The organism is Hymenobacter sp. (assembly GCF_035709525.1).
Lineage (GTDB): Bacteria > Bacteroidota > Bacteroidia > Cytophagales > Hymenobacteraceae > Hymenobacter.
In genome coordinates this window covers 1-57,259 of record NZ_DASTEP010000117.1, presented here as the reverse complement: position 1 = coordinate 57,259, position 57,259 = coordinate 1, and the positions used below count along the sequence as shown (strand labels likewise).

Here is a 57,259-nt window from a genome sequence, read left to right as displayed (position 1 = left end):
TTCAATCACTTGCACCAGGGCGGCCGGCAGATTGTGATGACCAGCGACCGCCCCCCGCGCGAGCTCAGCGGCCTCGAAGACCGCCTGCTCTCACGATTCAAGTGGGGCCTCACCGCCGACGTGCAAAGCCCCGACTTCGAGACGCGCATCGCTATCATCCAGAACAAGGCCCAGCAGGACGGCATGGAAATCGCCCCGCAAGTGGTCGAGTACCTGGCCCACTCGGTGCCTACCAACGTGCGCGAGCTCGAAGGCGTGCTCACGACTCTACTGGCCCAAAGCGTGCTCACGCGCCGCGACATCGACCTAGACATGGCCAAGGGTGCCCTGCGCCACATCATCGAAGAGGTCGAGGCCGAAGTAAACGTAGATTTCATCCAGAAGACGGTGGCCGACTACTTTAGCATTCCGGTAGCGCTGTTGAAAGAGAAAACCCGTAAGAAAGAAGTAGTTACGGCCCGGCAGGTGGCCATGTACTTCACCAAGGAGCACACCACGCACTCGCTCAAAACCATCGGCTACCACTTCGGCGGCCGCGACCACGCCACGGTCATCCACTCGGTGCAAACGGTGTCGGACTTGATAGATTCCGACAAGAAATTCAAGGAGCAGATAGGCGAACTGCGTAAGAAGTTCGTGCAGAAATAAAAAAGGCCCGGTTTCAAACCGGGCCTTTTACTTATAGAATCTCCTTCGGGTAGCAGATATAATACTTCTGCACCTTCTGGCTCAACGCCCGAATATTCGGCAAATCCGACGCCTCCGTCACGTTCACAACCTTGCCGAGCTTGGTCAGGATATCAATGGTTTCCTGGCTGTTGGGGTCGTAAGCAGTGTTGCTAAGCTTACCGGTTATCATCAGTTGCCGGGCATCATCCAGCGGCAATTGGAAGGTTTCGGCAATCAGCTCCACGATGCCGAGCTGAAAATCCTCGTCGTAGGGCTCGGGGCGAATGACGATTTTGAATAGCTGCCGGTTGAGCAGGCTTTGGGCCAGGAAGCGGAGCACCTTGTCTTCGTGATTGACCCACGATTTGATGGCGCCCCAAATATCAATGTCATCGAGCTGCACGAAGCGGTTCAGAATATCCGAATCTGCTTGAAACTCGGCGAGCGTGACGGCGCGACCTAGGAAGTAAGTGAGGCAGCTGCTGCCCGGCACCGGCACCCCGGCGCGGGCCAGGTCGCGGGCGCGCTGCATCACGCGAATGACCATCTGCTCGGCGCTCGTAACGGCCTTGTGCAGATAGACTTGCCAGTACATCAGGCGGCGGCTCACTAGGAAGTTTTCGACCGAGTACACGGCTTTTTCTTCCAGTACCAGGCGCTCGTTCACTACTTGCAACATCTTGATGAGGCGGTCGGCGCCCGGCCGGCCTTCCTCTACACCCGTGTAAAACGAGTCACGGTTGAGGTAGTCGAGCCGGTCCATATCCAATTGGGAGCTAACCAATTGGTGAAAAAACTCGCGCCCGTAGCTGCCCTGAAACATCTCCATTGCCAGCGTGAGCCGGCCCGGAAACACCTCGTTGAGCCGCTCCATCAAGTAAAGCGACAGCTGCTCGTGCGGCACATCCTGGAAAATGCTGGTTTCCAGCGCGTGCGACAGCGGGCCGTGCCCGATGTCGTGCAGCAAAATGGCCACTTGCGCCGCCTCGCCTTCGGCCGCCGAGATTTTCACGCCCTTGTCCTTGAGCGTGCGCAGCGCCAGCTGCATGAGGTGCATGGCCCCCAGCGCGTGGTGAAAGCGCGTGTGCAACGCGCCAGGATACACGAGGTTGGTGAGTCCCAGCTGCTGAATGCGCCGCAAGCGTTGAAAGTACGGATGCTCAATTAAATCAAACAACAGCTCCGTGGGCACGGTTACGAACCCGTACACGGGGTCGTTAAATATCTTCTTTTTGTTCATGTTAGTAGCGCCAAGCTCCAGCTTGGCGAAGGCGTTGGCCGATGAGTGCCGCCCGTTGGCCGACTAAGAGGCTCTTCTAAGAACCTAAACGTGCGTTTTCCGGTAAAGCTACGGCGAGCTTAGCATCCGGGATACTACCGGCGCGGTTCGGGCCGTTAGCTTCGCTACCACTACCAAATTACCATTTCCCCTGCGCGACGCCCCTGCGGCGCGCTTCTGCTTATGCAACGATACTCCATTCTCTGGGCCGACGACGAAATTGACCTGCTCAAGCCGCACATCCTGTTTCTCAAGGAGAAAGGCTACGACGTAACGCCCGTCAACTCCGGGGCCGATGCGCTCGAAGAGGTGCAGGAAAACTCCTACGACCTGGTTTTTCTGGACGAAAACATGCCCGGCCTCACCGGCCTCGAAACGCTGACCGAAATCAAGGTGGTGCGCCCCACAGTGCCCGTCGTGATGATTACGAAGAGCGAGGAGGAGCACATTATGGAAGGTGCCATCGGCGCCAAAATTGCCGACTACCTCATCAAGCCGGTTAACCCGAACCAGATTCTGCTGTCGGTGAAGAAAGTGCTGGACAACAAGCGCTTGGTAACCGAAGCAACCAACTCGGGCTACCAGCGCGATTTCCGCCAACTCGGTATGCAGCTTTCCGACCGCCTCTCGCCCTCTGAGTGGGTTGATGTATATAAGAAGCTCGTGTATTGGGAGTTGGAAATCAACGAGACCGAGGGCAAAAGTATGGCTGAGGTGTTCAACATGCAGAAGGACGAGGCGAATACTTACTTCGGCCGCTTTATCATCGAGAACTACGAGGATTGGGTAAACGGGCGCGATAAGAACGCCCCCATGATGTCGCACCAGCTATTCAAGGAAAAAGTATTTCCCTTGATGAAGCAGACGGGCGACACGCCGGTGTACTTCGTGCTCATCGACAACTTGCGCTACGACCAGTGGAAAATCCTGGAGCCGATTATCGCGGAGCTGTTTACGGTGGACTCGGAAGAGCTGTATTACAGCATCTTGCCCACTACCACGGCCTATGCTCGCAATGCCATTTTTGCGGGGATGATGCCGGGCGACATCCAAAAGAAATACCCCAATCTGTGGGTGTGGGACGAGGACGAGGAAGGTAAAAACCTGCACGAGGCCGAGTTCATGGAAATCAACTTCCAGCGCAACAACCAAAAGGCCAAGCACAGCTACCACAAGGTGACTAACTTGCAGGCTGGCAAGGACTTGCTCGGCAAGATGAGCAACCTGCACAACAACTACAAGCTCAACGTCATCGTCTACAACTTCGTGGACATGCTCTCGCACGCCCGCACCGACATGGCGATGATACGCGAGCTGGCGGCCGACGAAAGCGCCTACCGCAGCATCACGCGCTCGTGGTTTTTGCACTCGCCGCTGTATGAGATGCTCCAAACCATAGCCGAGAAAAAGGGCAAGCTGGTCATTACCACCGACCACGGCACCATCCGCGTGAAGCGCCCGTACAAGATTGTGGGCGACCGCAACACGAACACCAACCTGCGCTACAAGCACGGCAAAAACCTAGGATTTGATGAGAGCCGCGACGTGTACGTGGTGCGCAAGCCGGAAAGCATTTTCCTGCCCCGCGAAAACGTGAGCACGGCCTACGTCTTCACGCTCGGCGACTATTTCTTCGCCTACCCCAACAACTACAACTACTACGTGAACTACTACAAGGACACGTTCCAGCACGGCGGCGTGTCGTTGGAGGAGTGCATCATTCCGTACATTACGCTGACGCCTAAAGGGTAAGCGCAAGGTTTCGCGAAGTAAACAGAGGTTTCGCCAGGTTTGAGCAGTCGTAAAAAGAGGTTTCGCCAAGTTTGAACAATCGTTGTTCTACCCAGCGAAACCTCTGTTTACTTCGCGAAACCTTGCGCTTAGGTCAGCTTATCCAGCGCCGCCTTGAGCCGCGGCAGCGCTGCTTCAATGGAAGCCTGCGACTCGGCCCCGACCGACAGCCGGAACCACGGCGCGGAAGCCGGCGCACCAAAGGCGCTGAACGGTACAATGGCCAGCTTAGCCTCGGTGAGCAGGTAGGACGTCACTTCCTTGGTCGTAGCCAGTACCTCGCCGGAGGGCGCAGTGCGGCCCAGCACGTCGATTTTGGCAGTGAGGTAGATGGCCCCGGCCGGCGCGATGGCATCGACGGGGTAGCCCTGCTCGCGCAGGCTTTTCAGGCCGTGGTAGGCCGCGTCGAGGCTGGCTTGCAGCTTGCCCTTAAACTCGGTGAGGAATGTGTCAACCTCGTGCGTGCGGGGCAAAAAGGCGGCCGTGGCCACCTGCTCGGCCTTGGGTGCCCAGGCGCCCATGTGGCCCACCAGGCCCTTCATCTTGTCAATCACCAGCTTGGGCCCGAAGCCGTAGCCCACGCGCACGCCGGTGGCAGCAAAGCACTTGGAGGTGCCATCGATGTACACCACGTAGTCGCGCAGGGCGGGGCGCAAGCTCACGGGGTCGAAATGCTGGGTTTCGCCGAAGGTGAGCAGCCAGTAAATCTGGTCATAGAGGATGTAGAGCGGCTTTTCGTCGGGGCCGCGGCGCTGGTTTTCGGCCAGCACGAGGTCGCAGATTTCCTCAAGCGCCTCCTTGGTGAATACCGTGCCGGTGGGGTTGAGCGGCGAGCACAGCGCCAGCAGCGTGGCCCCGGCCAGATGCGGGGCCAGCTCGGCCGCCGTGGGCATGAAGTTGTTTTCGGGCTGGGTGGCCACCGCTACCTGCTCGGCCCCGGTGAGGTGGCAGTAGTGGTTGTTGTTCCACGACGGGGCGGGGTACACTACGCGGTCGCCGGGGTCTACGAGGGCCAGGTAGGCGGCGTAGATGAGCGGGCGCGAGCCACCAGCTACCATCAATTCATCGGCGGGCGAGTAGCTGAGGCCCAAACGTTTCTTCAAGAAGTCGGCAGCGGCCTGGCGCAAATCTACGGTGCCGGGCGCGGGCGGGTAGTTGGTGTGGCCGGCCTGGTAGGCGGCGATGATATCGTCGCGCAGCTCGGTCGGAATGGGGAACAGCTTGGGGTCGAAGTCGCCAATCGTGAGGTTGCAAATCGTCGCGCCCTGGCGAATCTGCTCGCTCACGGCGTTGCCGATTTTGATAATTTCGGAGCCGCTCATCTGGTCGGCCAGCCGGGAAATACGCATGGGGTAGGAGGGGTAGGGGAAAAGACAGAACAGCCCCAAAGATACCGCCGCCGCAGGGGGTAACGGTGGTGTAAAACCGCTGCTACTAGTGCCGGCGCGGCTTGCCTTACGGGGTGGTGGGCTGCGCCGCCGCGCCGGCCGGGGTCGCCACGGCGTTTTTGGGCAAGGGCCGGGCCAGGTGCGCTTCGGCCAGCGCCACGTGCTGGGCGCGCAGGTCATTGACTACGAGCTGGGCCATCTTGCGGGCACCCAGCTCGTTGAAGTGGGTGTTGTCGGCGCGGCCCAGCGGGTAGTTGGGGTGGTCGCCGGGGGCTAGCTGCATGAACAATAGCTTGGAATTTTCCTCACCCAGTTGCTGAAGCAACTCGCGGCTCAGGCGGTCGAGGTCTACCAGCAGCGTTTTTTGTTTCTGGGCTACTGCCGCCGTGGCCGCCGAGTACAGCACGTGCGTTTCCTTGATGTGGCCATTTTGGTCGAAATACCGGCGCGTAACCGGCGTCAGCAGCACCGGAATGGCTTGCTTGGCGCGGGTTTCGGTTACGAATTTGGTGAGGTTGCGGCGGTAGTCTTCGGGCGAAGTATAGCGGTCGGGATAGTTTTGCGACTCGTCGTTGTGCCCGAACTGAATGAACACGTAATCACCCGGTTGCAATGCCTCTACAACTGGCTGCCAGCGATTTTCAGCCAGAAACGTGCGGGTGCTGCGGCCGTTCTGCGCGCGGTTGTCCACGACCACCGTCGTGTCGAAAAACGTGCCCAGCGGCATCCCCCAGCCCGTTTCCGGAAACGTCGCCCGCACTTTGTTCGCCATCGTGGAGTCGCCGATAAGGTAGAGTTTCGTCTTGCGTGGCGGAGTTGGGGCGGCGGCAAAAGCCAGTAGGGCCAGCGTCGCCAGTGGGGCAGTTCTGCGGAGGAAAGCGGTTAGCATCATAAAAAACTAGCGAGCCTGCGCATCTACCGTCTTCTTTACCGCGCCTTGCCGCAGGTGGTCAACCAGACCTAGTTTGAGCGCCCGCATATCGGCCAGTACCAGCTCGGCCATACGTCTGGCCCCCAGCTCGTTGAAGTGGGTGTTGTCCTCGCGGCCGTCGGGGTAGTTGGGGTGCTCGCCGGGCGCGAGGTGGTTGAAGAGCAGCTTCGAGTTTTCGACGCCGAACTGCTGGAGCAGCGCTTGGCTGCTGCGGTCGAGGTCGATGAGCGGCGTATTGGTTTCGCGGGCTACGGCGCGCACCAGCTCGGCGTAGGCGGCGTGGGTTTCCTCTATTTTGCCGGCGTCGTCAAACTTGCGGCGGGCTACCGGCGTCAGTAGCACCGGCTGGGCCTGGTGGCTACGCGTTTCGCTCACAAAGCGCTTGAGGTTGGCCGTGAATTCAGCCTCGGGCGTGTAGCTGCGCTTGGTGGGCACCTCGTCGTTGTGCCCAAACTGGATGAAGACGTAATCGCCCACGTGCAGTTCGCTGGCTACCGGCTGCCAGCGGTTCTCGGCCAAGAAGCTCTTGGTACTGCGGCCGTTCTGCGCCCGGTTGTCCACCGCCACCGTCTCATCAAAAAACGCGGCAAAGGGCATCCCCCAGCCCGTTTCGGGGTAGGCTTTTATCTCCTTGATGGACATGGTGGAGTCGCCAATCAGATACACCTTGAGGGGCGCGGGCGCGGCCGGCCGAAAAGCCAGCAGCGCCACCAAACTCAGCGCGGCCGTGGCCGACAAAAGGCGGGAAAGCATAGGGGTGGGAGGGAAATAATCAGTGCAGGCTGGCAACAACCGCCAGCCCATCCGCAAACCTACTGGCCGCGCGGCTGCATTTTAACGAACTGGCCGGCAACAACCGCCAGCCCATCCGCAAACCTACTGGCCGCGCGGCCCGCTAGCTACACTTTTCTGCGCAATTGTTGCCGACAACGTTGCCAGTGTACCTAGGATGCGGACGCAAAAAAGCCGGCCTTCCTGGAAACAGGAAGGCCGGCTTGCTAGGCTTGCGGAAAGCGGAGCTTAGGCTGCTACTTCGGCTTTTACCACGTCGCGGCGACGCTCTTTGATACGAGCAGCTTTGCCCGAGAGGCCGCGCAGGTAGAACAGACGAGCGCGACGCACTTTACCGCGGCGAATCAGCTCGATTTTGTCGATGTTGGGCGACAGCAGCGGGAAAATCCGCTCGGTGCCGATTTGGTTCGAGATTTTGCGAACGGTGAAGGTTTCGCCGTTGCTGCTGGGGTTGCGGCGCTGCAGCACCACGCCCTGGAACTGCTGAATGCGCTCCTTGTTGCCCTCGCGGATTTTTACGTGGACATTGATGGTGTCACCGGCAGCAAACTTGGGAAAGCTGGCGCGGCGCTCCTGGCCTTCGGCATTGATGAAATCGAGTAGTACGCTCATGGCGAAAAAAAGAATTACAAAGCAGGCAGCGCCGCTGCCCACAGGTTGGTATTTTGCGAAACGGAGCGCAAAGATAGAAAATTATGACTGAAAAAGCAAATGGGGTGAGAAGGTAAGTAGGTGATTAAGTGAAGAAGTGTCAGGAAGCCCAAGTTCAAGTCGTTCGCTCACCCAATCACCTTCTTACCTATTTACCTACTCACCTGTTTACTTATTCACCTACTAAATCAGGGCGTTTGGCCTGCGTGCGAGCCAGCGCCTGCTCGTGCCGCCACTCCTCAATCTTGGGCGTGTTGCCCGAGAGCAGGATGTCGGGCACGACCCGGCCGCGCCATTCGGCCGGGCGGGTGTACACGGGCGGGGCCAGCAGGTTGTCCTGGAAGGAGTCGGACAAGGCCGATTCCTCATTGCCGAGCACGCCGGGCAGCAGCCGCACCACGGCATCGACCAGGATAGCGGCGGCCAGCTCGCCGCCGCTCAGTACATAGTCACCCACGCTGATTTCGTGCGTAACGTAGTGGTCTCGAATGCGTTGGTCGATGCCCTTGTAATGCCCGCAGAGGATGATGACGTTGCCCAGCAGCGAGAGCTTATTGGCCAGCGGCTGGCGCAGGGTTTCGCCATCGGGCGTTACGTAAATGATGGCGTCATACGGGCGCTGGGCTTGCAGCTCATCAATCCAAGCCGCGATGGGCTCGACGCGCAGCACCATGCCCGCCCCGCCGCCAAACACGTAGTCGTCAATCTGCCCGTGTTTGTTGATGGCGTGGTCGCGCAGCTGGTGCAGGTGGATTTCGGCCAAGCCCTTTTCCTGCGCCCGCTTCACGATGGAATGGGCGAAAGGGCTTTCGAGCAGCTCGGGCTGGCAGGTGAGGATGTCGATACGCATCGAGGGGAAATGTAGGGTAAGCTTTAGCTTGCCAAGCATGGAAAAGGCAAGCTAAAGCTTACCCTACAACTTAGTCCGCGTTGGGATTTTTGTGGGCGTTCGGGTTCATGTAGATGTCGAGCAGGCCTTCGGGCATGTTGACAAATAGCTGCTTTTTCTCCATGTCGGCGTGGCTCACCAGCTCGTCTACCACGGGCAGCAGCACTTCCTGGCCCTGGTAGCGCATGGCCAGCACGTCTTGCTGCGGCAGCTCGTAGAAGTTTTCGACTACGCCCAGGGCACCTTCTTTCTCGTCAATAACCTGGAAGCCAATAACGTCGTGGAAATAGAATTGCGCGTCGCCCAGTTCGGGTAGCTCGCTCAGCGGCAGCCACAGCTTGGCCCCGCGCAGCGGCTCGGCCTCCTCAATACGGTCGATGCCGCGCAGCTTGAGCAGCACGCGCAGGCCGGTTTGTGGGTTCACGCGCTCGACCTGGTAGGGCAGGAGCTTGGTGGGCGCGGCGGGCAAAGCCAGGTACACTGTCTTCAGTTTGTCGTAAGTCGCCGCGTCGTCCACATCCAGCTGGGCAGCCATCTGGCCTTTCAGGGCGTGGGGCTTCACGATGAAGCCGAGCTCAAAGCATTCGTCAAGAGTCATAACCTAGGGGTGATGAGGTGAGAAGGTAGAGGGTGAAGAGGTAAGCGGGCAATAGCCACGCGAAAAAAGAAGAAGGTGATTAAGCGGAATTCGACGGGGCAACCCGTCCATTTCCTACTTAATCACCTCCTTACCTGTTACCTAATCACCAGCAACCTAGGCGGCAGCTTCGGCCGAAGTTTCGGCAGTTTCCGTCGAGCCTTCGGTAGCTTCTTCAGCAGTCGGGGCGGGCGTAGCAGCAGCCAGGGCGTCAGCCTGCTTTTTGGCCAGGGCAGCGGCGCGGGCTTCTTTCACCTTGGTTTCGGCGGCCAGGGCAGCAGCGCGGCTCTCCGCCTTGGTGTCTACGAGGCCGGTTTTCTTGGCTTCGATTTTAGCGTCTTTCTCGCTCAGCCACTGCTGGAAACGCTGGTCGGCCACTTCCTGGGTCAGCGCGCCTTTGGTTACGCCGAGCTGGAGATGACGACGTAGCAATACGCCGCGGTAAGCCAGCATAGCGCGCACCGTTTCGGTGGGCTGCGCACCGTTCATCACCCAGTAGAAAGCGCGGTCGCCGTCGTAGTTGATGGTAGCGGGGTTGGTGTTGGGGTTGTAGGTACCGAGCTTCTCGATGAAGCGGCCATCGCGGGGAGCGCGGGCGTCGGCTACTACGATGTCGTAAGTCGCGGCCTTTTTACGGCCACGGCGGGCGAGGCGGATTTTAACTGCCATAAACCTTGGGGGTTGTGCGACGCAGCTCGTGCGTCTGGGTGAAATTAATTTCCCGGTTTGGGGCCGCAAAGGTACGGAGAACCAAGCCAATAAAAAAGGCCGAAGTTCAACTTCGGCCTTTTTGTGTAGGGTAAGCTTTAGCTTGCCAGTCTCTGGAAAAGGCAAGCTAAAGCTTACCCTACATGCACCTAGGCAGCCTTTGCCATTTTTCGCACGCGCTGCTTAGGCTGCACGTTTTTGCGCTTAATCTTGATAATACGGGCCTTGTCCAGCGTCCAGATGGCCACGTAGGTCGGGTCAAACTCCCACCACTTCACGCCGAAGTTCACGCGCATCGGCAGCTTGTGGTGGTTGTTCTGAAACAGCTCGCCAAAGGCCAGAAAGTCCAGCGCCAGCGTGTTCTTGCTCTTGTCGTGGTTGTCGAAGTTCTGGTAGCCGTACTTGTGGCCGCCCCAGTTCACGATAGCCCCGTGAATCGGGCCCATCAAGAAGTGAATCGGCAGCAGCAGAAACTGCCACCACGCCGTAGCGAAGTTGATGTAAAACAGCACGTAGAGCGTGCCCCAGCCCAGGCGCGAATACGCGGTAGCCCCAAAGTTTTCCAGCGCCTTCCACTCCGGAATGTCGCCCTCGAAGCGCAGCGCCAGCTCGTTACGCTCGTTCACCACGTCGTTGTAGATGTTTTTGGTCTTCCACATCATGTCGAACGCATTGTTGGAGAAGTGTGGCGAGTGCGGGTCCAGCTCCGTGTCGGAGTAGGCGTGGTGCATGCGGTGCAGCAGCGCGTAGGCCCGCGGCGACAAAAACGAGCTGCCTTGGCAGATGTACGTGAACAGGAAGAAGAATTTCTCCCAGAACTTGTTCATCGTAAACATTTTATGCGCCGCGTAGCGGTGCAGGTAAAACGTCTGCGTAAACAGCGACAAGTAGTAATGAGCTACGAAGAAAACCAGAATAGCCATTCAGTAAGGTTGTAAGCGTGAAAGAAGCGCCGCCCGCAGAAGCTATTCGCTCGGGGCTTAGTTCATCAGGGCTACAAAATTACGGCCCCTGGGTAGGCTAATTGGCCCCGGAAAGACACAATGCCATAATGTTACACGGGAGGCAAATGTGTCCGATAGGAATACTGAAAAGTGTTTGTGCCGGATTAAGAAAGTACAGCGCCATCATGCAGAGAACATACCAATTACCTGGTTTGCTGCGTTGCTTTACACCATGAAAAACGTGTTAGTAACCATGCTGGTGCTGCTGTGGGCGGCAGCAGCCTAGGCGCAGGCCACCTTCCCGGCGCTCCGGGCGCAGGCCTTGGCAGCTTACAAAGGGAAGCGGTACCAGGAATCGGGGCAGTGCTACGAGCAGAGTTTCCGGCAGCCGGGGGTGCAGCCGGCGGCCGGCGATTTTTATAATGCGGCCTGTAGCTGGGCGCTGGCGGGCGAGTCGGCCAAGGCGTTTCAAAACCTAAACCGCGCTATAAAGGCTGGGTGGGATAATGCGGAGCACCTCAAAACCGACAGCGACCTCGACTCCCTGCACGCCGACAAGCGCTGGGCACCCATGCTGAACAAGCTGCAAGCCGCCGCGGCGCGGGCCGAGGCCAAGCTAAACCAACCACTAAAGCGCGAATTGACCAGTATTCTGGAATCGGACCAAAGCCTGCGCCGCCAGATAGCGCCCACGCAACAGAAATACGGCCCCAAATCGCCCCAAATGGACTCGCTGTGGAAGCAGATGCAGCGCGCCGACGCCCGCAACCTACCCCGCGTCACGGACATTATCGACCAGTATGGCTGGCCCGGCAAAAGATTAGTAGGCCGCTCGGGCAGCTTGGCGGCATTCTTTGTGATTCAGCATTCCAACCTGGCCACCATGCAGAAATACCTGCCCCTGATGCGGGTGGCGGCTGCCAAAGGCGAACTGGAAAAGCAGAACCTGGTGCTGCTGGAAGACCGGGTACTGACCTCTCAGGATAAGCCACAACTATATGGTAGCCAGTACCGCTACAACGCCAGTACTGGCAAGCCCGAGTTCTTTCCCATTGCTGACGAAGCGCACGTGGATGAGCGCCGGGCCAGTATGGGCCTAGAGCCACTAGCCGACTACGCCAAAAATTTCGGTTTGGACTACCACCCGGCCGCTAAGCAGCCCTAGTTGTAAAACGCCCGCGCCGCGTCCCAGTGCGGAGCGTCGGGCAGCGGGGCCACGAATTTCAACGCCTCCTTGGTCACGGGGTGCTGAATCTCCAGCTGGCGGGCGTGCAGCGCGATGCTCACGTCGGGCAGCGGGTTGAGGAAGCCGTACTTCACGTCGCCCACGATGGGGGTGCCCAGGCCGGTCGAGAGCTGCACCCGAATCTGGTGCGGGCGGCCCGTTACGGGGTTCACTTGCAGCAGGTAGCGGTTGGCGGCAGGGCCCAGCAGTTCGTAGCTGAGCTCCGAGCGCTGGCCCTGGGTGTGGCGCTCGGGATAGGCCTTGGTTACGTTGCGGATGGTGTCCTTTACCAGCCAGTGCACCAGCGTGCCGTGCTCGGGCACGGGTGGCTTGCCGGTGAGCGCCCAGTAGGTTTTCTTCACCTGGTTGTCGCGAAACATCTCGTTGAGGCGGCTCAGCGCCTTGCTGGTTTTGGCCAGAATGACGATGCCCGACACCGGCCTATCGATGCGGTGGCACACGCCCACAAAGGCCGCGCCGGGCTTTTTGTACTTGAACTTCAAGTACTCTTCGGCCTTCTTAGAAAGCGGCTCGTCGCCGGTTTCGTCGCCTTGCACCAAGATGCCGGCGGGCTTATTAATGACCAGTAAGTGGTTGTCTTCAAACAGAATTTCGTTCTGCTCGGACCAGAGATTGGGGCGATTCACGTCGGGGGGCGGCGGGCTAAGCGGAGGCGGCAGGGGCAACGCCGGGGCCCGCGGGGCCGCTCGCGCGTCATTCGGGCCACTCTTACTACCTAGTCAGCTAGTCGGGGCCCCTGCTACTGTGGGCAAAGGTAAGTAGAGCGGCCGAATGCCAAAGCGGCGCGCCTACTTACCCGGTGGGCGGTGCTGTAGCCTCGGCCGGGCTGTACCAGTTGCTGGCGCGCGACAAAAACACCATCGCCGCCAGCCACACCCCTTTCGCTACCGCCACAGCTATGAAAAAGGCATTTCGTGTACATTTCTAAAAGAGCTAAAGGCCAGCGAGTGCCAACTTGAAATTCAAAGCCCTATGTCGCTTTTGAAGCTGCTGATGCTTGATTTGCCCGCCGCACTGAACCCAGCAGCAGCTTGAGGGATTTGCAGCGACGAATGAGCGTAGTTACATTCCAGACAGATGCTTACGTGCGCTTTTGGTACACTGCCTTTATAGAATACGATGCCAAGCCGAGGGATGAAGCACATCATAACCGGCCCGCCGTAGGATGCCTTATCGCACAGAATATTCGTAATCCGGGCTGCTTGCGGGCCTGTCAGCTGAACCTGCTTATTGATGCTTAACGCAAGCTTTCCTTCGGCGCTTATAATTTCCTCTTCCTCTCCGTTGTAATCGTAAGCCACGGCCCTATCAAAATCAAGCCGCGAAAACACGTTGCCGGGGCTCATCCGAACGTGGGCTACCTCGCTGTGCGAACAGGAACCAACCATCAGCAGCAAGACTAAGGAGCAAAGCCTCACTGGCCCGCTTTTTTCGCATTTCATGCTGAAGCTGGAAAGCTGGCGATGAAAAGCCTCTAATACCCTTCCTCCGCCGTCGGGAAGTCGCGGCTCTTTACGTCGGCCACGTAGCGCTGCACAGCGTCGGTCATGATGTCGTGCAGCTCGGCGTAGCGGCGCAAAAAGCGCGGCTTAAACTCCTTGGTGATGCCCAGCACGTCGTGCACTACCAGCACCTGCCCGTCTACGTCGGGGCCGGCCCCGATGCCGATAACCGGAATGGTCAGCTCCTCGGCCACGCGCTTGGCCAGGGCAGCCGGTATCTTTTCGAGCACTAGCCCAAAGCAGCCGATTTCCTGCAACAAGTGCGCGTCTTCAATAAGCTTCTGCGCCTCAGCTTCTTCCTTGGCGCGCACGCTGTAGGTGCCGAATTTATAGATGCTCTGGGGCGTGAGGCCCAGGTGGCCCATCACCGGAATGCCAGCCGTGAGAATGCGCGTGATGCTTTCCTTTATCTCGGCCCCGCCTTCGAGCTTGAGGCCGTGGCCGCCGCTTTCTTTCATGATGCGGATGGCTGAGCGCAGGGCCTCGCTGCTGTTGCCCTGGTACGAGCCAAAGGGCATATCCACTACCACAAAGGCGCGCTTCACGGCGCGCACCACGCTTTGGGCGTGGTATATCATTTGGTCGAGGGTGATGGGCAGGGTCGTTTCGTGGCCCGCCATCACGTTGGAGGCCGAGTCGCCCACCAGCAGCACATCCACCCCGGCGCCGTCCAGGATTTGGGCCATCGAGTAGTCGTAGGCCGTGAGCATCGAGATTTTTTCGCCCCGCTGCTTCATGGCCAGCATCTGGTGGGTGGTAACTAGCTTGACTTCTTTGTGCTGCGACATAACCGGAAAATTGCGGAGGAGGTGCGGGGTAAAAAGGCCGCAAAGCTGGCGACAATTTTTGACTTGCGCCGGCCTAGCGCAAACAAGCCCGGCGGCTTTTTGTATGATAAACCACTGAGTAGTGCAGGTATATGAGCGGAAAGTACTATTTTAGCCGCTTGCTAGTCGTATTATTTACCCTATGTCTTATTTGAAAACGCTGTGGTGGCTCGTGGTGGTGGTGCTGGCGCGCGCGGCCCAGGCGCAGAGCCCGGGCGGGGCCGAGCTGCGCGGGCACGTCGACAACGACATCGGCAGCACGATTAATATCAGCTGGCTGGCCCAGCCTTTTGACACGCGCGAGCACGTGGCGCGCGCCCACACCAATGCCCAGGGCGATTTTCAGATTCGCCTGCCCATCAGTGGCCCTACCCTGCTACAGCTGAGCTACGAAGGCGAGGAAGCGCCCCTGTTTCTGGAGCCCGGCCAGGCCGTCGCCATTCGCTTTAATGCCGACAACGTGGCGGCCTCGCGGCACTTTACGCCCCTGCCTGGCAGCCCCGACAAGCACGCCGCCAACGCCAACAACTACCTGCGCGAAGCGGAAACCAAGTACACCGACAACGAGGCCTACCAGGTGCTGCCCGACAACATCAACCTGCTGGAAAAAGCCTTTTTGTCGTTTCTGGATTACCGCCGTAGCCACGAGCTTAATTTATTTCGGCAGGCCGACCGGCGCGGGGCGCTCACGCCCGCCTTCGTGGCCTTTGCCCAGGGCGAAATCAACTACGCCTACGCCAACGACCGCCTCACCTACGTGGACCTGCGCGAGCAAACGGCCGGCGATTTGCAACGCCTCACGCTATCGGCCGGCTACTACGATTTCTTGGCCGATAACACTCTGGTGCCGGGCAATGAGAGCGTGGTGAGCAGCCCGCACTACGAAGAGTTTTTGCTGAACTACGTGCACCACCAGGTGCGCAGCCAGGGCCGCCAGCCCACCGACCCCGACTACTACCCGGCCTGCTACCAGCTGGCCGACCAGCTATTGAAGGGCCCCGTGCGCCCCGTGGTGCTGGGGCGGGTGCTGCTCGAAACCTTCCGGCTGGGGCACGTGGCCCACGCCCAGGCCCTGCTGGCCGAGTACGAGGCCACCGGCCGGGCTCCGCGCCGCTGGGCCGAGCAACTGCGGGCCGCCCAGGTGGCCAGCGCCACGCTCGCTATCGGCAGCCCCGCGCCGCCGCTGCCGCTACGCACTACCACCGGCGACTCGCTCAGCCTGGCCACTTACCGGGGCAAGCTAGTGTACCTCATGTTCTGGGACTCGCGCTTTCCGGCCAGCCAGCACGAGCAGCCCTACCTCAAGGAACTGGTGCAGGTGCTGAGCGGGCAGCCCATCGTCGTCGTGAGCGTGGCCCTCGATGAGCAGCTCGGCAACTGGAACAAGACCGTGGTGCAGGCCACGCCGCCTCCGCCCGGCGTGCAGGCCTACGTGCCTGCCGCCCAGCAGGCCGCCGTGCGCCAAGCCTACGGCATCAATAAGCTGCCCGCCGCCGTGCTGCTGGCCGAAGACGGCACCATCCTCGACCCGCACCCCAAGCGGGTGAGCAGCCGGGCGCTGCAAGACGACCTGAAGCGCGCCATCGGGCGGGCGGCGGCCTACCGCGCCGTGGTCGTAACTCGATTGTAGCGCAAAAAAAGCGCTGGCCAGGCTCAGGTGTTAATTGCTTGTTGATTAGCCCGTAGTAGCAGGCTGTGCGCATCGGCAGCCGATGCTCCTAGCGCCTTAAAAGTTGAGGTTAGCGTATGCCCCTGCATTCGTTTAGGCTACCTCACTTTTTCCGCCCGCTTCTGTGCCAGCTTCCCGCAACGACGACATCACCATTATCGTGGAGCCCAGCTCCGGTATTTTGCGGGCCGTGTGGGCCCGCCCCCTGCTCACGGCCGGTCTTATCGACTCTTACTACCACCTGCTAAGCGAGGCGGTGCGGGCGGGCTGCCGGTTTTGGCAGGTCGATTTGCGCCTGCGCATCTGGCCGGCCGCCACCTTCGGGCACTGGCTAATGAGCACTTTCGCGCCGCTGGCCACGCAGCACCTCGGGGGCCCGGTATACGTGGCCGGGTGGGTAGGCGACCAGCACAAAAGCCACCTAGCCGAGCCGCTTACCTTGCACATGCGGCAGCAAATAGCCGAGATAGGCTTGCACGTGGCATTCTTTGAAAAGGAGCCCGATGCCCGCGCCTGGCTAGTGCGCCAGCAGCAGGCCGAGCTGGGTGCACCTGGTTGGCTTTAAGTGGTTAATTATCAATTATCAAATGTCAGCTAGCCCGCCCCGCGCTGCCTAGTGGATAGGTACGCGCAGTACTTCGCCCACGCGCAGGCTCGGCTCGGCTCGGCCGTTGCTGGCTTGCAGCTCAGCTACCGAGCAGCCGTAGCGCCGTGAGATGTTGAAGAAGGTGTCGCCTACGGCCACGGTATGGGCATAATAGGTATCGGCCTGGGCCTGGGCCACCGGCGGCGTGCTACTGCCAGAACCCACGCGCAACACTTGCCCCACCTGGAGGGCCGCCGTGGGCGAGAGGTTGTTCCAAGCGGCCAACTCGGCGGGGCGCACGCCTAGGCGGCGGGCCACGCCGTACAGGGTTTCGCGCGGGGCTACGGTGTAAGCCGTGCCGCTGGCAGCAACTGGGCGAGCGGGGGCGGGCGTGTTTACGGCTACCGGCACCGCAGTAGGCAAGGCCACCGGCCGCGCCGGGCGAACCACCGGCCGGGGAGCCGGGACTACTACCGCCGGGGTGGCCACCGCTACCGGCCGCGCCGGGGCGTTCGGCAAGCTTAGTACCGGCGCGCCGGGCACCTCGGTGGGCAGCTCGTTGATGGCGGCTATTTCCTCGGCCTGCTCGGCTTCTGCGGTTTCCTCTATTTCTGCGGGCTCTGGGGCCGGCGCTACCGGGCGCTGGGCCACTACCACCGGCGCGGGGCGGCTGCCCGGCAGGGCGCGGTACTCGGCCGCCACGTTGCGGGGGCGCACGTGGGCCATCCACAGCACCAGGCCCGGCTGCACGGCCTCGCCCACGTGCAAGTGGTTGTAAGCCATCAGGGCGTGGCGCAGTACGCCAAAATGCTGGGCAATGGCCGTCAAACTTTGGCCGGGGCGCACGATGTGGTATTCCTGCTCGGCCGCGTCGCGCTTGCGCTCGAAGAAATAGGGCGAGCCCGGAATCAATAATTCATTGCGCGACAGCTCGTTTACTTTCATAAAAAAGCCCTCGCTGGCCCCGCCCCGCGCCGCCAGCGAAGCTGGCGTGTCGCCGGGCTGCGCGATGAGCGCGCGCAGGCCATTGATAGTTAAATAACTGGTAGCCACTGCCACCGTAGGCGCGGCGGCCGGGCGCTGGCCCCGGCGCGGGGCTGAGCTGCTGGTAGCCAGCAGGGGCGGGGGAGTGGCCGTGCCGCCCAGCGGCACAAGCAACGTGTAGGTGCGGCCGTTGGTGGGCACCTTCGAGGCGAGCAGCCAAGGGTTGAGACGGGCCACGGCGGTGGGGTCTACCGAGAAGGCAGCGGCTTGCTGGCTGAGGCTGAGGCCGGGCGTGGCGGGCACCTCGCGCCACGGCGTGAAGGGCACCGTGTGTTGCGCGCAGGCTGGCTCAAACACCACCTTCTGGGCAATAAAATCGAGGATGTAAATGCTGCTGCCGGCCGTGATGCTCATGCGCGACGCATCGGCGTCGGAGGGGCGGGTGTAGGGCTGCACGCCGCTGATACCCAGGTTGTAGCTGAGTAGCGTGTTGACCCAGTTGTGCAGGCTACCGTTGCTGCGCGTGAGGTAGCGGGCGGCGGCGCGGGTGCTGGCCGTAAGGTGGCGGCGCTCGTCTACCTGGCGGTCTACTACCAGGCCGTAGTCCAGCGCGGTCTCGCGCTTAAACTGCCAGTAGCCCACCGCGCCGTGCTTGCTTTCGGCGTTGCCGTTCAGGGCGCTTTCCTGCAATACCAAGTATCGAAAATCGGCCGGCACGCCCTCCTCGGCCAGCACCTTGTCCACGAGCGGAAAGGCCGACTCGGCCAGCGCGATGCGCGCTTCGAGCGAGGCCTGGTGCCGGCACAGGCTGTTTACCTTGGCCTGTACCAGCTGGCGGGCTTCGTAGTCGAGCGTCAGGCGCAGGCCCATCACGTCGATGGTCGCGGGTACGGTAGGTGGGGCCACCGCGAGCGCCGAGCGGCTCGCCAGCCCCAGCAGCAGTGCCGGGAAAATTTTTTTCATACCAAGAAGCCAGCCAGTGATTTCCCTCGCGGGAATTGGCAAGATACTATTAAAAAATGGGCCGGTGCAGCGTAGCCGTCCGCCCCGACAACCCAGCCATACGCAAAACCGGGCGGCTGGGTGGCCGCCGCCATCGGGGCCGCCCCGGCCCTGGTTTGTCGTGGCTTTGGCATCTTGCTCGCCTCCCGAGGCCGCCGAACCTACTGTTGCCCAGCTCAAACCGCCGGTACCGACGTAGCCAGTCGCTCCGTTTTGTTAGGCGGTTTCGGTGTTGGGCGCCACCTGCTCGATGTCCATTTGCTTGAGTAAGCCATCTTGCAGGGTATAGAGGTGCCTTACGGGGCCATCGAACAGCAACTGCCCTTGCTTATCGTGCACCACCTGATGCACGGCTACCTCCAGCCGGCCATCTTCCCGCTCCCGGATAGCCGTGGGCTCCACGTGTGGGTCCAACTCCTGCCACTGGCGCTGCCAGTAGGCGCGCACCTCGTCGTGGCCCGTGGCGTAGTCGCCCTCCCAGGCCCGCGACCAGCGCACCTGCGGGTGAAAAGTAGCCAGTACCGCCGGGATGTCGCGGGCGTTAAAACCGGCGTAAGCAGTGTGAATGAGGTCTTGCGGTGTCATGCGTAGTTAGGAAAAAAGGAAAAGGAAGTAAACCAAAAGACGTTGGCCCCGAGGCCTGAGATGCTCCAGCAAGGTAAAGCTGTTTCTCAGGCCTCGGGGCCAACGTCTCGTATTTAACAGATTAAAAGCCGCCTAGCCGCCGGGAGGGCCGCCAAAGCCACCACCGGGAGGCCCACCACCGCCCGGCCTACCGCCGCCACCTGGCCCGTCGAAGCCGCCGCGCCCGCGCCGGCCGCCTTCGGGGCCGCCTTCCTGGTTGGTGGGCAGCGTCATATTGGCCGAGCGAATGTTGTAGGTGAACATCAGCATGAAATAGCGCTGTAGCACCGTGGTTTGCACATCTTCCACGTAGGCGGCCGTCACGTTGCGCTGGATGGCGCGGTTCTGGCCGAGCAGGTCGAAGGCGTAGAGCTTGATTTCGCCGCGCTGACCGGGAAATACCTTCTTGCCAATTGAGGCGTTCCAGAGCGCGTAGTTTTGGTTGTAGGCGCTGCTCAGGCCGCGATAAATCTGGTGCGCTACGTCGGATTGTATTGAGATACCCGGCCCTACTATCCAGCTCAGGCGCAGGCGCGTAATCTGGCTGAAGTAGTTGCTGTTCAGACGCGTATTCAGCGTGTTGCGCACGAAGCTCTTGGTCGAGTTCGACGACAGCGTGAAGTCGAGCCGCTCGCTGATATTGCTGCTCAGCGTGAGGCCGCCCGTCAAGGCCGGGTTGCGGGCGTAGTTGAGGCGGCCGTTGACCTCGCCCGGCGTCTGGCTGTAGCTACCACCCAGGCTGGCGTTGGCGTTCAGTTTCTTATTAAAAAACGGCTGCCCGTAGTTGGCCAGCGCGCGCAGCGAGTACTGCCCTTGCAGGTTGATGGACTGCGTGAGCTGCCCGGCGGCCGGCAGCGTGATGGCCTCGGGCGCATTCTGAGGCACAAACGTGGTGTCGCGGGCCGCCACGATGGTGCGCGTCGAAATCGGGTTTTGGGTAAAAGACCCGGACAGCAAGCTGAAAAAGCTGCTCGACCGCTCGGGGTTCGACGCCGTGTAGCGCGCCACCAGGCTGTGCTGGTACTCCTGCTCCAGCTGCGGGTTGCCGATAGTCAGCTGCAAGGGGTTGGAGTTGTTAACTACCGCCTGCAACTGGTTGATGCTCGGCGCGCTGGTGTTGGTGCGGTAGAACACGCGCACGTTGTGCGTGCGGTCGGGCCGGAACATGAGCATGGCCTGCGGCAAAATGTTCCAGAACGTGTAGTTCACCGGCCCATTCACCGGGAAAGTCTGGTCGCCGCGCAGCTGGGCCACCTGCCCGGTGAGGCCCACCGAGGCCTGCACCTTGCGGTTGTTGTAGCGGTAGCTCAGCCCGCCGCCCTGCGTGAGGTAGTGGTTGTTAAAAACGTTGCTCAGCGCCGTGTCGAGGCGCGAGTAGCGCTGGTCGGCCGCTTCAAAATTGTAGGTGCGCTTGTCTGAGTTATTGGGCGCGTAGTTGAGCGAATAGTTGGCTTGCAACTGCGACTGCTGGCTCAGCGGCTCGGTATAAGCCAGGTTGCCGCCGATGTTGCCGCTGTTCTGCGTCAGCTGCGACTGCTGGTTGAGATTAGTAGTCGTGCTGGCCGTGCGCAGCAGCGTCGAGCCCTCGCGGTCGGTGTACGAGCCGTTGAGGTTGAGCGAGATAGTGCGGCCGGGGCGCTTGCCCAGGCGGCGGCGCAGCAGCAGGTCGCCACCGGGGTTAAGGCCCCGGTTATTCGAGTTATACAGCGTGTTGATGTTGCTCAGCACGGTGCCCGCGCTCGACGTTACCCCGTCGAGCGAGCGGCCAGACTCATTCTGCTGCCACGACAAACGCGGCCGAAACAGCAGCGACGTGGCCGAGTCAATCTGCTGCTCAAAGCGGAAGTTGGCCCGGTGGTTATAGTTGATGCTATTCGAGAGCGAGCCCTCGCGGTAGAGCGTGCCGTTGGCGTTGGTAAACTGCCGGTTGGTGCTGCTGCTGAGCGCGTTGTTGGAGCGGTTGAAGAAGTAACTGCCCGTGAGCTCGGTTTTTTTCTTGTTCCACGAGTTTGAGTAGTTGAGGCCCGCCGCATTGGTGTTGCTGATGCCGCCGTTCTGGCTCACCAGGAAGTCGCCGCCGTTGCCCCCGCCGCCCCGGCCGCCGCCCCCGCCCACCACGCCCAGCAGGTCGTCGGTGCCGAAGTTCTGCTCGTTCACGTTGTTGCTTTGGGCCAGCACCGTCACGCGGCGGTTTTCGTGAAAGTCGTTGAGGTTCAGGCTAGCGCGGTAGCGCGTGCCCTTCACGCTCTCGCCGCCATTGGGCCCCACGCCGCCCACGAAGCGCCCAAACTGCCCGTTGCGAAAGGCGGGTTTGGTAATGATGTTCAGCGTCTTCTGCGTGTTGCCGTCGTTGAAGCCCGAAAAGCGGCTTTGCTCGCTCATCTGGTCAAAAATCTCGACCTTATCGATGGCGTCGGCGGGCAGGTTTTTGAGTACCGCGTCGGGGTCAGTGCCGAAGAAGGGCTTGCCATCGACCAGCACCTGCTGCACCTGCTCGCCCTGGGCCTGGGTTTTGCCCTGCGCATCAACCTGGATGCCCGGCATCTTGTTGATGAGGTCGCCGGCCGAGGCGTCGGGATTGACCTTGAATGACTTGGCGTTGATGCTGGTAGTGTCGCCGCGCTGCACCTGCACCACCTGGCCGGTTACTTCCACGGTTTTCAGCACCGTGCCGCCTACTTGCAAAGCCAGGTTGCCCACGGCTACTGGCTGCCCGCCGGCGGGCACCGTGAGGGCCTGCTGCTGGTCTTTGTAGCCGATAAACGAGGCCGTGAGCAGGTAGCGCCCCGGGGCCACGTTGTCGAGCTGAAATGAGCCATCCTGGCCCACGGCGGTACCCGTTTTCACCGAGTCGGGCAGGTGCGTGAGCACGATATTGGCCCCGATGAGCGGGCTCTGGTCTTTGCCATCGAGCACCTTGCCGCGCACCGGGCTTTGGGCCTGCGCCGCCACGGCCACCAGCGAGGCCGCCCCCGTGAAAAGTAAAAATCGCATAGAAACAGAAAGAAGAGTAGGGTAGGGGTTTGGGAGTGTTGGGGTTTAGGTACTGGGTTTTAGGTGTTGGGTATTGGGTTTTAGGTGTTGGGTATGTAATTAATGAAAAGGCTAGCGATTAATCCCAAACATCCGACACCCAGTACCTAACACCTAATACCCAACACCTGACTACACCCGGCGCAGCAGCAGCAGCCCGTCGCGCACGGGCAGCAGCAGCGGCACCACGCGCGGGTCGCGCTGCACCTGGTCATTAAAGGCGCGCACGGCCCGCGTATCGTGGTCGTTGGCCTTCAAGGGGTAGTCGGCCAGCGCTTTCCCACCCCAAAGAACGTTGTCCACGATGAGCAGCCCACCCGGCCTCACCTGGTTTATTACCAGCTCAAAATACTGGCCATTGTTAATCTTATCAGCGTCAATAAAGACCAAGTCCCACACTTCGCCGACCAACCTGCTCAAAACATCGCGCGCCGCGCCGATGTGCAGCGTCACGGCCGCCGCCAACCCCGCCGCCGCCACGTAGCGCCGGATGCGGCTTTCGCGCTCGGGGTTGATTTCGATGGTATGGATATGCCCACCTTCGGCCAGCCCCTCGGCCAGGCACAGCGTGGCGTAGCCCGTGAAGGTGCCGATTTCGAGCACCCGCCGTGGTTTTAGCAAATGCGAGAGCATACTCAGCAGCCGGCCCTGCCAGTGGCCGGTGGCCATGCGCGGCATCAAAAGCTGCAAGTGGGTTTCGCGCCAGAGCTGGTAGAGTAGCGGCGGCTCGGGCTCGGAGTGCTGCTCGGCGTAGGTTTGAATGGGGTCAGTCATGAAAAAAGCTAATGGCTATCAGCTGTTAGCTAATAGCTTAGATAAACGGCTCCAGCCGAAAGCGATACACCCGAAAGCCCGACCGCCCCGGCCCATATATGTGCGCTACCACCCGCCACAGCCCCTCGTAGCGAAACTGCCAGTCGCCGCCCGGCGCGATGCGCCGAAATACGCGCACTGGCCGCCCGGTTTGCTGGCTGCGCAGCAGGGCGCGGTTGCGGGGCGTAAGTGTCTGGTCGGCTATTTGGCGGCCGGTTTTGGCGTCGCGCCCGCCGTGGCCGGCGTACCAGAAATAGGCTTCGTGAATTTCGTCGTCCTCGTACTGGTCGGCCAGCACAATGCTTTCCGCGCCCTCGGCGGCCGTGGCGCACACGCCCGCCCGACGCGGCCGGTGCTGCTTTAATAGGGAGAGTTCAAGGCGTGAGTGAAAAAGGTCGCCCGGTCGGGCACTGCCGACGTGGCCGAAGGGCGGAATCGACTTGTTCACAGCGCGCTCTCTTCCGCCTGGGGCGCGTAGAAATGCGCCCGGTGATACGCCAGAAAATCAGCCCCGATAAGGTGCTTCTTGTGCTGCCGGAGCTGCCCCGGCAAGCCGAGTAGCGCCCCGTCATCGGCCACGCCAAAGCTGCCCAAGTCGAACAATACGTGGTGATTAGGACACAAGCACAGCACGTTGGCCAACACATCAGGCCCGTGGTGCGGCGCGCCCAGCGGTCGGATGTGCGCCGCCTCGGCATACGGCCCGGCCGCGCTGCCCAGGCGCACGCCGCATGCTTGGCAGCGGTAGTCGTGCAGCACCTTTACCTGGCGCGTTACGGCCGTATCGCGCACTAGGCGCAGGGTCGTGGTTTCGCGGCGCGGCGCGGGGCCGTAGGCTGCCGCCGGCTCTTGGACTTCATTTTCTGCCGCAAACAGGGTAGCCTTAGCACCCGCTGCCGCCGGGGCTGCCGCAGGTTCAGCGGTTCCGGACTGCTCAGGTATAGCTTCCAATCGGAAGCGCCACACGCGATGCCCCGACTTGCCCGGCTCGGCCCAGTGCCGCACGATGCGGTAGAGGCCCGCGTAGCGGTAAAACGTGCGGCCAGCTTCCGTCACCTTGCGCGTCACGCGCACGGGCAGGCCCAGCACGATGTTGCGGGCCAGCTCGCGGTTGGCCCCGGTCAGGATTTGGTCGGCTACCTGCTGGGTGGTTTCGGCGCTGCGCCCGCCCCGGCCGGTGTAGATAATGACCGCTCCCAGGTCTTCGTCGTCTTCGTAACCGCCTGATAGCACGATACTTTCGGCCCCCTCGCCCTGCCGGGCGCTGATGCCCGCCTGGGTTTGGCGGTGCACGCCCGCGCCCCACAGCTCCAGGCGGTTGCCAAACTCGTGGCCCGGCGCGATGCCCGGCATCGGGCCAAAATGAGGCGGCGACTTCGACATGGTAGCGCTATTTGCCCTCCGGCACGTATTGCAGCAAACTCAGATTATCCTCTGTCAAAATATCATTCGCCAGCTCGCGCAACTCGCTGGCCGTCACAGCTTCGATGCGACCAAAAATCTCGCTCAGCGGCTCGATGCGGCCCAGGTCGAGCGTGCTCTTGCCGAGCAGCTGCATCAGGCCCGAGTTGCTTTCCTCGCTCATGGCGAGCTGGCCCATTAGCTGGTTTTTGGCCACGTGCAGCTGGCTGAAAGTCAGCTCTTTCTCGCGCAGTAGCTTCAATTCTTTTTGCACTAGCCCAAGCGTGCGGTTCAGCTGCTTGCCTTCAGTGCCGAAGTAGATGCCAAACAAGCCCGTGTCGGTATAAGCCGAGTAGCTGCTGTCGATGGTGTACACCAGCCCGTATTTTTCACGCACCGCTAGGTTGAGGCGCGAGTTCATGCCCGGCCCACCCAAAATGTTATTCAGCATGAAAAACGGGATGCGCCGCCGGTCGGTAACGGCGTAGGCCGGGCCGCCCAGCAGGCAGTGCGCCTGCGAAATGGGCCGCGCCTCGACTTGGCTTTGTCGCACATAGCCGCCAAACGGCAGCCGCGGCCGCGCCCCCAGCCGCGCTGGAATAGGGGCCAGTAGCTTGTCGGCCAGCCGCTTTACTTCCTTGAATGGTAGATTACTCACCGAGCTGAAAATCAGCCGGTCCGTCCGCACATTCTCGTCGTAGAAGGTATGGAAATCGGCGCTTTGAAAGCCGCTCACGCTTTCGCGGGTGCCCAGAATATTGACGCCCAGCGGGTGCTTGCCAAACACGACGGTATCGAAGTCGTCGATGATGGCGTCCTCCGGCGCATCCTGGTACATGCTCATCTCTTCCAGAATCACGCCGCGCTCCTTCTCCAGTTCGCGGCCGGGGAATATAGAGTTGAACGTGAGGTCGGTAAGCAACTCAAATGCCCGCTCGAAGTGCGTGCTCAACAGCGTGGCGTAGAAGCAGATTTTTTCCTTCGTGGTATAGGCGTTGAGCTCGCCGCCCACGGTTTCGAGGCGGTTCAGGATGTGAAACGACTTGCGCTTGTGCGTGCCCTTGAAGGCCATGTGCTCCCAGAAGTGCGCCAGGCCCTGCTGGTGGTCTTTCTCATCACGCGAGCCGATGTCGAGTAGAAAGCCGCAGTGCGCGATTTTGGTGTGTAAAACCTGCTTGTGCAGCAGGCGAATACCGTTAGGATACTCGTGAATTTCGTAGTCTAGCATTACTACCTATAAGCAAAATAAAGCCGCAAAGTTCGGGCCTGTAGCGCGGACTTTTAGTCCGCGAATAAGTACAGAAGGTAGGCCGCGATAACATCGCCCAATTCGCGGGCGGACTGAAAGTCCGCGCTACATCTTCTGCGCCCGCATCAGGTCATCGGCCGCCTGCAACAGCTTGAGCCGCAGCTGCGGATTGTAGCTACTCGCCGGGTGCGCCGCCAAAAACGCTTGCACCGTGCGCGCCGCCGTGGCCGAGCGGTACGCACCCAGCGTGCCCGAGAGCCACGCCGCCGGAAAAAAGATGTCGCCCGTAGCTTGAATTTCAGTCAGTAAATCCAGGCTGGCGGGCAAGTATTTCTCCGACGTGGCCTGCCGCAGCGGGTGGTGCAGGTAGCCGAGGGCCGAGGCTACCCAGGCTTCCTTTTCGCGGTTTTTCTCGTCTTTGAGCGAAGCGAAGAACTGGTCGCGCACGGCCACCTCGGGCGAGAGCGCGGGCATCAAAAACTCCAGCCGCTGGCGGCGGTCCACGTTCTTGATGCGCGCTAATTGCTCGGGTAGAATGGGTTGCGGGGCGCGGTAGTCGCGCACGGCCAGCGCCAAAGCCAGGCTGGTGTAGTCATCTTCGGTCAGCTTGACCTGGGCCGGGGGCTGCTGGGTTTGCCATATTTTATAAAGCTGCGCCTGCGCGGCCGGGCTCAGGGCAATGCTCTGGTAGGCCTTGAAATACAGCTTTTGCGCGCCCGGCGTGCGCTGCGCCAGCATGGCTTGCCACAGGGCGTCTTCGAGGCCGGGGGCGCGGGTAGCGCGGGTGGTCGCGGGCGTGAATTTCCAGAAAATATCGCTCAGCTGATTGGTCAGGAGCTTGATGTTGAGCTCGTTGGTTTCGTGAGCGAGCTGCTGTTGGTAAATGTCAAGTAGCTCGCGGCTCGCGCCGCGCGGGCTGCTGAGCATGTTTTCATACAGCGTGATGTAGAGTGCCGCCCGCACGCTGGGCTGCTCGTGCAGCAAGCCCTTGTCGGTGAGCGCACCCAGGCGGCTGGTGAGGCTGCCCGACACCGGAAACACGCCGTAGCCCAGGCCGTGGTAGTTGAGCAGCGCCACGGCGGGCAGCGGCTGGCCCACGGCCCAGGGCACCGCCACGGTGGCCTGGTCGGAGCTCACGTCGCCGAGCTTGAGCAGCTGGCCGGTGGGCGACACCAGCGCCACATCGAACCGCTGCGGCCAGATGCGGGCTGACCCGTCTTCAGCGTGCTGGTGAATAAGAAGTTCCGTGATTTTGCCGGCCTCGCCCCGCACTTCGTAGGTGAATACCGGCCGGCCCGGCTCGTTCACCCATACCTGGTTCCAGGCAGCGAGGTCGGCGGGCGTGTGGGCGTCCAGGATGGCGATGAGGTCGGGCCAGGTAGCGTTGCCGTGGGCATATTTCTGCAAGTACTCGCGCACGCCGGCCCGGAAGTTTTCCTCGCCCATCAGCCCCTCCAGCTGCCGCATCATGATGGGCGCTTTGTGGTAGATGATGCTGCCGTAGAGCGAGCCCGCATCCTGCAAATTGGGTAGCGCCTGCCGGATGGCATTGGCCCCCGGCGTGCGGTCGACGGCGTAGGCGGCGGGGTAGTGGTCGGTCAGAAACTTGAGCAGCTGGTCGTCGCTCTGGGCGCTGCCGCTCATTTTATCGGCCATAAAATTGGCAAATACCTCCTTCATCCACACGTCGTTGAACCAGCGCATGGTCACCAGGTCGCCAAACCACATGTGGGCCGTTTCGTGGCCGATGAGGTTCTGGCGGGCCACCAGCTGGTCCTTGGTCGCGCCATCATCGAGAAAAAGGCTGGCCGCCTTGTAGTCGATGTTGCCCACGTGCTCCATGCCGCCGTACTGAAAGTCGGGGATGCTCGTGAAGTCGAACTTCTGAAACGGGTAGGGCAGGCCCGTGTACTGTTCCATAAAAGCCAGCGCCTCGCCGTGCAGCCGAAAAATGGCCGGCACGCTCAGCCGGATTTTGGTCGAGTCCGTTTCGCGGTGGTAGAAATTCATGGGCCGCCCGCCTACTACCTGGCGCAAGGGCGTGAACTTGCCCGCCGCGAAGGAAAACAGGTAGGTGCTAATGGAATCGGAAGGCGCGAAGCGGTGGGTTTTGCCAGCGCCCGTGCGCAACGAGTCGCGCAGCGGCCCGTTGGCTACCGCCTGCCACGTGGCGGGCGTGGTGATGCTGAGCGTAAAAACCGCCTTCAAATCGGGTTGGTCGAAGACCGGAAACACCGTGCGCGCGCGGTCGGGCACGAGCAGCGTGTAGAGGTAGTCGGCGTTGCGGTTTAGCGACTGGTCGCCGGCCGTAAAGGTGATTCTGACCTCGTTGCGCCCCATGCGCAACGCGCTGGCGGGTAGCACGAGGTGCTCGTTGCGGTAGTCGATGGCCACCGGCTGGCCATTCACGGCCAGGCTGTGCAGGTGGTCGGCCGGGGCTTTAAAGTCGAGTTGCAGCGGCTGGCGGTTGTCGCGCAGCGCGAACGTAATCGTTTCCTCCGCCCCAATGGGCTGGGTTTTCTCGCTCGGAATGTTGAGGCTGAGCGCGTAATTCAACTGGCTCAGCAATTGCTTGCGCGCCTCGGCCAGCGCCTGCGACACGCCGGCTTCGACGGGTAGGGCTGTTATAGCTGGCAACGCGGGCGTGGTAGCGGCTGTGGGTACGGCGTGGCGCTGGCAGCCAGCGGCGAGCAGCAGCCCACCCAGCAGCCAGCCGGAAGTACGAGTAAGAGTCATCGAAAGCAAAAGGTACTGCCAAAAATAGCCCGCATCCGGCCGGTGCTACGGTCGGCTGGCGCGCCACGCCCGCGCGTCGGCCAGCGCGGCCAGTAGCTGGCCGGTTTCGATTTCATGCGCGCAGCGGAAGTGCCCGAGTGGGCAGCGCGCGTGCCCGTGCAGCCCGCACGGCCGGCACGCCAGCGGCCCCGGATGCTCCGCGATGCGCGAAAACGAACTCAGTGGCCCAAACCCAAACGCGGGCACCGTGGAGCAAAAAATGGCGCACACTGGCGCATTCACCGCCGAGCACAAATGCATGGGGGCCGAGTCATTCACGTAGTTCAGCACCGCCCCGCGCAGGAGCGCCGCCGACGCCAGCAGCGAGAGCTTGCCCGATAAATTGACCAGCCCCGGCCGGCCGGCCGCCTGGGCCAGCCGCTCGCAGGCAGCCGTGTCGGGCGGGCCGCCGAGCAGGTACACGGGCAGCGCGGGCGGCAGAGCAGCCAGTAGCTCCAGCCACTTCTCTTCGGGGTACTGCTTGGTAAGCCACACCGAGGTAGGAGCCAGGCAGATATACTCGCCCACGGCGGCGTAGGGCGCGGCGGCAGCCTCATCGGCCGGGGTGGGGTAGAGGCGGGGAGTGAAGAGTTGAGAGTGAAGAGTTAACTCGTGTGGGGAGCTCTTCATGCTCAACTCTTCACTCTTAACTAACCGCAGATTACGGGTTACCTCATGCGTGCCATCGCCAATAACGTGCGGCACGCGCCGCGTGAAAAATCGGCTAAACGGATTCTCAGTAAAGCCCACGCGCTCGGCCGCCCCCGAAAACGCCGTGAGAACCCCCGTGCTGGCGAAGCGTTGCAGCGTCACGACGCGGCTGTACTCGGCTTGCCGGATTTGGCGCAGCAGGCGCAGCAGGTTGGGGTATTTTTGGGTCTTCTTATCCCAGATAAGTACCTGCCGCACGTGTGGATTACTGGCCAAAAGGCCTTCGTTGCCGCGCCGCACCAGCACGTCGAGCGGCCGGCCGGGCTCGTGTTGCGCCAGGTATTCGACCAGCGCCGTGGCCAGGATTACGTCGCCGATAAAGGCGGTTTGGATGAGCAGCGTGGCGGGGGCGGAAGCGGGCATAGGCAGGCTTCAAAGGTAGCTTAGACCGGAAAAAGGCGCATGCCCGGCATAAACGTTTTACCAGCCCGGTGCCGTAAATTCGCTTTATTAACAGCTTCTCAACTACTTGCTACGGCTATGACATCTTTGCTCGTTTCTCCTTCCTCGCCAGCTGAGCTTAAGCTGGTAACGGCGCTACTCAAAAAAATGAATACCGCCACCAAAACCTTATCCGACGAAGAAAAGGAGGATTTGGGGCTGGCAATGCTCCTGCGTGAGGCCGCCGATGCGCCCAAAGTTTCGCGGGCTGCCGTGATGCGTAAGCTGGGGCGAGTGTGAAAACAGCGTTTAATCGACACTTTCTTAAAGACATTGGCAAGTTGCCAACGGCCGAGCTAAAGGACGAAGTAGCTGATATTATTCTGGCGGTAGAAGCGGTCGTTAGCTTCTCTGAAATCCAAAATGTAAAGAAGTTGAAAGGTTTCAAAAATGCGTATTGAATTCGGGTTGGCGATTTCAGAATTGGCCTGTTGGTGACTCAGCAAACCGTGGAATTTGTGCGCGTGGTAAACCGTAAGGATATTTATAAGCTGTTTCCCTAAATAAAAAAACCTCCGCCCAAATAAACGAGGCGGAGGTTTTTCTACTAAAAAGGAGGCTTAAACTATTCGGCCGCCGGGTTGGCGCTCATCTTGTCGAGGGCGTCCATTACCTCTTTCACGTGGCCGCGCGAGGTTTCGAGCAGAGCTTTTTCCTCGTCGTTGAGCTGTAATTCAATCACGCGCTCCACGCCGTTTTTGCCCAGAATAACCGGCGCCCCGAGGTACACGCCGTTGATGCCGTACTCGCCTTGCAGCTCCAGGCACACCGGGAACACGCGGCGCTGGTCGCGCACGATGGCCTCCACCATTTGGGCGGCCGCCGCGCCGGGCGCGTACCAGGCGCTGGTGCCCATGAGCTTCACGAGCTCGCCGCCGCCCACGGCGGTGCGCTGCACGATGGCATCAAGCTCGGCTTTGCCAATAAGCTCCGTTACGGGGATGCCGCCCACGGTGGTGTAGCGGGGCAGCGGCACCATCGTGTCGCCGTGGCCGCCCATGAGTACGGCCTGAATGTCTTTGGGGCTCACGTTCAGGGCCTCGGCCAAAAAGGCGCGGTAGCGGGCCGTATCCAGAATGCCGGCCATGCCGAATACCTTTTCGCGGGGCAGCTTGGCGGTGAGGTGCGCCTGATAGGTCATCACGTCGAGCGGGTTCGACACGACGATGATGATGGCGTTGGGCGAGTGGGCCACCACCTGCTCGGTTACCGATTTCACGATGCCAGCGTTGGTCGCGATAAGGTCGTCGCGGCTCATGCCGGGCTTGCGGGGCAGGCCTGAGGTAATCACTACTACCTCCGAGCCGGCGGTGCGGCTGTAGTCGTTGGTGACGCCCACGGTGCGCGAGTCGTAGCCGATAATGGGTGCTTTCTGCCAGATATCGAGCGCTTTGCCTTCGGCAATGCCTTCCTTGATATCAACCAGCACTACTTCGTTGGCAATTTCACGGGTAGCGAGCACGTCGGCGCAGGTAGCGCCCACGTTGCCAGCCCCAACTACGGTAACTTTCATGGGGTAACGGTGAGGGTGGGAAATAACAACGCCAGCACGTGCCGGCGCGGTAAAAGTACACCCAAAAACCAGGCTAATGTAGCATAAGCTTTAGCTTGTGATGCGTTTAGCGGGTTAGCCCTGCACGTCCACAAGCTAAAGCTTATACTACACGGAGTTACCCTGCAAAGCTGGCATCGACGTGCAGCCGGATTTCCTCCCGAATCTGCTCGGCCGACAGCCACTCGGTATTATTGGCCGAGTCGTAGTGGAAGTTTTCGGGCACGCGCCGGCCGTCGAAATGCTGGATGAACTTATCGACATCCCACAGCGGCGTGGCGGGCACAATAACGTAGTAGCGAGCGAGTTCCACCGTGCTCAGGGCGTCGGTCTGGGTTATCATTTCCTCGTGCAGCTTTTCGCCGGGGCGGATGCCGACTATCTTCTGCTCGCAGTCGGGGCCGATAGCGCGGGCTACTTCGGTGATTTTGTAAGACGGGATTTTGGGCACGAAAATCTCGCCGCCCCAGGCGTGTTCCAGCGCGTAGAGCACGAGGTCCACGCCTTCTTCGAGCGAGATGTTGAAGCGCGTCATGTCGGGGTGCGTGATGGGGAGCACGCCCGTGCTGCGCTGTTGCAAAAAGAACGGCACTACCGAGCCGCGCGAGCCGATGACGTTGCCGTAGCGCACTACCGAGAGGCGCAAATCCCTAGAACCCTTCATGTTGTTGGCCGCCACGAAGAGCTTGTCAGAGCACAGCTTGGTGGCGCCGTAGAGGTTGATGGGGGCAGCGGCCTTGTCGGTACTCAGGGCTACTACGTCTTTCACGCCGCAGTCGAGGGCGGCGTTTATCACGTTTTCGGCCCCGAAAATGTTGGTTTTGATGCACTCCATCGGGTTGTACTCGGCGGCGGGCACCTGCTTGAGGGCGGCGGCGTGGACGATGATGTCCACGCCCTCGCAGGCGCGTTGCAGGCGCTGGGCGTCGCGCACATCACCGATAAAAAACCGGATGGCCGGGTACTGGCTGTGCGGAAACTCCTGGCTCATCTCGTACTGTTTCAGCTCATCGCGCGAGAACACGATAACCCGCCGCACCTGCGGAAATTGCTTGAAAACGGTGCGTACAAACTGCTTGCCGAAGGAGCCGGTGCCGCCCGTAATGAGCAGCGACTTGCCGTTGAGGTCGAGGGCCATTGAGATAGTCTAAGGGGAAACCACAAAAATACAGTGTAGCGTAAGCTTTAGCGAGCGAGCGCAGCGAGCATCTACGCTAGCTGACGTTCGCCAGCGCGGCTGCTCGCTGCGCTCGCTCGCAAGCTAAAGCTTACGCTACACCCGGCTCAGCGCCCGCACCAGCTCAGCCAGCTGAGCCGCCTGCCCGCGCCGCGAGTAGTGCGCGGGCGTGGTATCAGTCAGGTCAAGGTTGGGGCTTTGTTGCCACTGCTGCGCCAGTTGCGCCAGGCTGCTCAGCATCAGGGCATAGTCATCATAAGGCAGCGTCTGGCCGGCCCCGGCTTCGCGCAGCACATTATCAGCATCCGAGCCAGCCGGGCCTACGCACAGCACGGGCTTGCGGGCGGCAAGGTACTCGAAAACCTTACCCGGCAAAATGCCCCGGTTCAGCGCCACGTCGGGAATGGCCATCAGCAACGCGCTGCTGGTTAGGAGATAAGCCACCGACTGCTGGTGCGGCACGAAGGGCAGAAATTCGGTAGCCTCGCCCAGCCCGGCCGCCGCTACCTGCGCCCGCACGCCCGCATCGACCTGCCCCACGAAGCGCAGCCGCCACGGCACCTGCGGGTAGCGCTGCTGCGTCTCGGCAATGGCTTTTAACAAGTTCTCAATGCGATAGCGCGCCGAGATGGTGCCCGCGTGCGTAACGCGCAGGCAGTCGGCCGGTGGGGCCGAGGGTTGCTGAAAATCAGGCTCGTCGTAGCCATTGGGCAGCACTACTATCTTGCCCTTGGCGAGGTCGGGTAGCTTGCGGCGGAAGAGGCGCTCGGTTTCGGGGCTGGTGACGAGCACGGCGTCGGCTTTCGTTAACACCTGGCGCTCGTAGCGCGCGTCGAGCCAGGCGGCGGGCGGCGTGCGGTGCAGGTCTTTGGTGTAGTAAATGTCGGTCCAGGGGTCGCGCAGGTCGGCGAGCCAGCGCAGGCCGTACTTCTTTTGAATCTCCAGGCCAATGAGTTGGGTGGAGTGCGGCGGCGATGACGTGAGCACGGCGTCGAACTTCTCGCCGGCCGCCAGCAGCTTGTCTACCGCCGCCAGCGCGTAGCGGTTCCAGCCCCGGCGCGGGTCGGGCAAAAAGAAATTGCCCCGCACAAAGCGCATGGCCTGCTGCACAGCGCTGGGCTTGCCCTCGTTGGCAAAGCCGCCGTGCGGCACGGCGCGGCCGGTCAGCTTCTGGTACGACTCGAACGGCTCCAGCGTGGCCGTGCGGATGACGCGCACGCCGGGCGGCACCTCGCGCAGCAGGCTTTCATCGCGCACGGGGTAGCTGGCCTGGTCGGGGTCCACGGTTATCACGGTGGGCTCTACGCCCAGCTCGGGCAGGTATTTCACCCATTTCAGGCAGCGCTGCACGCCGGCCCCGCCCGAGGGCGGCCAGTAGTAGGTGAGGACGAGCAGGCGGAGCGGAGCGGAATGGGGCACGTTGGATAGCTGGTTTTTGTTGGCAAAACTACGCGCCCGGCACGGCTAGGCTTGTCGTAACTTTGGCGCTTCCCACACGCGTACTTCTCCCATGACTAACGAGCAAGCCACCGAATTGCTAGCGCTGATGGCTGACCAGATAAAGGCCACTGACCGTCTGAGCGAAACCTTTGAAAAACGGTTTACGCAGCTAAACGAAACCATGCTGAATGGCTTCGTGCGTATGGAAGACAAGTTTGACGCGCTCACTGGGCGCGTTGACCACTTGACGGAAGAAGTGCGCGAGGTGAAAGAAGATATTCGCGACATCAAAGCGGAAGCGCAGGTGACTAACCGCCGCCTCAGTGCCACCTTCGACCAAACCGGCCGGCTTACCGAAGAAAATACCAGCCAGCAGACGCGCCTGCGCCAGCTCGAAGCCGAAGAGCCGACCAATGCCGAGCTGCACCGCCGCGTGTTGGCGCTTGAAGAGCAAATGCGCCGCGCTTCCTAAACTTGCTACTACTCTCTACTTATGTTCGATAACCTCTCCTCCAAGCTCGACAAAGCCTTCAAGACCCTCAAAGGGCAGGGCTCCATTTCCGAAATCAACGTAGCCGCCACCATCAAGGAAATCCGGCGGGCGCTCGTTGATGCCGACGTTAACTACAAGGTCGCCAAAGAAGTAACCGATAAGATTAAGGATGAGGCCATGGGCCGCGACGTGCTCACGACGGTGTCGCCGGGCCAGCTCATGGTCAAAATCGTGTACGATGAGCTGACCCTGCTCATGGGCGGCGAAAAGAAGGACATCACCATCAAGGGCGACCCGGCCGTGGTGCTGCTCTCAGGCCTGCAAGGCTCGGGCAAAACGACCTTTGCCGGCAAGCTCGCCAGCTTCATTAAGAAGCAGAACCGCAACGTGTTGCTGGTAGCTTGCGACGTGTACCGCCCGGCCGCTATCGACCAGCTGAAGGTGCTGGGCGAGCAAATCGGGGTAGAGGTGTACTCGGAGCCGGAAAACAAGAATCCGGTCGAGATTTCGCAGAAGGCCATCGCCTACGCCAAGCAAAACAACAAGAAAGTAGTCATCATCGACACCGCCGGCCGCCTGGCCGTGGACGAGCAGATGATGCGCGAAATCGAAGCCGTGAAACGCGCCATCAACCCCAGCGAAACGCTGTTTGTGGTGGACTCGATGACCGGCCAGGACGCGGTGAATACGGCGAAAACCTTCAACGACCGCCTCAACTTCGACGGTGTGGTGCTCACCAAGCTCGACGGCGACAGCCGCGGCGGGGCGGCCCTCTCGATTCGGGCGGTGGTGGAGAAGCCCATCAAGTTCATCTCGACGGGCGAGAAAATGGAGGCGCTCGACCTCTTCTACCCCGACCGCATGGCCCAGCGCATCCTGGGCATGGGCGACGTGATTTCGCTGGTAGAGCGCGCCCAGCAGCAGTTCGACGAGGACGAGGCCAAGCGCATCAACGCCAAGATTCGCAAAAACCAGTTCGACTTCAACGATTTCCTGGGCCAGCTCGAGCAAATCAAGAAGATGGGCAACCTGAAAGACCTGGTGGGCATGATTCCCGGCGCGTCGAAGATGATGAAGGATGTGGAGATTGACGACGACGCCTTCAAGCCCGTGGAAAGCATCATCCGCTCGATGACCAAGCAGGAGCGCGCCCAGCCCGACATCATCAACGGCTCGCGCCGCCGCCGCCTCGCGGCGGGCTCGGGTACTGATATTCAGCAGGTAAACGCGCTGATGAAGCAGTTTGAGGACATGCGCAAAATGATGCGCACCATGAACAAGATGAGCCAGACCAAAGGCGGCATGGCCCAGATGGCCAAGATGATGGGCGGCATGAAGGGCGGCGGAATGCCCGGCATGGGCCGCCGCTAGGCGTTAATTCACAGGCAATTCTCATGGAAGTCATCACCGATATCTCGCAGCTTGACCTGAGCAAGTCGTACACCTACGCCGATTACCTGAGTTGGAAATTCACCGATTTGGTGGAATTGGTGCGCGGGCATGTCGTTCGCAAAATGTCGGGGCCAGTGACCGTACATCAGCGGTGCTCCATGAATTTTAGTCGCCTGATAGACAATTTCTTGGTCGGTAAAACCTGCCAGGTATTTGCCGCGCCTTTTGATGTACGGCTCTGGCGCAGTACGGGTAATGGCGACGACCAGATACGCACGGTGGTGCAGCCTGACTTATGTGTTATCTGCGACCCAACCAAAATTGATAAGCGTGGCTGCCTGGGGGCACCCGAATGGGTTATTGAAATTATCTCGCCCCGCACGGCGGTGTACGATACCAAAACCAAGTTTGAACTCTATGCCGAGAACGGCGTGGCGGAGTATTGGATTGTATTTCCCGGCGAGCAGAGTATAACCACGTTTGTATTGCATAATGGCGAATACCAGCCTACTGGCGTATACGACGAGATAGGCCCGATACGCAGCCACACGCTACCCGAGTTGCAACTGGAATGGGCCAACGTATTTCAAGGTGTAGCATAGCTCGCTAGTTTTGCATAAAACAAGAAACCCCAGCCGCTCAAGCGGCTGGGGTTTCTTGTTTTACGGCGCTACGGACTATAAGGCCCCCGCCTCGGCGTGCTGCCCTTGCAGCCAGTCGCGCAGGGTGGGCGGGGCCAGCACGGCCACCTCGGGGCCGTAGCTGAGGAGCTCCATGCGCAGGTCGTGGGTGTCGAATACGGTGAGGGTGAGCACGATTTCATCGGCGTTTTGCCGCACCAGCCGCTGGGAGGCGTGCAGCGGGTAGCTCAGCGCGTAGCGCCCCTGCTCGGGCCGGAAGCGCAGCACTACCTCCTGGGGCACCGCCGCTGCCTCGGGCCGGATGATGCCGAAGGCGTGCGCGTAGTAGGTGGCCGCATCGAAGCCGAGCGGCGGGATGAACGCCCGCTCCGACACCACGAGGCCGCTGATGCGGTCGAGGCCGAAGCAGGTGAGCTTCCCGCGCCGCCGGCCCACGGCCATCGCGCCCAGCACGTACCAGCGCCCCCGAAACTCCTTGAGCAGCAGCGGCTCCACGGTGCGATGCCCCGGTGCGTCGTCCCAAAACTTCTGGTACGTGAAATCGACCACGCGCCGGGCCTGCACCGCCCGCAGCAGTGGCCGCAGGTGCTCAAGGCCCAATGGCCGCCGCGTTTCGGGCTGCACAAACGGGGCCAGCGCCGCCGGCAGCCGCAGAAACGCCTGTAGTTCAACGGCTGCGAACAGCTGCGGTCAGCCGGGCGGCAGCTGTTCGGTTTCGGCGATGTAGTAGCCCTGCCCCCGGCGGCTCTTGATGCTGATGCCGAACAGGTCGACCACCTCGCGCACGTCGCGCTGAAACGTGCGCAGCTCGTAGCCGCCGCCGTAGTCGCCCAGGCTGGGGTGTTCGAGCAGGTAGCGCCGCAGCTCGGCAAACGGCAAGGCCCGCCCCCGCACCGCTTGCAGCCGCTGCACCAAGTGAAACTGGCGAAGAAGGTGAAGGTGGGCGGGCATGGGGTTAACTAAACAACTTTAAACAACAACTGCGTTTTACTCAAAAGCTTTGTCGATTCCGGTCATGCCAGCCTCTAGTAACATCTTGGTAAATGTTTGACCGTCGAAAAGCTTTATCTTTTTCTCTTTGGAAATAATAAGACTATCGGCCGAGTAATTATCACAAGTAGAAATTACCCAACTGATATGCGAATACCCGTTATCAGTATCTGCTAATTCACGGTCTTTAGCGTAGTTATCTATTTGCTCTAAAGCCCAATCACATGTTTCATCCCTGTGAAATTTTACTTGCACATAAATAATGGTCTTGATAGCCTCAAAAGTGGCTATGACATCAGCGTCACCTACTTTCCCAGAAGCGTTTTTAGCAGGGATAGCTACCTGTGCAGCCCCGATTCGTTGAAAGTACCACTTTACTAGCCGCTCCATTTTGTCGGGATTCAACTCCTGACGTAGTGTAGCTAGTACCTGGGGCACCATTGACTCCATGAGTTGCAGGTGTAAGTTCAGGGGGCTGTTTGCGGCAAAGCTGTCGAGTGCTTTCTGAACATTTTCGCGCAAATCAGAAATATTAGCATTAGTGCTATATATTTTCATGCGCGCTGTAAGTGCTGCATCTGCATAGTCGTAGCGTGCAAGATTGGTGGCAATCGGTTTTACTTGCCAAAAAAATCCTAAATCAATCAGCTCGCCATTTTCTCGGTGAAGAAATCCATTACGCATACTAACTGGGTTATTGTGCCAATCGGTGAGGTTATCATGCGGAAGACTTCCGATTGGTTGAGAAGATTCACCAATGATTTTATAGATTGAAAATTCTTCCCATTGCGGTACTACTACCCAATCGCCTTGCTTCATCTCCTGTACAAAACGCCAGAGATTATATCTAATACGAGCTTTTCTGCTGTCTTCCCCCCACTCTGAAGCAAAAGCATCTTCCAGCGCTTCCCATCCGCTAGAATCTAGTTCACGAAGAAACTCCTCGTTGGCAAAATCAGAAAAGCCAATAGTGAGTTGGCCTTGTTTGAGAAGTCCTAATGAAACTTCAAGATGATGTTTGATGCGGTGTAGCCAGATTGTTCTCATGCTTTTTGATGAAATAAGTAAGGGTGAGGTGCAATATATTTAGAAACGTTTGAGCGTGCGGGCTGTCGGCTGTCCGCTTGTCGTGCAACGAGCTTTGCAACGATGAGCGGACAGCCGGCGAAAAGCCGGCAGCCCGCACTTACGCGAGTTTGGGGAAACGTCATGCTGCATACCCCAGCAGCAGCCAGAGCTGCACGGCAGCCTGCGGCAGCACCGCCTCGCCGCCGTGCCAGAAGGTGATTTCCACGTCGGGGCCGAGGGTGGCTTGCAGGGTTTCCACGATTTTGGAGAGCTCGTCCATTTCCAGCTCGGCGGCGGGGTGGCTGGCCAGGGCGAGTAGCGCCACCACGGGCGGCCCGGCGGGGGGCGGGCCGAGGTGCGCCCGCTGGCATGCCGCCACGGCGGCGGGCACCAGGCGCGTGGCCCGGCCGGGGCCCGCATCGGTGGCGCAGCCGAGGCCGAAGCTGCGCGCCCGCCGCAGGGTAGCGCGGATGTCTTCGAGGTCGAGGGCCAGGTCGCCGGGGCGGCGGTAGGCTACCTGGCTTAGCGCCGCCGCGAGCGCTGCCACGGCCAGCGGCCGGGCCGCCGCGTAGGCGGCCGTGTGGGGCGGAAACGTGTAGTCTTCCCACTCGTGGAGCAGGATGTCGGCCAGCAGGGGCGGGGAGAAGGCGGGGGCGCGCATGGCAAAGCAAGAGGAGCGGGCCAAAGGTGGCAACCCACCGCGCCAAACTGTGTCGTTTTGGCGTCCGTAGCGTATTTAATAATATAAAAGCCCTAGCCCGGCGCCCGCCTGCCCGTTACTTTGCAGGCGCAAGCCGGTGTTATGCCAAATCGGAGCTTAGCGCTGCGTTTGCTCGCCTGACGTAGCGCCAAGCTGGAGCTTAGCGTTACAGACTCGCCAAGCGCCGCACCAAGCTGGAACTTGGCTGTATAGCCAGCCCGCGCAGCGGGCGTATCCGTTAAATCCTACAAATCCGTTTGAATCTGCGGTCATGAAATTATTTAAATCTGCCGACCTTATCCGCAAAAGCAAGTACATCAGCCGCGACCTCAGCTGGCTGCGCTTCAACTACCGGGTGCTCGACCAGGCCAAGGACACCAGCCGCTCGCTGTTCGATAGGCTGCGGTTTATGAGCATCACGAGCTCGAACCTCGACGAGTTTTTCATGATTCGGGTGGGCTCGCTCTACAACTACCTCGACTACGGCAAGGAGCGCATCGACTACTCGGGGCTGCGCGAGCTGCCGTTTCGGCGCAAGCTGCTCGACTTCGCGCACCGCTTCGTCAACGACCAGTCGCTGATGTATTTGAACGAGCTGAAGCCGCAGTTTGAGAAGCAGGGCTTCAGCATCCGGCGCATGCCCGAGCTGACGGAGGTAGAGCTGAAAAAGGTGGAAGGCTACTTCAAAAACACGGTTTTTCCGCTGCTCACGCCGATGGTCTACGACTCGTACCACGGCTTTCCGCTCATCATGAACCAGGTGCTGACCTTCGGCGTCGTGACGCGGGGCCTGAGTACGGCCGAGGTTGGCAGCATGGCCCCCGCCTCGGTGCCCGACATGGAAAAAGGGCAAGAGCGTCTCACCTTCGTGCAGATTCCGCAAAACCTGACGCGCTTCTTCGAAATCACGCGCAAAGACCGGGTAGTGTTCGTGCCCATCGAGGAAATCGTGCGCGAAAACCTGCACAAGCTGTTTCGCAACGTGGAGATAGTATCGGCTGATTTGTTGCGCATTACGCGCAACGGCGACTTCACGCTGGAAGAATCGGAGGATATCGACACCAACTTCATCAAGGAGATTCAGGCGGGCCTGAAAACCCGCAAGCGCGGCCGCGTGGTGCGCGTGGAGGTCGAGCCCGACGCCTCGCCCTACCTCATGAACATCCTGCGCGAGCGCTGGAACATCGACAACGGTAACATCTTCGTGATTCCGGGGCTGCTTGATTTAAAGGGGCTTAACCAGATTCTGCGCTACCCGAGCTTCCGGGGCAAGGGGGCCAAGCAGCCCTCGCCGGTAGCGCCGCTGAGTTTGCCCGACGGGGCCGACGAAAACCTGTTTGAGTACCTCAAGCACCACGACGTGCTGCTGCACCACCCCTACAACAGCATCGAGCCAGTGGTACGTCTGCTCGAGCGCGCCGCCGAAGACCCGCAGGTGCTGGGCATCAAGCAAACGATTTACCGTCTGGCCGAAGACTCGCGCGTGACCGCCGCGCTGCTCAAAGCCGCCGAAAACGGCAAGCACGTCTCGGTGCTGTTTGAGGTGAAGGCGCGCTTCGATGAGGAGCGTAACATCCGGGAGGGCGCGCGGCTCGAAAAGGCCGGCTGCTTCGTCATCTACGGCGTGGGTAAGTACAAGACTCACACCAAGATGATGATGATTATCCGGAAGGAAGGGGAGAAGGTGACGCGCTACGTGCACATCGGCTCGGGCAACTACAACGAGCAAACCTCGCGCCTCTACACCGACCTGAGCATGCTGACGACCAACGACACGTATGGCCACGACGTGTCGGAGTTCTTCAATGTAATCACCGGCCATTCGCAGCCCGACGACTACGAGTACCTCATCACCGCGCCCAAGGACATGCGGCAGCAGCTCATCCACTTGGTACGGGAGGAGGCCAAAAACGCCAAAAAAGGCCTGCCTAGCGGCATCGTGATGAAGATGAACTCGCTAGAGGACCGGGAGTTGATTGACGAGTTTTACAAGGCTAGCAAGGCTGGCGTGCCCATTCGGTGCATTGTGCGGGGCATTTGCTGCCTGCGGCCGGGCCGGCCGGGTTTGAGCGAGAACATCGAGGTGCGCAGCATCGTGGGCGAGTACCTGGAGCACGCCCGCCTGTTCTACTTCCACCACAACGGCGAGGCGCGCCTCTACGCCGGCTCGGCCGATGCGATGGTGCGTTCCTTCGACCGTCGCATCGAGGCTATCTTCCTGATTCAGAACCCCCAGCTGCGGCGCGAAGCCATCCACATCTTGCAGCTCAACCTGCTCGACAACCAGAACAGCTACGTGATGCGCGAGGATGGGGCTTACATCCGGCAGCAGCCCGCGGCCGGCGAGGCAGCCGTGAATATCCACCGCGATTTCTACCGCCGCCCCGACGACGCGCAGCTCGCCAACGCCACGCCCGAGGGCCTGCTGGCGCTGCTGCACGAGCAAGCCGCCCAGCGCCAGCGCTTGGCCGCCGCCGAGGCCACGGCGGCAGCAGCGGCTACCATGCCAACGCTGGTCGAAGAAGGAGCCGATTCCTTCGGCCAGGGCGACGTGATTATGGACGAGGAAATAGAGCAGGAAAACGACATCGCCGCTACCGTAGTAGATTAAACGGCCGTAGCGCCCGCGCCCGAAAAAGCCCCTCCCACTTTGCAAGAAAGCAACGTGGGAGGGGCTTTTTCGGGCGCGGGCGCTACGACTACTCGACCGCCACGCTGCGGCGGCGCAGCCGGAAGAATCCCGCCAGCGAAGGCCCGTCGAGGATTTGCAGCGAGGTGCGCATGACGAAGATTAGCATAAAGCTTTCGGCGACGAACATGGTGCACAGCACGCCCTGCAAGCCAAACGGCCGGCTGGTGAAGGTGATGCCCAGCAGCAGAATAGCCAGGCTGCACAGGTTGTAAATGGCAAATTTGCGGGTGTTGTTGGTGGCGTTTTGCACCATGCCGAAGATGCTCCACAGCGCGCTGATGGAGGTGACGATGGCAAACGGGTAGAAAAACGCGCTGTTGAACTCCAGCTTGTGCTTGGTCCAGAACAAGTAGATGGGCTTGCCGATAAGCCACATCGAAACGTTGAAGCTGAGCACGATAAGCGCTACCGCCTGCACGGCCCGGATAAAGATATTCTGAAACTTAGCCGAATCGTTCTGGCCGAAGGCCGTCGTCATTTCGGGCCAGATGGAGGAGTTTACCACGGCCACTACCTGCTTAATCACGTTCATAAACGTGCGGGTGGTAGTCAGAATTACGACCGCGGCGGGGTTGAGCAGGTAGCCGACCAGAATAACGGTGCCCTGGATGGAAAACGCCTGCGTGATGGGGAACGACAAAAAGGACAGCGCCACCGGCGTCTGCGCCTTGATGATGTCCATCGAGAAGTGCCGGGTGCCGTGCTTAATCCAGGGGCTGCGGGTGCGCACCAGTATCCAGTTGGTGAGCGTGGTCAGGATGCCGGTGATGGTGAGCGTGATAACCAGCGTGAGCGGGGCGGCGTGGTAGGCAAAGAGCAGCACGGCCACCAGCACCAGCTCGACCAGCCGGCCAATATTGCCCACCAGCAGGCCCGCCACGTAGTTGCCGTCGCAGCGGAGCGCCGCCATCAGCAGCACGTTTTGCTGCGAAAGCAGGATGGTAAACAAAAACAGGGCAATGATGAGCTTGGCATCCTGGTCAGCTATCAGGTGCAGGTTCAGGCTGGTGCTGACGGGCAGCACGGCCAGCCCGATGCCGGCCACTACGAGAAACAGCAGTGAGAAGGCACTAATGACCAGCCAGTTGTTTTGAAAGACTTTCAGCGCGTAATCCTGGTCGTTGCGGGCCACGGCGATGTTCATCTCGTTGGCGGCCACCGTGCCAAAGCCAAAGTCGCCCGCCATGGCAATCACCGACGGTGCCGCGCTCAGTATCAGCCACTCGCCGTAGAGCGGTGGCCCCCAGACCTTGATATACAAGGGCACCAGCGCCAGCTGGTTGAGGATGTTTAGAATCTGGCCCAGCGAAGCTGCTCCCGATGCCTTAAAGATGTTTTTAAACGAAGCATTCATCAGCAAAACTGGAACTGGCAGGAAAAGCCCGGGCAGGCAAGCGCCGGCCGCGCATGGGCGGCCGGCGGCCTGGGCTACCCCCTTGATAATTTAAGCTCAAAAGTACGCGCGCCCCACTGGGCGGTAGGTGAAGCCCGGCCGGCTGGCCGGCCCGCTAGCGCGGCTTGTTGCGCAGCAGCTCGTCGGTTTTCAAGACGATAAAGTACTCGTAGATAGCCTGAAGCGTGGCATATGTGAACCCCGCGTAGCCATCCAGGAAGGCGCGCCGGCCCACTACCATGTACAGCCACTTGATGAGGGGGCGGCCGGGTAGCTTGTAAAACAAGCCCTTCTGGTGGTAGCGCCGGTGACTGAAATCCTTGTGAAACAGCGCGTCGCGCAAGCTAAAGTCGATGTTCTGCTGGTGCTCTTCCAGCCAGCGCTGGGCCTCCATCGTGGAGTACTGGTTGTGCTTGGCAACCCAGTGCGTGATGCCCTTGGAAAATGGGTAGTGATTGAACAGCACTTTCGAGTCGGCGATTTCACCGTCCACGAGCAGCACCTCGTTGATTTCGCGGTGGTAGTGGGCTTTGCCCTGCCGCACCAGCCGGATGTAGAACGGCGAAATCTGCGCGTGCTTGAGCCAGGTGTCGTAGAGGTAGTCGCGGCGGCGCAGGCGCAGGGCGCTCACGGCGGCGGGGGCCTGGTTTATCTCGGCCAGCAGCTGCACTTCGGCCCCGGCCGGTATCTGCTCATCGGCGTCCAGAATCAATATCCACGGGTTTTTGTAGGCTACCTCGCGCAGGCCGGCGTTGCGCTGCGAGGCGTAGCCATCGAAGCGCCGCTGCGTGACGTGGGCCCCGGCCGCCCGGGCCAGCTCGACGGTTTTATCCGTGCTAAACGAGTCGAATACGTGAACGTCATCCGACCATTTTACCGACGCCAGGCAGGAGGGCAAGTCTTGTTCCTCGTTTTTGGTAAGAATTAAAACCGATATCATAAAGTAAGAAAGTGGGCCGCCGTGCGGGCTCTCGGAAGGAAATGAACGAATCAGCGGCCGCCTACTACCACCGCGTAAAGCCTGGGAACCAGTTTTCTGAGGTAGATGCCCACCACGGTAGCCAGCGCCATAAACAGCCAGGGCGACAGCAGGTAGGAGAGCAGGTAGCCCGGCGAGTTTTTGCCGGTAGCCACTACCAGCAGCTTGCGCACCACGTTTAGCGCGGGCTCGTGAAACAAGTAAACGAAGAAGGTGAAATTGCACGCGGCATCCAGCCAGGCGTGCCGCCGCAGCGAAAACCCGGCGGGCACCAAGGCATCGTAGGCCAGCCAGATGGCGCTGACCCCGAGCAGAATAATCGGAATCCGGGCCGGCTTCCAGAGCGCTAGCTCGGGCGTGAGCAATTGAGCGGCTGACACCAGCAGGAACGCGCCCAGCAGGGCGAGCCCCAGCCGGGGGTGCGCCACGGCCACCGGGTACTTGGTGAGGGCGCCGCCCAGGCTAAACCAAAATAAGGCGACGACTGGCAGGTAGGGCAGCTCGGCGAAGGCCGCTACGAAAGCCAGCAGCACCCATCCCCAGCCCAGGTACCGCAGCAGCACGTACAACAGCGGCGAAAGCAGCACCACGAAAAGCAGGTCGCGTACAAACCACAGGTGAAAGGCCAGCGGCGAGCCGTTGCCCGCATCGTAGAAAATAGCGGCCAGCACCCGGGGCCAGCTTTGGTGCAGGGTAGGCAAAATGCTGCTGTTGATGAACTTACTGAGCGCCGGAATGCTGTTGACAACAACCAGAAAGGCCACGTAGAACAGCGCCGTAAGCACGTATGGAATCAGCAGCGTGTGCAGGCGCTTCTGAATTTTTTCGGGGATGGAGGCCAGGCCCCGGGGCGTTTTAAGAAAAAACAGGTACCCCGACATCGCGTAGAAAAGCGGCACGGCGCACCGGCCCAGCAGCGTAGACACCACCTCCTGCGTGTAGTGGTTGGCCGCCATGCCAGCTATCTCATCGTCGTGAAAGCCAGAGTGGATATACAATACTAATAGAATGGCTACCGCTGAAAGGAGCTTTAGCTTTTCGCTTAGATGCTGTGTCATAGGTCCGTACTCCCGCTGCGCGTGGGCGGGATAGGTGGGGGAGGAGCTGGCTGATAGTGAAAGAAGTTCCCGGCCGGGGGCTAGGCTTTGCTGAATTGCTCGCGGGGCTTGAGGGGCCGGCAGGGGTGCCCGGCGCAAACGGTCCAGGCGGGCATGCTTTTGGTCACGACCGAGCGTGCCCCGATAATGCACCCTTCCTCGATGGTAACGCCGGGGTGAATGAAGGCCTCGGCCGTAATCCAGACGTGGTCGCCGATAACGATGGGGCTGGTAACCAGCGGAAAGCCGGGGTGCGTGTAGTCGTGCGTGCCCGTGACTAGGTGCGAGCCCTGCGAAATAACGGCGCGCTTGCCCACGATAATTTTTCCTTGCGAATACAGCGTTACGCCGTCGGCAATGCCGCACTCGTCGGCCAGCTCCAGGTTCCAGGGGGCCCATATCTTAACCCCGGGGTACACGTGCACGCCCTTGCCCACCTTGGCCCCAAAGCAGCGAAGCACCCACGAGCGCCAGCCGTGCAGCGGCCGGGGCGAAAACCGAAAAACCAGCAGCGACGCTACCCCCCACAGCAAGCGGCTCAGGCGGTTGCGCAGCGAAAAAGAAGGGCCTACGAAGGTATCCTCATTGTGCATAGATAAAGCAAAAACTAAAGCAGAAAAAAGCGACGTAAGGCCGCCGGGATAGGTTAAGCGGCGGCGGGCAGGCAGTGGTGGTGAACGTAGTCGGCCCACTTTTGCAGGGTCCAGAGCGAGGCCAGCTGCTGGCTGGTCGCGCGCATGGCGGCCAGCTGCTCGTCGGTGGCGGCGGCTACCAGGCGCATCGCGCGCAGCAGCGAAGCCTCGTCGGGGTTCACGATGTAGCCATTCTGGCCATCGCGCACATAGTAGGTAGTAGCGCCCACCTGGTGCGAGGCGATAACCGCCAGGCCGGCCGCCGTGGCCTCGTGCACCACCAGGCCCCAGGGCTCAAACGAGCTAGGCAGCACCAGGCAGGTAGCCTGCGCCAGATACGCCGGCAGCTGCTGCGGCTGGGCAAAGCCCAGCAAACGCACGCCGGGCTGGCTGGCGCAGTAGCTTTCCAGCTCGCCCTTGCCGCAGATGAGCAGGCCCCAGGGCTCGGCGGTAGTGGCGCGGTAGGCCGCGTAGGCGTGCAGCAGCGCCTGCACCCCCTTGTAGGCCACCAGCCGGCCGACAAAGATGAAGTTCTTTTCCGGGCTGGCCGGCAAGCCTTCGAAGCGGTCGGTATTGGCGCAGTTGTAGCCCATGTAGGGGTTGGGATAGCCGAGCCGCCGCGCAAAGGCCGCCTGCCGGTCGCCCGATACAAAGAAGTTATCAATGCAGGGTTTCAGATAGATAGCCGACGTAAACACGCCCAGCCACTGCTTGGGCGTGCTCAGCCACTGCCGGTCAAATACCGACACGACGTAGGTGCCCTGCTGGCGGCACTTGCGGCTGATGCGCATGTACAAGGCGTGGTTCCAGGAGGCCATGATGATGGTATCGGGCCGCAGCTGGTAGCAAAACTGCGCGATTTCCTCGCCGTTGTCGGCCGTTTGCACAAAGTTTCGGCGGCAGAAGGACACGTCCAAATCCTCGTAGGGAGCCAGCGCTTCCGCCGCCTGGTACACCAGGTAGAGTTCCAGGTCGGGCTTTTGCGCCAATTGCCGCAGGCAGGCCACCGAGTAGTCGGCCAGCGGTGACCATAGCAAGAGAATTTTCTTAGGCATACAATAGCGCTAGCGCGAAATAGGTAAGCGCGAAATATACCCGATGTGTCTTTAGCCAGCCAAAACTGGACCGGGCAAAGACAAGCTGGCCACAGCTATTGGCTAAGCCATACGAAGCAAAGAAGCCATTCGGAAAGAGCGGGTTAGTGCTTGGCGGCTACGGGCTGCCGGGCGGCGATTAATTCGGCTACCTGCGCCACCAGCTTGTCGGCGGCCTTGTCCCAGCTGCCGAGGCGGCGCGCCGTGGCAGTAGCCTCTACCGACATGCGGGCCAGCAGGGCCGGGTCGTCGGCCATTTGCTTGAGGCGGTCGTAGAGCGCATCCGTGTCGCAGGGCGCCACGATAAAGCCTTCCACGCCGTCCGTAATGAGGTCGGCCCCGCCGGTGTTGGTGGTAATGAGCAGGGGCAGGCCAAACGAGAGGGCCTCGCCCTGCACCAGCGCCAGGCCTTCTTCGAGGCTCGGCAAGATAAAGCAGCTGGCCTGGCGGTACTGGTTTTTGAGGTCTTCGCCCTTGAGCACGCCCGTAAACTTCACCTCGGCCGGAATCGTCGTTTTCTCAAGCCCCGTAACCACGGTGTGGGGGCCTACGATGATGAATTCCTTGTTGGGGTGGTCGAGGCGGTTGAAGGCATCGATGGCGTAGCGCAGGCCCTTGCGGTAGCTAATCTGGCCCACGTAGAGCACCCGGAACGGGGCCCCCGACTGGTACTTGTCGGCAGAAGTCGTTTCGACCTCAATCGGCGGGAAGCCGAAATTGACTTTGAGTAGCTTGTCGGCCGGAAAGCCTTTCTCGATAAATGAATTGACCACGAAGTCGGACGGGCAGAGAATATAATCGGCCTCCTTATAAGCCAGCAAGCGCTGGTCGAAGTCGATTTCGTCGTCGTACGAGCGGTCGAGGCCCAGGCGCTCGAACTCGGGCAAGAGAATTTCCTTGGCGTATTCGGCGTGGCTGTTCACTTCCTCCATGATGCACAGCGTGCGGCTGCCTTCGCGGTGCAGGCGCTTGGTGGTGTTGAAGCCCTGGGTGCGGTAGTACACGAAGGCGTCAGACTCGCGGGCGTACTTGTAAGACGCGGCATCGAGGCGGGCGCTGGCCAGGCTGTGCAGTACCCGCTGGATCGGCATCGGAAACTTCATCATCAGCGTGCCCACAAACAGGGTCTGGAAGAAGTCGTGGCGCTTGAGCTTGTCGCCCACGTTGATGAGCTTGGCGCGCGGGCTGAGCCGGCTAAAGCCCGAAACGAAAGCGTGCAGCGCCTTCACGTTGTAGAGGGCCTGCGCGTAAGCGTAGTTGCTTGAGCGAACGGGACCGGTATAGGTTATCTTCATATAACGTCTGATTTAGCGGAGCAGCTTACACTATGCGCAGCTTTTTGAGAATGAATAGCAGTCCTAGCAGCAGAATGAGTGGGTAGGTGAAGCCAATGAGCGCGAAAAAGGCGCGGTAGCCCCAGAAAGACAGAAACACCCCGATGCCCAGCACGCCCACCGACAGCACCTGGCGCTGCCCGGCGTAATACACCATGCCATCGAGGCCCAGCATAAAGAGGGCGTAGGCTACCGCGTACACAAACACGCCCCACATGCCGCCCGCCTGGTAGGCCTCGCCCACGATGGAGTAGGTGAGGCTGGTAGTGCCCATGAAGAGCGGCCCGTCGAGCACAAACGAAAACTGGTGCGAGAGGTCGGTGGCCCCGTTCAGCACGGGCTTGCCGGGCCAGATGGCGCGGGGAATGGGGTTGACCAGCACCGCGAAGAAGTCGTTGAAGCCTTCGTAGTGGTAGCGGTCGGGGTAGCCCTGCACCATGAGGCAAAACAGGTACATGTTGTTGTCGCGGTGCGACTCGCTGGGGTCGAAGGTGGTAGCCGAGGCCAGGCCGCGGTCGTGGGCCGCCTTTTCGGGGTCGGCGAGCACTTCGAGCAGGTTGCCGCGAAAGCGCACCTGCATCTCCATTACCCCGATGATGAAAAACAGCAGCAGGCCGGCAATAGTCCAGAATTTGACGCCCTTGTCCCAATTGTAGTAAAACAGAAAGAACAGCACCGGCGCGGCCACGAACATCATGGTCGAGCGGCTGCCCCCCAGGAAGAACACGAAAATAACCACCATGCCCGACGCCATGGCCAGGATGGGCAGCGGGCGCAGCTTGTTGCGGGCCGAGGTGAGGGTAATAGCCCCGAACAGCGGCGTAAGCTGCCACAACCAGTTGAAGGGCAGCATAAACGAGCTGGAGTTGCCGGTCGAGTCCTGCACCAGCAGGCCGCCCCCCGAGCCGCCCGTCGAGCGCCCGGCCGTCAGGGCCGTCCACAGGATGTCGAACGACTCGTAGTAGTAGTAAAAAGCCAGCAGCGGCACGGTAAACGCCAGAATAGCCGCTACCCCGTAGAAAGTGGCCGACAAGTTAATCTTGGCCAGAAACGCGAAGCTGCGAATCGAAAGCGCCGTGAGGGGCCGCCACAGCAGCACGTACACCAGGTTGGCGAAAACCTGGAAGGCGGCGGCCCAGAACAGGGCCTCCATCTTGTGCATGGGCCGGCTGTACACGTAGGCATCGTGGCCGGGCAGTATCACCTCCAGGTACAAAAACCAGATGGGAGCCAGGTTGAAGATGCTGACGCAGCTGAACAAGATGAAAAAGCGCTTCTTGAACAGGGCGTACAAAATGGGCACGAGGCACCCCGCGCAGGCCACTACCCCGCACAGCACCGAAAAGTCGTGCGAGTCGGCCAGCAGCTGCGAGCCACCCAGGCACAGCACGGCCACCCAAAACTGGCAGAAGGCACAAATCCAGGCCACCCGGCGCAGGTCGGCCAGCCCGCCGGGGTTGGCGGCGTCGGTCGACGTAGGCACCGAAAGAGCGGAAGGGAGCGTGAGCTGCTGCATAGGAAAGGGCCGGGCATTCACAGGAAATGCCCGGCTACCAGAAAGTTAAACTTCGACTTGTTGCTTGCGTTTGGCCTGGGCTTTGTCGTGCCCGTAGCCGTAATAGCTGCTCACGTTGGCGCGGCTGTCGTTGAGCACCAGCATCAGGCTATTGAATTTCTTGTTGGCGTAGAGGCTCTCGATGGCCTTCACGTGCTCACGCTGCGAGTAGTTGTAGCGCACCACGCAGATGGTCGAGTTGGCGAGCGGCGCGAGGCTGAACGCGTCGGCCACGAGCCCGATGGGCGGCGTATCGATGAAGATATGGTCGAATTGCTCGGCCAGCTCGTGCAGCAAAAACGCCAGCTTGGGCGAGGCCAGTAGCTCGGCCGGGTTGGGCGGCACCGAGCCCGCGCCAATGACAAACAGGCCAGGCGTGCTCGCCGAGGTTTGCAGAATGTCGCTGATGGCCAGCCGGTCCGATACCAGATAGTCGGTGATGCCGGGCTCGTTGCGCAGGGACAGCTCGTGCGCCAGCGAGGGCTTGCGCAGGTCGAGGTCCAGCAGCACTACTTTCTTGCCCATCACCACCAGGCTATTGCTCAGGTTGATGGAAATGAACGACTTGCCCTCGCCCGGTACGGTAGAGGTAATCAACGTGATTTTGTTTTCGCGGCCCGCCGTGGCAAAATTCAGGTTGGCGCGCACCAGCCCAAACATTTCGGCCAGCGCGCTGCGGTTGTCGCGCGCCACTACTACCGTGTTGCCCCCGCGCTTGCGCGCGATTTCCCCCAGAATAGGGGTAGTCGTCAGCTCTTCAACCTCGGCCTTGGTTTCAACCTTGGTGTTCATCTGCCCTTTGGCATACAGCAGCGACAGCGGCAAACCCATGCCCAGCAGCAGGCCCAGCAGGTAGGTCATTTTGCGGTTGGGGCTCACGGGCAGCTCGCTCGCGGTAGCCGGGTCGATAACGCGGGAGTTGGACACGGTGGCCGACAACGCCAGCGCCGCTTCTTCGCGCTTCTGCATCAGGTACAAGTAGATGTTCTGGCGCAGCGAGCGCTCGCGCTCCTTGGCTTGCAGGGTGCGCTGCACCACGGGCGCGCTGTTAATCTTGGCCCGCACCTGGCCCGACGAGTTTTGCAGGTTGCGGCTCGTGATGACGAGGCCGTTCTTGATGTTGCGCAGGTTTTCCAGAATCTTGGTGCGCATCGTGGCCAGCTGCTCGTTGGTGCTGAGCACGAGGGGGTTGTTTTCCTGGTTGGTGCGCAGCAGGCGCTCGCGCTCCACCTGGATGCCGTTGAACTGGTTAATCAGCCCCAGCAGCGTTTGGTCCTGAATGCCCAGGGTGCTGGGCACCAGGCGGTACTGGTTTGCCTGCGAGTTCAGGTAGTTTTCGATGGATTGCAGCACCTGAATCTGGTTGGCCCAGTCGGCCAGCTTGGTTTGCAACGCGCTCGCCTGCTCTACGTTGCTGGAAACCTGCACGCCCACGTCGGCGATATTCTGCGACTCCTTGTAGCTTTGAACGGCATCTTCCACGCCCGTCAGCTCGGTGCCCAGCGACTTGATGCGACGGTCCAAAAACGCCAGCTTGCTGGCCGACGCCTCGTTTTTGTCTTCTACCGCTTCCTTGCTGTACACTTGTAGCAGCTTGTTCATGATGTCGCGGCCTTTGGCCGGCACCGGGCTGATGAGCGAGAGGTTGAGCACGCTGGCATCTTTGTTGGCCGACGATACCGTGAGCAGCTGGTTGAAGTCTTCGGCTACCTCCTGCGGGTTGGCGAACACGATAACGTAGCCCTGCGGGTAAGCCGCCACCTGCGTCGAGTAGTAGAGCGTGGGCACCAGCATCAGCGTGCCGTAGGGGCGCGCTACCTGCTGCCCCAGGCGGAAGGGCCCCACCGTGGTGCTGCCCTCTTGCAGGGTAAAAGTGCTATCGGCCTTCGGCAGCAGCCGAACCTGCTGCTTGTAAGCCGTGGGCTGCAAAGTGCTGAGCGGCGACACGGCCACCGGCAAATCTCTGTCGTAGAGCTCGGTGCGCGGCTTATCGGGCTGCTGGTAGTAGCTGGCGTAGAGAGCCAGCTCGTTTACCACGCGCAGCATCAGGCTGCGCGAGCGCAGCAGCTGCGTCTCGTTGTCAACGCTTTGCTTGGGCTTGAGCAACTCTTCCGATGAGGTATTAGTCAGGCCCGACAGGGTGGGGGCCTGGCCCTCTTCCCGAATCAGTATGGAGCTGGTAATGCTGTACTTGGGAATGGCGACGTACCGCAGGTACAGGTAGGCTCCCGTGAGGCCTACCACGGCCCCCAGTACAATGAAATACCAGTATCTTATATAGTTGCGCATACCAGCGTAGGGTTTATAATGAAAGCTAAGTTTGAAGGCAGTAGCGGGCAGCCGCTAGCGCCGCAGCAGTAGGCTGCTGATAACGATGGCCACCACCGAGGCGATAGAAACATAAATGGGCAGGTTGACGGCACGGGCGCTGGCTTGCAGGCTGCGGGCCCGGTCGGGGGCCACGTACACTACGTCGTTTTGCTGGAGGTAGAAGTAGGGCGACGAGAGCACGTCTTTGCTGGTGAGGTCGAGCTGCTTAATCTGGCGCTTGCCGCCCTTCTCCCGAATCACCAGCACCTTTTCGCGCTGGCCGTAAGCCGTCATGTCGCCGGCCATGCCCAGGGCTTCGAGCAGCGTAATGTGCTCGTTGGTAACGGTAAAGGTCGACGGCTTCGTAACCTCGCCCAGCACCGTCACCCGAAAGTTGAGGTAGCTGATGTTGACCGTCGGCGACTTCACCGTGTTCTTGGCCAGCTCGGTGGTGAGCTTGGCAATGGCGGCTTCGCGGGTGAGGCCGCCCAGCGCTACCTGCCCCAGCACCGGAAACTTGATGTTGCCCTGGTCATCGACCAGGTAGCCCTCGCTGGCTTTGCGGGTGAGTTCATTGGCCGGCAGCGGGTTGCCGCTCGGCAGCAAAATACCCGTATTGAGGAGCACGTTCGACTCGGGACTGGCGCTATTAACCGTAATGCTCAGCAGGTCGCCGGGCTGAATAACCGGGTCGATACGGTTGGTAATAGCTTGCTCGTTGGTAGCCGTAGAATTAAGATTACTGAAGTAAACCAGATTGCGATTACTGGCGCACGAAGCCAGCAAAACGAGCGAGGCTAGGTAAAGGAAACTAGAACGCAGCGCTCTATTCATACATTAAAAATTTCAGGGTTATTTCCGCAATGATAAGCAGTATTCACAGAAAAAGGCCGTAAAAACTACAGAAAAGGCCTGTTTTGGGGGCTTTTAGGAAGCAGAAACGGGCAGTTAGCCCATTTGCGATTGTGAACATTCCAATGAGGCCAGGCGCACCTGCAAAGGATGCTTCGGTACCGGAAAGGATTTTTTAATGAATCACGATTTGATAACGAATTAAACTGATTTTTTAGCTGCTCAGTAAAGCCTCATGTAGGCTGACTACATAGTTATTACGATTACGCAAGCTTTATTTAGCCCGAAAATCGATGCTTTTTGGGACTACTATTTATTGTATAAGTTATAAATTTTATTAATTAAAGATAATCGGTCGAATTGCTGCACAAATTTAATGCCAGCGCCGCGAAAAGCAGCGCTTCCATTGGCGGCCCAACTTGCTCGGCATAACGCAAGCCGGGCGGCAGGCCGAGGGACAATGCCCCAGCCTGCCGCCCGGTTTGAGCGGGCGCGCGGGCCGGCTACTTGTCTATCCGAAAGCCCAGCCCGAACTGCACCAACGTGTTCTCCTCCGACACCTGGTACGACACCGAAAAGGCCATCGTCTCGACCACTGGGGCCAGGTAGATGCCGCCGCCGTAGCCCGCGTGCCAGCCGCCCGGCGAAGCGCCCTGGTAGTACACGCGGCCCTGGTCGTAGAAGCCGAACACGCCGTAGTAGAAGGGTAGGAAGTGGTTTTTGCTCTGGCCCAGCGCTAGGCGTAGCTCCGTATTATAGTAGAGGCTGGCGTCGCCGGTGAAGCGGTTGCGGTAGTAGCCGCGCAGGTTTTCGGCCAAACCCAGGCTAGTGAGCTTATAGAATGGGATGTGCGCCGAGTTGCCGTGATTTTTGGCCCCGCCGGCGCGCAAGGCCAGCGTAACCGGGATGCCCAGCCGGGCCGTGCCCAGGTACTCGGCCGAGCCCTGCGTGAGGCCGTAAAACTCCTGGTAGCCAGCCAGCTGCCGGTACGAGCTGTGGCGCACCACCAGGCGCACCCCGCGCTGGGCGAAGGCGCGGCGATTGCGCAGGTCAAGGTCGAATAGCGCGTTCAAACCCACCAGGCGCTGAAAATCGGCGTTCGGGCGCGGGTTGTCTTGGCCGGGCTGCTGCTGGCGCAAATCCTGGCCGAGTTGGCTGCTGGCGGCGTAGTCGGCGGTGTAGTACTCGTAGGACGGGCCAACCCGAAAAACGCTGCGCTGAAAAAACGTGCGCTCGCCAAACGCATTGAACGTAATGCCCTTGTAGCGAGCGCGGTAGTAGCGGGCATCGTACAGGTCTTCGCTTTTCTGCGAGTTGTTGCCGATGCCGAAGAAGTTGTAAAACGGAAAGTAGCTGCCGTAATTCACCTCGCCGCCCACATCGACCTTGCCGATGGCGTGGCGGTGGCGCGTGCTGGCCGACAGCTGAAACTGCCCGCCCGTGGAGGTTTGCAAGGCAAAATCGTAGCGGTGGCTGTAGTCGGGCTTGCGAAAGCCCTGCCGCACGAAGCCCAAGCCCAGCGACAGCCCCACGCCGTCGTTGCGGTTGTAAAACAAACCCAATCGCGGCGCGTAGCTGTTGAACTCAAACGCCTCGCGGTCATACAAATTCACGGTGCGGCTGGCGCTGCGGCGGTCGTCGGTTTCGGGGCCGGCGGCCAGGGTAGTGCCGGGCGTGTCGTACACCTTGGTGAGGCGGCGCAGGCCGGCGGCGCGGCTGTCGTCGGCAATGTCGTCCTTGCCCGCGCCCCCAATCACGCGCACCACGATGCTGCCCCGGCCGCCCTGCCCGGTCAGTTGGAAAACATCTTGCCCATCAAGGCCATAGAGGCAGATTTCCTTGGTTTCGGCGGGCTCGAAGGTGCGGTCGAACAAGGCCGGGCCGCTGGGCTCGGCCGCGTCGCCTTTGCGCGCAAATTCCTGCACGCGCACCCGGCCGCCCGCCAGGCGCTCGACCTTGAAAATCTCGGCCTTGTTAGAGCCCACCACGTCGACGCGCCGGGCCAGCAGCCGGTAGTAGCGGTCCACGGCGCGGGGCAGCGCCTGAATGCGCGCCTTGAGCTTGCGGTTAATGTCCTGGCCCGAAAGCGGTTGCACCTCGGCGGGCAGCGTAGCGGTGGCCTCGTCAATCACGGCCGGCGTGAGCTGCTGCTGCAAGTAGGTGGCGGCATTTTGCCAATCCTGCCGGGTCAGACTTTGCAACAGAAACCTATCCAGGTGGCGCGCCGGCCAGTTCAGGCTTTTCATATCCTGAAACTCGGTTTGAAAACCCTCGATGCTCGGCACGGCCCACTCGCGGTTGGCGAGGTACGTCAGCAGGCCGTTCCAAAGGGTAAACGACTGGTCGCGGTCGCGCGGAATGGGCTTGTAGATGGTGCCCTGGCCTTTGCCCTGGTCGTAGCCGGCCCACTTCCAGTTGTCTTCGTGCTTGCCAAAATCGGCCACCAGCATGTCGAACGCACGGGCGCGGGCCAGGTTCTGGGCGTCTACGCGGTTGGCGTGGTCTTTATAGAGCTTGCGGAAAAAGCTGTACGAGCGCGTCACCTCGTCGGCCTTGCCGAAGCCCGGCAGGTTGGCTTTGGGGTCGCCGGGTCGGTCTTCGAGGGTGCCGAGCAAACCGGCGTAGTCCTGGCGGTAGGGGCCCAGCTGGTCGTTATCAGGCAGCCGAAACAGGCGCGGCCGGGCGTGCAGAATGTCGGTATGGTCGAGCAGCGCGCTGATGGGCAGCGCCGAATACGGGTTGGCCGTAGCCGTAACGTCCTTGAGAATCGGGGCCACGAACGAGTTGCGCAGCTCGGGCGGCAGAATGGTCGTCACGTCCTTGTCCACCGACCGAAACACGTACTCCGCCGAGTCGGTCGCGATGAGCTTGAGCGAGGTCGTCTGCCGCCCGCCGCCCCGCCCGAAGGGCCGCAAACCGCCCTTTTCGGTCTTCAGATTCAGCGTAGCAACCTTAACCGGCTGGAGCCAAGAGGTGCGGTAAAGCGGCCCGATAAAAAACCGCTTGGCCGGCCCGGCCTTGTACTCGGGCCCCGGTACTACCACCGTGGCCGCCTGAAACGGCGCATCGGGCCGGCGCTCGGCCGGCGTGCGGGCCGCGCCGGGGCAGCTGACGATAAAGGCGTTGGCGGGAATGCGCGAGGTAGTATCCGCATCGCAGGGCGAGCGGAAGAGCGTGCCCGCGTAGGCTTCGCGTGCCGGCTGGCCGCCTTCGGCAAAGGCGTAGAAGTGGCTTTTCACCGTGCCGTCGGCAAAGTATTCGAGGGTGGCGTAGCCGTCTTCCTTTTTGTTGTAAAGCGCCGTGTTGCTGGCCCCTACGTGCTGGCTTTGGGCAAAGCTGCCGGCCACGAGGTGGTAATTGCCCTGCAAAGGCGTGAGCTGGAGTGAGAAGTCGTGTGCCGCGGCGTATACCGCGCCGGGATGGCTTTGCAGCGTGTTCAGCAGCTCTTTGCGCAGGGCCTGGTAGCCGGGGCTGGCGAGGTCGCGCGGGGTGCCCACATTCTGGCGGTAGGCGGCGTAGAGGGTGCCCAGCACGGGCGGGCTCAGGTGGCGGCTCAGGGGCTCGTGGCCGCCGTACACGCCGTTGGTCACTACCGGGTGGTGGCCCAGCAGCAGCACGTTCTTGCCCTTGGTGTCGTCGAGAATATCCTGCAATTGCTCCCGAAACTCCTCCTTGGTCAGTGTTTTGCAGTCGGTATCGGGCGCTTCGGGGCGGTCGTAGGGGTGCGTAAACCAGGGCGTGTTCAGGGCCACCAGCCGCACCAGCGGGGCCACGTTCACCACTTCGGGGCCGGGGCAGCCGTTGGTGGGCACGAAGGCATTCTGGCCGGGCAGCTGCTTTTCGATGTATTTCTCCAGCCGGCGCACGGCCTTCAGGCCGTCGCGGCCCGAGTTGGCCCAGTCCTTGTCGCCGGGCAGGAAGTAGATTTTGCCCAGCGGCAAGTCTTTCACCAAGGCAATGAGCGCGTCGGCCCGGCTTCTTTCAATTTGCGAGAGCGCGGTGTCTTTCTTGGCCGCCAGGCCTTCATTGGCCACGATATCACCCAAATGCACTACCGTAAACGGCGTAGTCTGGCGGGCCAGCGCCTGGCGCAGGGCTTGCAGGCGGGCGGCGGGTAGCTCGCCCTGGGCAGTGTTGCCTAGTAGAAAAACAGTGTGCGCGGGCGGCGCGGTTTGGGCAGAAAGAGAGGTGGTAGCCAGCCCTAAGAGGGCCAGCGGGGCGAGAAAGCGTAGTGCCATACGGTGGGGGTTAATAGGGCGCTTACGCGAAAAGCCTGGGCTGAGGTATGGCGGTGTACCGTAAGCTTTAGCTTGCGAGCGAGCGCAG

The 57,259-nt window shown here is 60.8% G+C and carries 48 protein-coding genes (1 of these 48 cut by a window edge); 10 read left to right on the top strand and 38 right to left on the bottom strand.

Features of this window, described 5'->3' with window-relative positions; translation table 11 throughout:
• Positions 1-648, top strand: the end of a protein-coding gene (gene dnaA / locus VFO93_RS09930) for a chromosomal replication initiator protein DnaA (protein WP_325134213.1). 912 nt of this gene lie to the left of the window's left edge; 648 of the gene's 1,560 nt are visible here — the last part of the coding sequence; the start codon falls outside the window, past its left edge; its stop codon occupies positions 646-648.
• 31 nt (positions 649-679) lie between these two features.
• Here the strand turns inward: dnaA and VFO93_RS09925 are convergent, their stop codons facing one another.
• Entirely contained in the window at positions 680-1,909 is a 1,230-nt protein-coding gene (locus VFO93_RS09925) for an HD domain-containing protein (protein ID WP_325134212.1), read from the bottom strand.
• A 222-nt stretch (positions 1,910-2,131) separates the two neighbouring features.
• Here VFO93_RS09925 and VFO93_RS09920 point away from each other — a divergent pair, with 222 nt between their 5' ends.
• Complete coding sequence (locus VFO93_RS09920; RefSeq protein ID WP_325134211.1) at positions 2,132-3,700, top strand: PglZ domain-containing protein; 1,569 nt, start codon at positions 2,132-2,134, stop codon at positions 3,698-3,700.
• 128 nt (positions 3,701-3,828) lie between these two features.
• Here the strand turns inward: VFO93_RS09920 and VFO93_RS09915 are convergent, their stop codons facing one another.
• From VFO93_RS09915 to VFO93_RS09880, 8 genes are all read right to left on the bottom strand, one after another.
• Positions 3,829-5,088, bottom strand: coding sequence for a pyridoxal phosphate-dependent aminotransferase (locus VFO93_RS09915; RefSeq protein ID WP_325134210.1), 1,260 nt, complete (start codon positions 5,086-5,088; stop codon positions 3,829-3,831).
• Positions 5,089-5,194: 106 nt separating this feature from the next.
• Complete coding sequence (locus VFO93_RS09910) at positions 5,195-6,019, bottom strand: rhamnogalacturonan acetylesterase (RefSeq protein ID WP_325134209.1); 825 nt, start codon at positions 6,017-6,019, stop codon at positions 5,195-5,197.
• A 6-nt stretch (positions 6,020-6,025) separates the two neighbouring features.
• The gene (locus tag VFO93_RS09905; protein WP_325134208.1) at positions 6,026-6,811 is read right to left on the bottom strand and encodes a rhamnogalacturonan acetylesterase; all 786 of its coding nucleotides are present in this window, start codon (positions 6,809-6,811) and stop codon (positions 6,026-6,028) included.
• 267 nt (positions 6,812-7,078) lie between these two features.
• On the bottom strand, positions 7,079-7,462 hold the full coding sequence (rplS, locus tag VFO93_RS09900) for a 50S ribosomal protein L19 (protein ID WP_325134207.1): 384 nt from the start codon (positions 7,460-7,462) through the stop codon (positions 7,079-7,081).
• 211 nt (positions 7,463-7,673) lie between these two features.
• On the bottom strand, positions 7,674-8,351 hold the full coding sequence (gene trmD, locus VFO93_RS09895) for a tRNA (guanosine(37)-N1)-methyltransferase TrmD (RefSeq protein WP_325134206.1): 678 nt from the start codon (positions 8,349-8,351) through the stop codon (positions 7,674-7,676).
• A 70-nt stretch (positions 8,352-8,421) separates the two neighbouring features.
• Positions 8,422-8,988, bottom strand: a complete 567-nt coding sequence (gene rimM, locus VFO93_RS09890; protein WP_325134205.1) for a ribosome maturation factor RimM — start codon at positions 8,986-8,988, stop codon at positions 8,422-8,424.
• A gap of 156 nt (positions 8,989-9,144) precedes the next feature.
• Positions 9,145-9,696: a 30S ribosomal protein S16 gene (locus VFO93_RS09885; protein WP_325134204.1), complete on the bottom strand. Its 552-nt coding sequence runs from the start codon at positions 9,694-9,696 to the stop codon at positions 9,145-9,147.
• Positions 9,697-9,884: 188 nt separating this feature from the next.
• Positions 9,885-10,658 carry an acyl-CoA desaturase gene (locus tag VFO93_RS09880; protein WP_325134203.1) on the bottom strand — a complete coding sequence of 258 codons (774 nt, stop codon included), beginning with the start codon at positions 10,656-10,658 and terminating at the stop codon, positions 9,885-9,887.
• 343 nt (positions 10,659-11,001) lie between these two features.
• Here VFO93_RS09880 and VFO93_RS09875 point away from each other — a divergent pair, with 343 nt between their 5' ends.
• Positions 11,002-11,844 (top strand): DUF6624 domain-containing protein, encoded by an 843-nt coding sequence (locus VFO93_RS09875; RefSeq protein WP_325134202.1) that lies wholly within the window; start codon positions 11,002-11,004, stop codon positions 11,842-11,844.
• Here the strand turns inward: VFO93_RS09875 and VFO93_RS09870 are convergent.
• The 3 genes from VFO93_RS09870 to panB form a co-directional block, all read right to left on the bottom strand.
• Positions 11,841-12,551, bottom strand: a complete 711-nt coding sequence (locus tag VFO93_RS09870; RefSeq protein WP_325134201.1) for an RluA family pseudouridine synthase — start codon at positions 12,549-12,551, stop codon at positions 11,841-11,843. The two genes, VFO93_RS09875 and VFO93_RS09870, sit on opposite strands and share 4 nt — an antisense overlap.
• Positions 12,552-12,887: 336 nt before the next feature.
• Positions 12,888-13,322 (bottom strand): hypothetical protein, encoded by a 435-nt coding sequence (locus VFO93_RS09865; protein WP_325134200.1) that lies wholly within the window; start codon positions 13,320-13,322, stop codon positions 12,888-12,890.
• Between the two features lie 77 nt (positions 13,323-13,399).
• Positions 13,400-14,215, bottom strand: a complete 816-nt coding sequence (gene panB, locus VFO93_RS09860; protein WP_325134199.1) for a 3-methyl-2-oxobutanoate hydroxymethyltransferase — start codon at positions 14,213-14,215, stop codon at positions 13,400-13,402.
• Positions 14,216-14,396: 181 nt separating this feature from the next.
• Between panB and VFO93_RS09855 the strand changes: the two genes are divergently transcribed.
• On the top strand, positions 14,397-15,884 hold the full coding sequence (locus tag VFO93_RS09855; protein WP_325134198.1) for a TlpA family protein disulfide reductase: 1,488 nt from the start codon (positions 14,397-14,399) through the stop codon (positions 15,882-15,884).
• A 163-nt stretch (positions 15,885-16,047) separates the two neighbouring features.
• On the top strand, positions 16,048-16,488 hold the full coding sequence (locus VFO93_RS09850; protein WP_325134197.1) for a hypothetical protein: 441 nt from the start codon (positions 16,048-16,050) through the stop codon (positions 16,486-16,488).
• Positions 16,489-16,536: 48 nt separating this feature from the next.
• Here the strand turns inward: VFO93_RS09850 and VFO93_RS09845 are convergent, their stop codons facing one another.
• From VFO93_RS09845 to VFO93_RS09805, 9 genes are all read right to left on the bottom strand, one after another.
• The gene (locus tag VFO93_RS09845; protein ID WP_325134196.1) at positions 16,537-18,456 is read right to left on the bottom strand and encodes a LysM peptidoglycan-binding domain-containing protein; all 1,920 of its coding nucleotides are present in this window, start codon (positions 18,454-18,456) and stop codon (positions 16,537-16,539) included.
• 255 nt (positions 18,457-18,711) lie between these two features.
• On the bottom strand, positions 18,712-19,080 hold the full coding sequence (locus VFO93_RS09840) for a nuclear transport factor 2 family protein (RefSeq protein ID WP_325134195.1): 369 nt from the start codon (positions 19,078-19,080) through the stop codon (positions 18,712-18,714).
• 132 nt (positions 19,081-19,212) lie between these two features.
• Entirely contained in the window at positions 19,213-22,113 is a 2,901-nt protein-coding gene (locus VFO93_RS09835; RefSeq protein WP_325134194.1) for an outer membrane beta-barrel protein, read from the bottom strand.
• A gap of 171 nt (positions 22,114-22,284) precedes the next feature.
• Positions 22,285-22,926: an O-methyltransferase gene (locus VFO93_RS09830; protein ID WP_325134193.1), complete on the bottom strand. Its 642-nt coding sequence runs from the start codon at positions 22,924-22,926 to the stop codon at positions 22,285-22,287.
• Between the two features lie 37 nt (positions 22,927-22,963).
• Complete coding sequence (locus VFO93_RS09825) at positions 22,964-23,413, bottom strand: YDG/SRA domain-containing protein (RefSeq protein ID WP_325134192.1); 450 nt, start codon at positions 23,411-23,413, stop codon at positions 22,964-22,966.
• A complete protein-coding gene (locus VFO93_RS09820; protein ID WP_325134191.1) occupies positions 23,410-24,348 on the bottom strand; it encodes a YDG/SRA domain-containing protein in 939 nt (312 codons plus the stop codon). The genes VFO93_RS09825 and VFO93_RS09820 overlap by 4 nt, the downstream gene beginning before the upstream one ends.
• Before the next feature lie 7 nt (positions 24,349-24,355).
• On the bottom strand, positions 24,356-25,594 hold the full coding sequence (locus VFO93_RS09815) for a pitrilysin family protein (protein ID WP_325134190.1): 1,239 nt from the start codon (positions 25,592-25,594) through the stop codon (positions 24,356-24,358).
• 126 nt (positions 25,595-25,720) lie between these two features.
• Entirely contained in the window at positions 25,721-28,351 is a 2,631-nt protein-coding gene (locus VFO93_RS09810) for a M1 family aminopeptidase (RefSeq protein WP_325134189.1), read from the bottom strand.
• A 45-nt stretch (positions 28,352-28,396) separates the two neighbouring features.
• Positions 28,397-29,464 carry a glycosyltransferase family 9 protein gene (locus VFO93_RS09805; protein WP_325134188.1) on the bottom strand — a complete coding sequence of 356 codons (1,068 nt, stop codon included), beginning with the start codon at positions 29,462-29,464 and terminating at the stop codon, positions 28,397-28,399.
• Between the two features lie 186 nt (positions 29,465-29,650).
• Between VFO93_RS09805 and VFO93_RS09800 the strand changes: the two genes are divergently transcribed.
• Entirely contained in the window at positions 29,651-29,782 is a 132-nt protein-coding gene (locus VFO93_RS09800; RefSeq protein WP_325134187.1) for a hypothetical protein, read from the top strand.
• Between the two features lie 325 nt (positions 29,783-30,107).
• Here the strand turns inward: VFO93_RS09800 and mdh are convergent, their stop codons facing one another.
• From mdh to VFO93_RS09785, 3 genes are all read right to left on the bottom strand, one after another.
• On the bottom strand, positions 30,108-31,055 hold the full coding sequence (gene mdh / locus VFO93_RS09795; RefSeq protein WP_325134186.1) for a malate dehydrogenase: 948 nt from the start codon (positions 31,053-31,055) through the stop codon (positions 30,108-30,110).
• 157 nt (positions 31,056-31,212) lie between these two features.
• Positions 31,213-32,232: a UDP-N-acetylglucosamine 4,6-dehydratase (inverting) gene (gene pseB, locus VFO93_RS09790; protein WP_325134185.1), complete on the bottom strand. Its 1,020-nt coding sequence runs from the start codon at positions 32,230-32,232 to the stop codon at positions 31,213-31,215.
• A gap of 135 nt (positions 32,233-32,367) precedes the next feature.
• Positions 32,368-33,690 carry a glycosyltransferase family 4 protein gene (locus tag VFO93_RS09785; RefSeq protein ID WP_325134184.1) on the bottom strand — a complete coding sequence of 441 codons (1,323 nt, stop codon included), beginning with the start codon at positions 33,688-33,690 and terminating at the stop codon, positions 32,368-32,370.
• Between the two features lie 91 nt (positions 33,691-33,781).
• On the opposite strand from VFO93_RS09785, the gene VFO93_RS09780 reads away from it, so the two are divergent.
• The 3 genes from VFO93_RS09780 to VFO93_RS09770 are packed head-to-tail and all read left to right on the top strand — an operon-like array spanning position 33,782 to position 36,198.
• Positions 33,782-34,183 (top strand): hypothetical protein, encoded by a 402-nt coding sequence (locus tag VFO93_RS09780; protein ID WP_325134183.1) that lies wholly within the window; start codon positions 33,782-33,784, stop codon positions 34,181-34,183.
• Between the two features lie 21 nt (positions 34,184-34,204).
• Positions 34,205-35,575 carry a signal recognition particle protein gene (gene ffh / locus VFO93_RS09775; protein ID WP_325134182.1) on the top strand — a complete coding sequence of 457 codons (1,371 nt, stop codon included), beginning with the start codon at positions 34,205-34,207 and terminating at the stop codon, positions 35,573-35,575.
• Between the two features lie 23 nt (positions 35,576-35,598).
• On the top strand, positions 35,599-36,198 hold the full coding sequence (locus VFO93_RS09770) for a Uma2 family endonuclease (RefSeq protein WP_325134181.1): 600 nt from the start codon (positions 35,599-35,601) through the stop codon (positions 36,196-36,198).
• Between the two features lie 75 nt (positions 36,199-36,273).
• Here the strand turns inward: VFO93_RS09770 and VFO93_RS09765 are convergent, their stop codons facing one another.
• The 4 genes from VFO93_RS09765 to VFO93_RS09750 all read right to left on the bottom strand — a co-directional run bounded on the left by VFO93_RS09765 (position 36,274) and on the right by VFO93_RS09750 (position 38,956).
• The gene (locus VFO93_RS09765; protein WP_325134180.1) at positions 36,274-36,861 is read right to left on the bottom strand and encodes a WYL domain-containing protein; all 588 of its coding nucleotides are present in this window, start codon (positions 36,859-36,861) and stop codon (positions 36,274-36,276) included.
• Positions 36,862-36,927: 66 nt separating this feature from the next.
• Complete coding sequence (locus tag VFO93_RS09760) at positions 36,928-37,188, bottom strand: hypothetical protein (protein ID WP_325134179.1); 261 nt, start codon at positions 37,186-37,188, stop codon at positions 36,928-36,930.
• 36 nt (positions 37,189-37,224) lie between these two features.
• A complete protein-coding gene (locus tag VFO93_RS09755; protein WP_325134178.1) occupies positions 37,225-38,274 on the bottom strand; it encodes a restriction endonuclease in 1,050 nt (349 codons plus the stop codon).
• A 160-nt stretch (positions 38,275-38,434) separates the two neighbouring features.
• Positions 38,435-38,956 (bottom strand): hypothetical protein, encoded by a 522-nt coding sequence (locus VFO93_RS09750; RefSeq protein WP_325134177.1) that lies wholly within the window; start codon positions 38,954-38,956, stop codon positions 38,435-38,437.
• Positions 38,957-39,266: 310 nt separating this feature from the next.
• Between VFO93_RS09750 and ppk1 the strand changes: the two genes are divergently transcribed.
• Positions 39,267-41,606, top strand: a complete 2,340-nt coding sequence (ppk1, locus tag VFO93_RS09745; RefSeq protein ID WP_325134176.1) for a polyphosphate kinase 1 — start codon at positions 39,267-39,269, stop codon at positions 41,604-41,606.
• An 88-nt stretch (positions 41,607-41,694) separates the two neighbouring features.
• Here the strand turns inward: ppk1 and VFO93_RS09740 are convergent, their stop codons facing one another.
• The 10 genes from VFO93_RS09740 to VFO93_RS09695 all read right to left on the bottom strand — a co-directional run bounded on the left by VFO93_RS09740 (position 41,695) and on the right by VFO93_RS09695 (position 57,171).
• Positions 41,695-43,041, bottom strand: coding sequence for a hypothetical protein (locus VFO93_RS09740; protein WP_325134175.1), 1,347 nt, complete (start codon positions 43,039-43,041; stop codon positions 41,695-41,697).
• A gap of 154 nt (positions 43,042-43,195) precedes the next feature.
• Positions 43,196-44,020, bottom strand: a complete 825-nt coding sequence (locus tag VFO93_RS09735) for a glycosyltransferase family 2 protein (protein ID WP_325134174.1) — start codon at positions 44,018-44,020, stop codon at positions 43,196-43,198.
• Between the two features lie 50 nt (positions 44,021-44,070).
• Positions 44,071-45,117 carry an acyltransferase family protein gene (locus VFO93_RS09730; RefSeq protein ID WP_325134173.1) on the bottom strand — a complete coding sequence of 349 codons (1,047 nt, stop codon included), beginning with the start codon at positions 45,115-45,117 and terminating at the stop codon, positions 44,071-44,073.
• Between the two features lie 80 nt (positions 45,118-45,197).
• Complete coding sequence (locus VFO93_RS09725) at positions 45,198-45,749, bottom strand: DapH/DapD/GlmU-related protein (RefSeq protein ID WP_325134172.1); 552 nt, start codon at positions 45,747-45,749, stop codon at positions 45,198-45,200.
• A gap of 53 nt (positions 45,750-45,802) precedes the next feature.
• Positions 45,803-46,843: a glycosyltransferase family 4 protein gene (locus tag VFO93_RS09720; RefSeq protein ID WP_325134171.1), complete on the bottom strand. Its 1,041-nt coding sequence runs from the start codon at positions 46,841-46,843 to the stop codon at positions 45,803-45,805.
• A 143-nt stretch (positions 46,844-46,986) separates the two neighbouring features.
• Positions 46,987-48,177: a glycosyltransferase family 4 protein gene (locus tag VFO93_RS09715; protein WP_325134170.1), complete on the bottom strand. Its 1,191-nt coding sequence runs from the start codon at positions 48,175-48,177 to the stop codon at positions 46,987-46,989.
• 25 nt (positions 48,178-48,202) lie between these two features.
• Positions 48,203-49,699 carry a hypothetical protein gene (locus VFO93_RS09710; protein WP_325134169.1) on the bottom strand — a complete coding sequence of 499 codons (1,497 nt, stop codon included), beginning with the start codon at positions 49,697-49,699 and terminating at the stop codon, positions 48,203-48,205.
• Positions 49,700-49,777: 78 nt separating this feature from the next.
• Positions 49,778-52,060, bottom strand: a complete 2,283-nt coding sequence (locus VFO93_RS09705) for a GumC family protein (protein WP_325134168.1) — start codon at positions 52,058-52,060, stop codon at positions 49,778-49,780.
• 54 nt (positions 52,061-52,114) lie between these two features.
• Complete coding sequence (locus VFO93_RS09700) at positions 52,115-52,867, bottom strand: polysaccharide biosynthesis/export family protein (RefSeq protein WP_325134167.1); 753 nt, start codon at positions 52,865-52,867, stop codon at positions 52,115-52,117.
• Positions 52,868-53,436: 569 nt separating this feature from the next.
• Entirely contained in the window at positions 53,437-57,171 is a 3,735-nt protein-coding gene (locus VFO93_RS09695) for a hypothetical protein (protein ID WP_325134166.1), read from the bottom strand.
• Positions 57,172-57,259 lie beyond the last annotated feature (88 nt).

What these genes read in the sequence shown, in the direction of transcription:
- VFO93_RS09925 (WP_325134212.1), bottom strand. Translation starts at nt 1,909, where the DNA reads ATGAACAAAAAGAAGATATTTAACGACCCCGTGTACGGGTTCGTAACC.
- VFO93_RS09920 (WP_325134211.1), top strand. Translation starts at nt 2,132, where the DNA reads ATGCAACGATACTCCATTCTCTGGGCCGACGACGAAATTGACCTGCTC.
- VFO93_RS09915 (WP_325134210.1), bottom strand. Translation starts at nt 5,088, where the DNA reads ATGCGTATTTCCCGGCTGGCCGACCAGATGAGCGGCTCCGAAATTATC.
- VFO93_RS09910 (WP_325134209.1), bottom strand. Translation starts at nt 6,019, where the DNA reads ATGATGCTAACCGCTTTCCTCCGCAGAACTGCCCCACTGGCGACGCTG.
- VFO93_RS09905 (WP_325134208.1), bottom strand. Translation starts at nt 6,811, where the DNA reads ATGCTTTCCCGCCTTTTGTCGGCCACGGCCGCGCTGAGTTTGGTGGCG.
- rplS (WP_325134207.1), bottom strand. Translation starts at nt 7,462, where the DNA reads ATGAGCGTACTACTCGATTTCATCAATGCCGAAGGCCAGGAGCGCCGC.
- trmD (WP_325134206.1), bottom strand. Translation starts at nt 8,351, where the DNA reads ATGCGTATCGACATCCTCACCTGCCAGCCCGAGCTGCTCGAAAGCCCT.
- rimM (WP_325134205.1), bottom strand. Translation starts at nt 8,988, where the DNA reads ATGACTCTTGACGAATGCTTTGAGCTCGGCTTCATCGTGAAGCCCCAC.
- VFO93_RS09885 (WP_325134204.1), bottom strand. Translation starts at nt 9,696, where the DNA reads ATGGCAGTTAAAATCCGCCTCGCCCGCCGTGGCCGTAAAAAGGCCGCG.
- VFO93_RS09880 (WP_325134203.1), bottom strand. Translation starts at nt 10,658, where the DNA reads ATGGCTATTCTGGTTTTCTTCGTAGCTCATTACTACTTGTCGCTGTTT.
- panB (WP_325134199.1), bottom strand. Translation starts at nt 14,215, where the DNA reads ATGTCGCAGCACAAAGAAGTCAAGCTAGTTACCACCCACCAGATGCTG.
- VFO93_RS09855 (WP_325134198.1), top strand. Translation starts at nt 14,397, where the DNA reads ATGTCTTATTTGAAAACGCTGTGGTGGCTCGTGGTGGTGGTGCTGGCG.
- VFO93_RS09845 (WP_325134196.1), bottom strand. Translation starts at nt 18,456, where the DNA reads ATGAAAAAAATTTTCCCGGCACTGCTGCTGGGGCTGGCGAGCCGCTCG.
- VFO93_RS09840 (WP_325134195.1), bottom strand. Translation starts at nt 19,080, where the DNA reads ATGACACCGCAAGACCTCATTCACACTGCTTACGCCGGTTTTAACGCC.
- VFO93_RS09835 (WP_325134194.1), bottom strand. Translation starts at nt 22,113, where the DNA reads ATGCGATTTTTACTTTTCACGGGGGCGGCCTCGCTGGTGGCCGTGGCG.
- VFO93_RS09830 (WP_325134193.1), bottom strand. Translation starts at nt 22,926, where the DNA reads ATGACTGACCCCATTCAAACCTACGCCGAGCAGCACTCCGAGCCCGAG.
- VFO93_RS09820 (WP_325134191.1), bottom strand. Translation starts at nt 24,348, where the DNA reads ATGTCGAAGTCGCCGCCTCATTTTGGCCCGATGCCGGGCATCGCGCCG.
- VFO93_RS09815 (WP_325134190.1), bottom strand. Translation starts at nt 25,594, where the DNA reads ATGCTAGACTACGAAATTCACGAGTATCCTAACGGTATTCGCCTGCTG.
- VFO93_RS09810 (WP_325134189.1), bottom strand. Translation starts at nt 28,351, where the DNA reads ATGACTCTTACTCGTACTTCCGGCTGGCTGCTGGGTGGGCTGCTGCTC.
- VFO93_RS09805 (WP_325134188.1), bottom strand. Translation starts at nt 29,464, where the DNA reads ATGCCCGCTTCCGCCCCCGCCACGCTGCTCATCCAAACCGCCTTTATC.
- VFO93_RS09800 (WP_325134187.1), top strand. Translation starts at nt 29,651, where the DNA reads ATGAATACCGCCACCAAAACCTTATCCGACGAAGAAAAGGAGGATTTG.
- mdh (WP_325134186.1), bottom strand. Translation starts at nt 31,055, where the DNA reads ATGAAAGTTACCGTAGTTGGGGCTGGCAACGTGGGCGCTACCTGCGCC.
- pseB (WP_325134185.1), bottom strand. Translation starts at nt 32,232, where the DNA reads ATGGCCCTCGACCTCAACGGCAAGTCGCTGCTCATTACGGGCGGCACC.
- VFO93_RS09780 (WP_325134183.1), top strand. Translation starts at nt 33,782, where the DNA reads ATGACTAACGAGCAAGCCACCGAATTGCTAGCGCTGATGGCTGACCAG.
- ffh (WP_325134182.1), top strand. Translation starts at nt 34,205, where the DNA reads ATGTTCGATAACCTCTCCTCCAAGCTCGACAAAGCCTTCAAGACCCTC.
- VFO93_RS09770 (WP_325134181.1), top strand. Translation starts at nt 35,599, where the DNA reads ATGGAAGTCATCACCGATATCTCGCAGCTTGACCTGAGCAAGTCGTAC.
- VFO93_RS09760 (WP_325134179.1), bottom strand. Translation starts at nt 37,188, where the DNA reads ATGCCCGCCCACCTTCACCTTCTTCGCCAGTTTCACTTGGTGCAGCGG.
- VFO93_RS09755 (WP_325134178.1), bottom strand. Translation starts at nt 38,274, where the DNA reads ATGAGAACAATCTGGCTACACCGCATCAAACATCATCTTGAAGTTTCA.
- VFO93_RS09750 (WP_325134177.1), bottom strand. Translation starts at nt 38,956, where the DNA reads ATGCGCGCCCCCGCCTTCTCCCCGCCCCTGCTGGCCGACATCCTGCTC.
- ppk1 (WP_325134176.1), top strand. Translation starts at nt 39,267, where the DNA reads ATGAAATTATTTAAATCTGCCGACCTTATCCGCAAAAGCAAGTACATC.
- VFO93_RS09740 (WP_325134175.1), bottom strand. Translation starts at nt 43,041, where the DNA reads ATGAATGCTTCGTTTAAAAACATCTTTAAGGCATCGGGAGCAGCTTCG.
- VFO93_RS09735 (WP_325134174.1), bottom strand. Translation starts at nt 44,020, where the DNA reads ATGATATCGGTTTTAATTCTTACCAAAAACGAGGAACAAGACTTGCCC.
- VFO93_RS09730 (WP_325134173.1), bottom strand. Translation starts at nt 45,117, where the DNA reads ATGACACAGCATCTAAGCGAAAAGCTAAAGCTCCTTTCAGCGGTAGCC.
- VFO93_RS09725 (WP_325134172.1), bottom strand. Translation starts at nt 45,749, where the DNA reads ATGCACAATGAGGATACCTTCGTAGGCCCTTCTTTTTCGCTGCGCAAC.
- VFO93_RS09720 (WP_325134171.1), bottom strand. Translation starts at nt 46,843, where the DNA reads ATGCCTAAGAAAATTCTCTTGCTATGGTCACCGCTGGCCGACTACTCG.
- VFO93_RS09715 (WP_325134170.1), bottom strand. Translation starts at nt 48,177, where the DNA reads ATGAAGATAACCTATACCGGTCCCGTTCGCTCAAGCAACTACGCTTAC.
- VFO93_RS09705 (WP_325134168.1), bottom strand. Translation starts at nt 52,060, where the DNA reads ATGCGCAACTATATAAGATACTGGTATTTCATTGTACTGGGGGCCGTG.
- VFO93_RS09695 (WP_325134166.1), bottom strand. Translation starts at nt 57,171, where the DNA reads ATGGCACTACGCTTTCTCGCCCCGCTGGCCCTCTTAGGGCTGGCTACC.